The 57,671-nt window shown below is 69.6% G+C and carries 53 protein-coding genes (2 of these 53 running past the window's edge); 16 read left to right on the top strand and 37 right to left on the bottom strand.

The genetic code is table 11. From position 1 onward, the window contains the following. The 3 genes from AWC24_RS06700 to guaA all read right to left on the bottom strand — a co-directional run. A protein-coding gene (locus AWC24_RS06700; RefSeq protein WP_085083220.1) for a DNA polymerase Y family protein crosses the window boundary here: on the bottom strand, positions 1-1,147 show its 5' portion. 443 nt of this gene lie to the left of the window's left edge; the window shows 1,147 of its 1,590 coding nt (coding positions 1-1,147); its start codon is at positions 1,145-1,147; its stop codon lies off the left edge, out of view. A gap of 11 nt (positions 1,148-1,158) precedes the next feature. Then, on the bottom strand, positions 1,159-1,857 hold the full coding sequence (gene imuA', locus AWC24_RS06695; protein ID WP_085083302.1) for a DnaE2-dependent mutagenesis accessory factor ImuA': 699 nt from the start codon (positions 1,855-1,857) through the stop codon (positions 1,159-1,161). A 240-nt stretch (positions 1,858-2,097) separates the two neighbouring features. After that, positions 2,098-3,663, bottom strand: coding sequence for a glutamine-hydrolyzing GMP synthase (gene guaA, locus AWC24_RS06690; RefSeq protein WP_085083216.1), 1,566 nt, complete (start codon positions 3,661-3,663; stop codon positions 2,098-2,100). 90 nt (positions 3,664-3,753) lie between these two features. Between guaA and AWC24_RS06685 the strand changes: the two genes are divergently transcribed. Beyond that, a complete protein-coding gene (locus AWC24_RS06685; RefSeq protein ID WP_207568310.1) occupies positions 3,754-4,503 on the top strand; it encodes a beta-phosphoglucomutase family hydrolase in 750 nt (249 codons plus the stop codon). Then, positions 4,500-6,860: a glycoside hydrolase family 65 protein gene (locus tag AWC24_RS06680; protein WP_085083212.1), complete on the top strand. Its 2,361-nt coding sequence runs from the start codon at positions 4,500-4,502 to the stop codon at positions 6,858-6,860. Before AWC24_RS06685 ends, AWC24_RS06680 begins: the two co-directional genes overlap by 4 nt. A 4-nt stretch (positions 6,861-6,864) precedes the next feature. Here the strand turns inward: AWC24_RS06680 and AWC24_RS06675 are convergent, their stop codons facing one another. The 3 genes from AWC24_RS06675 to guaB form a co-directional block, all read right to left on the bottom strand. After that, on the bottom strand, positions 6,865-8,607 hold the full coding sequence (locus AWC24_RS06675) for a GMC oxidoreductase (protein WP_085083210.1): 1,743 nt from the start codon (positions 8,605-8,607) through the stop codon (positions 6,865-6,867). 57 nt (positions 8,608-8,664) lie between these two features. Beyond that, positions 8,665-9,792 carry a GuaB3 family IMP dehydrogenase-related protein gene (locus AWC24_RS06670; protein WP_174813635.1) on the bottom strand — a complete coding sequence of 376 codons (1,128 nt, stop codon included), beginning with the start codon at positions 9,790-9,792 and terminating at the stop codon, positions 8,665-8,667. Between the two features lie 68 nt (positions 9,793-9,860). Beyond that, positions 9,861-11,429, bottom strand: a complete 1,569-nt coding sequence (gene guaB, locus AWC24_RS06665; protein ID WP_085083205.1) for an IMP dehydrogenase — start codon at positions 11,427-11,429, stop codon at positions 9,861-9,863. Positions 11,430-11,615: 186 nt separating this feature from the next. On the opposite strand from guaB, the gene AWC24_RS06660 reads away from it, so the two are divergent. After that, positions 11,616-12,020: a DUF5319 domain-containing protein gene (locus AWC24_RS06660; protein WP_024440345.1), complete on the top strand. Its 405-nt coding sequence runs from the start codon at positions 11,616-11,618 to the stop codon at positions 12,018-12,020. Between the two features lie 8 nt (positions 12,021-12,028). On the opposite strand, the gene AWC24_RS06655 is transcribed toward AWC24_RS06660, so the two are convergent. Next, on the bottom strand, positions 12,029-12,829 hold the full coding sequence (locus AWC24_RS06655) for a tetratricopeptide repeat protein (protein WP_085083203.1): 801 nt from the start codon (positions 12,827-12,829) through the stop codon (positions 12,029-12,031). 240 nt (positions 12,830-13,069) lie between these two features. Here AWC24_RS06655 and AWC24_RS06650 point away from each other — a divergent pair, with 240 nt between their 5' ends. From AWC24_RS06650 to AWC24_RS06635, 4 genes are all read left to right on the top strand, one after another. After that, a complete protein-coding gene (locus tag AWC24_RS06650; RefSeq protein ID WP_085083201.1) occupies positions 13,070-13,357 on the top strand; it encodes a WhiB family transcriptional regulator in 288 nt (95 codons plus the stop codon). Positions 13,358-13,464: 107 nt separating this feature from the next. Further along, positions 13,465-13,728 (top strand): hypothetical protein, encoded by a 264-nt coding sequence (locus tag AWC24_RS06645; RefSeq protein WP_234807280.1) that lies wholly within the window; start codon positions 13,465-13,467, stop codon positions 13,726-13,728. Positions 13,729-13,811: 83 nt separating this feature from the next. Beyond that, on the top strand, positions 13,812-14,123 hold the full coding sequence (locus AWC24_RS06640) for a DUF732 domain-containing protein (protein ID WP_085083199.1): 312 nt from the start codon (positions 13,812-13,814) through the stop codon (positions 14,121-14,123). Positions 14,124-14,190: 67 nt separating this feature from the next. Then, the gene (locus tag AWC24_RS06635) at positions 14,191-15,183 is read left to right on the top strand and encodes a PE-PPE domain-containing protein (protein ID WP_234807279.1); all 993 of its coding nucleotides are present in this window, start codon (positions 14,191-14,193) and stop codon (positions 15,181-15,183) included. Here AWC24_RS06635 and AWC24_RS06630 read toward each other — a convergent pair. Both AWC24_RS06630 and AWC24_RS06625 read right to left on the bottom strand, forming a co-directional pair. Beyond that, a complete protein-coding gene (locus AWC24_RS06630; protein ID WP_085083296.1) occupies positions 15,160-16,056 on the bottom strand; it encodes an NAD(P)-dependent oxidoreductase in 897 nt (298 codons plus the stop codon). The genes AWC24_RS06635 and AWC24_RS06630 overlap by 24 nt on opposite strands. After that, entirely contained in the window at positions 16,053-16,430 is a 378-nt protein-coding gene (locus AWC24_RS06625) for a carboxymuconolactone decarboxylase family protein (protein ID WP_085083295.1), read from the bottom strand. Before AWC24_RS06625 ends, AWC24_RS06630 begins: the two co-directional genes overlap by 4 nt. An 87-nt stretch (positions 16,431-16,517) precedes the next feature. On the opposite strand from AWC24_RS06625, the gene AWC24_RS06620 reads away from it, so the two are divergent. Beyond that, the gene (locus tag AWC24_RS06620; protein WP_234807278.1) at positions 16,518-17,561 is read left to right on the top strand and encodes a PE-PPE domain-containing protein; all 1,044 of its coding nucleotides are present in this window, start codon (positions 16,518-16,520) and stop codon (positions 17,559-17,561) included. Between the two features lie 49 nt (positions 17,562-17,610). Here the strand turns inward: AWC24_RS06620 and AWC24_RS06615 are convergent, their stop codons facing one another. Both AWC24_RS06615 and AWC24_RS06610 read right to left on the bottom strand, forming a co-directional pair. Next, positions 17,611-17,892 carry a hypothetical protein gene (locus tag AWC24_RS06615; RefSeq protein WP_085083197.1) on the bottom strand — a complete coding sequence of 94 codons (282 nt, stop codon included), beginning with the start codon at positions 17,890-17,892 and terminating at the stop codon, positions 17,611-17,613. A 12-nt stretch (positions 17,893-17,904) separates the two neighbouring features. Beyond that, positions 17,905-18,204: a GlsB/YeaQ/YmgE family stress response membrane protein gene (locus tag AWC24_RS06610; RefSeq protein WP_085083291.1), complete on the bottom strand. Its 300-nt coding sequence runs from the start codon at positions 18,202-18,204 to the stop codon at positions 17,905-17,907. A gap of 173 nt (positions 18,205-18,377) precedes the next feature. Between AWC24_RS06610 and AWC24_RS06605 the strand changes: the two genes are divergently transcribed. Further along, entirely contained in the window at positions 18,378-18,887 is a 510-nt protein-coding gene (locus AWC24_RS06605) for an HXXEE domain-containing protein (protein WP_163705299.1), read from the top strand. A 56-nt stretch (positions 18,888-18,943) separates the two neighbouring features. On the opposite strand, the gene groL is transcribed toward AWC24_RS06605, so the two are convergent. From groL to alr, 7 genes are all read right to left on the bottom strand, one after another. Then, a complete protein-coding gene (gene groL / locus AWC24_RS06600) occupies positions 18,944-20,563 on the bottom strand; it encodes a chaperonin GroEL (RefSeq protein ID WP_085083193.1) in 1,620 nt (539 codons plus the stop codon). An 89-nt stretch (positions 20,564-20,652) separates the two neighbouring features. Then, positions 20,653-20,955, bottom strand: a complete 303-nt coding sequence (gene groES, locus AWC24_RS06595) for a co-chaperone GroES (protein ID WP_047321158.1) — start codon at positions 20,953-20,955, stop codon at positions 20,653-20,655. A gap of 241 nt (positions 20,956-21,196) precedes the next feature. Continuing rightward, complete coding sequence (tsaD, locus tag AWC24_RS06590) at positions 21,197-22,243, bottom strand: tRNA (adenosine(37)-N6)-threonylcarbamoyltransferase complex transferase subunit TsaD (protein WP_085083191.1); 1,047 nt, start codon at positions 22,241-22,243, stop codon at positions 21,197-21,199. After that, positions 22,240-23,349, bottom strand: a complete 1,110-nt coding sequence (gene tsaB / locus AWC24_RS06585) for a tRNA (adenosine(37)-N6)-threonylcarbamoyltransferase complex dimerization subunit type 1 TsaB (protein ID WP_085083189.1) — start codon at positions 23,347-23,349, stop codon at positions 22,240-22,242. Before tsaB ends, tsaD begins: the two co-directional genes overlap by 4 nt. Continuing rightward, positions 23,334-23,780, bottom strand: a complete 447-nt coding sequence (tsaE, locus tag AWC24_RS06580; protein ID WP_085083187.1) for a tRNA (adenosine(37)-N6)-threonylcarbamoyltransferase complex ATPase subunit type 1 TsaE — start codon at positions 23,778-23,780, stop codon at positions 23,334-23,336. The genes tsaB and tsaE overlap by 16 nt, the downstream gene beginning before the upstream one ends. Position 23,781: 1 nt before the next feature. Continuing rightward, positions 23,782-24,891 (bottom strand): alpha/beta fold hydrolase, encoded by a 1,110-nt coding sequence (locus AWC24_RS06575; RefSeq protein WP_085083185.1) that lies wholly within the window; start codon positions 24,889-24,891, stop codon positions 23,782-23,784. Next, a complete protein-coding gene (alr, locus tag AWC24_RS06570; RefSeq protein ID WP_085083183.1) occupies positions 24,881-26,041 on the bottom strand; it encodes an alanine racemase in 1,161 nt (386 codons plus the stop codon). The genes AWC24_RS06575 and alr overlap by 11 nt, the downstream gene beginning before the upstream one ends. 157 nt (positions 26,042-26,198) lie before the next feature. Between alr and AWC24_RS06565 the strand changes: the two genes are divergently transcribed. Then, entirely contained in the window at positions 26,199-27,071 is an 873-nt protein-coding gene (locus AWC24_RS06565) for a type IV toxin-antitoxin system AbiEi family antitoxin (protein ID WP_085083181.1), read from the top strand. Positions 27,072-27,158: 87 nt separating this feature from the next. Here the strand turns inward: AWC24_RS06565 and gad are convergent, their stop codons facing one another. Beyond that, on the bottom strand, positions 27,159-28,544 hold the full coding sequence (gene gad, locus AWC24_RS06560; protein ID WP_085083179.1) for a glutamate decarboxylase: 1,386 nt from the start codon (positions 28,542-28,544) through the stop codon (positions 27,159-27,161). Between the two features lie 14 nt (positions 28,545-28,558). Beyond that, entirely contained in the window at positions 28,559-30,037 is a 1,479-nt protein-coding gene (locus AWC24_RS06555) for a bifunctional ADP-dependent NAD(P)H-hydrate dehydratase/NAD(P)H-hydrate epimerase (protein ID WP_013830175.1), read from the bottom strand. Between the two features lie 201 nt (positions 30,038-30,238). Here AWC24_RS06555 and AWC24_RS06550 point away from each other — a divergent pair, with 201 nt between their 5' ends. Both AWC24_RS06550 and AWC24_RS06545 read left to right on the top strand, forming a co-directional pair. Further along, entirely contained in the window at positions 30,239-32,179 is a 1,941-nt protein-coding gene (locus AWC24_RS06550) for a flavin-containing monooxygenase (RefSeq protein ID WP_085083176.1), read from the top strand. After that, positions 32,176-32,913: an SDR family NAD(P)-dependent oxidoreductase gene (locus AWC24_RS06545; protein ID WP_013830178.1), complete on the top strand. Its 738-nt coding sequence runs from the start codon at positions 32,176-32,178 to the stop codon at positions 32,911-32,913. The genes AWC24_RS06550 and AWC24_RS06545 overlap by 4 nt, the downstream gene beginning before the upstream one ends. Before the next feature lies 1 nt (position 32,914). Here the strand turns inward: AWC24_RS06545 and AWC24_RS06540 are convergent, their stop codons facing one another. After that, on the bottom strand, positions 32,915-33,469 hold the full coding sequence (locus AWC24_RS06540) for a hypothetical protein (protein WP_133055705.1): 555 nt from the start codon (positions 33,467-33,469) through the stop codon (positions 32,915-32,917). Between the two features lie 13 nt (positions 33,470-33,482). Then, a complete protein-coding gene (gene glmS / locus AWC24_RS06535) occupies positions 33,483-35,351 on the bottom strand; it encodes a glutamine--fructose-6-phosphate transaminase (isomerizing) (protein ID WP_013830180.1) in 1,869 nt (622 codons plus the stop codon). 97 nt (positions 35,352-35,448) lie between these two features. Between glmS and AWC24_RS06530 the strand changes: the two genes are divergently transcribed. Further along, a complete protein-coding gene (locus AWC24_RS06530) occupies positions 35,449-36,288 on the top strand; it encodes a dienelactone hydrolase family protein (protein WP_041318605.1) in 840 nt (279 codons plus the stop codon). A gap of 69 nt (positions 36,289-36,357) precedes the next feature. Here the strand turns inward: AWC24_RS06530 and gjpA (AWC24_RS06525) are convergent, their stop codons facing one another. After that, positions 36,358-37,488, bottom strand: a complete 1,131-nt coding sequence (gjpA, locus tag AWC24_RS06525) for an outer membrane porin GjpA (RefSeq protein WP_041318609.1) — start codon at positions 37,486-37,488, stop codon at positions 36,358-36,360. A 422-nt stretch (positions 37,489-37,910) separates the two neighbouring features. Here gjpA (AWC24_RS06525) and AWC24_RS06520 point away from each other — a divergent pair, with 422 nt between their 5' ends. Then, positions 37,911-38,165 (top strand): hypothetical protein, encoded by a 255-nt coding sequence (locus tag AWC24_RS06520; protein ID WP_013830185.1) that lies wholly within the window; start codon positions 37,911-37,913, stop codon positions 38,163-38,165. A gap of 190 nt (positions 38,166-38,355) precedes the next feature. Here the strand turns inward: AWC24_RS06520 and AWC24_RS23295 are convergent, their stop codons facing one another. Together AWC24_RS23295 and gjpA (AWC24_RS06505) are read right to left on the bottom strand one after the other, a co-directional pair. Further along, positions 38,356-41,103: a PGRS repeat-containing protein gene (locus AWC24_RS23295; RefSeq protein WP_013830186.1), complete on the bottom strand. Its 2,748-nt coding sequence runs from the start codon at positions 41,101-41,103 to the stop codon at positions 38,356-38,358. Positions 41,104-41,181: 78 nt separating this feature from the next. Continuing rightward, positions 41,182-42,366: an outer membrane porin GjpA gene (gene gjpA / locus AWC24_RS06505; RefSeq protein ID WP_041318615.1), complete on the bottom strand. Its 1,185-nt coding sequence runs from the start codon at positions 42,364-42,366 to the stop codon at positions 41,182-41,184. Between the two features lie 279 nt (positions 42,367-42,645). Here gjpA (AWC24_RS06505) and AWC24_RS06500 point away from each other — a divergent pair, with 279 nt between their 5' ends. Beyond that, a complete protein-coding gene (locus tag AWC24_RS06500) occupies positions 42,646-43,689 on the top strand; it encodes an LLM class F420-dependent oxidoreductase (protein WP_085083174.1) in 1,044 nt (347 codons plus the stop codon). An 80-nt stretch (positions 43,690-43,769) separates the two neighbouring features. On the opposite strand, the gene AWC24_RS22410 is transcribed toward AWC24_RS06500, so the two are convergent. Both AWC24_RS22410 and gjpA (AWC24_RS06490) read right to left on the bottom strand, forming a co-directional pair. After that, positions 43,770-47,126, bottom strand: coding sequence for a PGRS repeat-containing protein (locus AWC24_RS22410; RefSeq protein ID WP_085083172.1), 3,357 nt, complete (start codon positions 47,124-47,126; stop codon positions 43,770-43,772). A gap of 86 nt (positions 47,127-47,212) precedes the next feature. Further along, complete coding sequence (gjpA, locus tag AWC24_RS06490) at positions 47,213-48,418, bottom strand: outer membrane porin GjpA (protein ID WP_234807277.1); 1,206 nt, start codon at positions 48,416-48,418, stop codon at positions 47,213-47,215. A 386-nt stretch (positions 48,419-48,804) separates the two neighbouring features. On the opposite strand from gjpA (AWC24_RS06490), the gene AWC24_RS06485 reads away from it, so the two are divergent. Continuing rightward, positions 48,805-50,628, top strand: a complete 1,824-nt coding sequence (locus AWC24_RS06485) for a fatty acyl-AMP ligase (protein ID WP_085083168.1) — start codon at positions 48,805-48,807, stop codon at positions 50,626-50,628. A gap of 16 nt (positions 50,629-50,644) precedes the next feature. On the opposite strand, the gene AWC24_RS06480 is transcribed toward AWC24_RS06485, so the two are convergent. From AWC24_RS06480 to AWC24_RS23290, 10 genes are all read right to left on the bottom strand, one after another. Further along, positions 50,645-51,076, bottom strand: coding sequence for a type II toxin-antitoxin system VapC family toxin (locus tag AWC24_RS06480; protein ID WP_085083166.1), 432 nt, complete (start codon positions 51,074-51,076; stop codon positions 50,645-50,647). A gap of 6 nt (positions 51,077-51,082) precedes the next feature. Next, positions 51,083-51,310, bottom strand: coding sequence for a CopG family transcriptional regulator (locus AWC24_RS06475; RefSeq protein WP_085083289.1), 228 nt, complete (start codon positions 51,308-51,310; stop codon positions 51,083-51,085). A gap of 66 nt (positions 51,311-51,376) precedes the next feature. Next, complete coding sequence (locus tag AWC24_RS06470) at positions 51,377-52,705, bottom strand: hypothetical protein (protein ID WP_085083165.1); 1,329 nt, start codon at positions 52,703-52,705, stop codon at positions 51,377-51,379. Between the two features lies 1 nt (position 52,706). After that, on the bottom strand, positions 52,707-53,009 hold the full coding sequence (locus tag AWC24_RS06465; RefSeq protein ID WP_085083163.1) for a type VII secretion target: 303 nt from the start codon (positions 53,007-53,009) through the stop codon (positions 52,707-52,709). Positions 53,010-53,057: 48 nt separating this feature from the next. Next, positions 53,058-54,389: a phosphoglucosamine mutase gene (gene glmM, locus AWC24_RS06460; RefSeq protein WP_085083161.1), complete on the bottom strand. Its 1,332-nt coding sequence runs from the start codon at positions 54,387-54,389 to the stop codon at positions 53,058-53,060. 145 nt (positions 54,390-54,534) lie between these two features. After that, positions 54,535-55,047: a 30S ribosomal protein S9 gene (gene rpsI / locus AWC24_RS06455; RefSeq protein WP_085083159.1), complete on the bottom strand. Its 513-nt coding sequence runs from the start codon at positions 55,045-55,047 to the stop codon at positions 54,535-54,537. Further along, positions 55,044-55,487 carry a 50S ribosomal protein L13 gene (gene rplM, locus AWC24_RS06450; protein ID WP_085083157.1) on the bottom strand — a complete coding sequence of 148 codons (444 nt, stop codon included), beginning with the start codon at positions 55,485-55,487 and terminating at the stop codon, positions 55,044-55,046. The genes rpsI and rplM overlap by 4 nt, the downstream gene beginning before the upstream one ends. Before the next feature lie 289 nt (positions 55,488-55,776). After that, positions 55,777-56,073: a WXG100 family type VII secretion target gene (locus tag AWC24_RS06445; protein WP_085083156.1), complete on the bottom strand. Its 297-nt coding sequence runs from the start codon at positions 56,071-56,073 to the stop codon at positions 55,777-55,779. A 13-nt stretch (positions 56,074-56,086) separates the two neighbouring features. Further along, the gene (locus AWC24_RS06440; protein WP_085083154.1) at positions 56,087-56,404 is read right to left on the bottom strand and encodes a WXG100 family type VII secretion target; all 318 of its coding nucleotides are present in this window, start codon (positions 56,402-56,404) and stop codon (positions 56,087-56,089) included. 205 nt (positions 56,405-56,609) lie between these two features. Then, a protein-coding gene (locus AWC24_RS23290) for a PGRS repeat-containing protein (protein ID WP_163705297.1) crosses the window boundary here: on the bottom strand, positions 56,610-57,671 show its 3' portion. It continues 117 nt past the right edge of the window; the window shows 1,062 of its 1,179 coding nt (coding positions 118-1,179); its start codon lies off the right edge, out of view — the gene reads right to left on this strand; it ends in the stop codon at positions 56,610-56,612.

Raw genomic sequence — 57,671 nt, 5'->3', positions numbered from 1 at the left:
CCTCCGGGCCGAGCAGGCCCTGCACCCGCACCAGCGCCCGGCGGGCACGCAACCGGTCCTCCTCACCGAGCCCGCCCCACAGCGGTAGTTGCAGCGCCTCGGTCGCCGATGCCACCTCCACCGGTTGCAGCCGCAGCAGCGTCACCGGGCCGGTGGGCCGGTCGGAGGTGACGCGGCTGTTCAGCCAGCCGTCCAGTTGCCAGCGCACCCGGTCGGCGGTGGCGTCCTCGGTCAACGGCTCGGCGCACCGCCACACCCGGGTCAACTCTTCCCCGGTGTCGGTGACGGCGTGAATGGCCAGCCGGGTGCAGCCGACACCGGCGGCCATCAGGGTGCGGTGCAGCACACCGGCCAGCGAACGGCCGGCGAACGCCGCGGCGTCGACCCGATCGATCGGCGGGTCGCAGTGCAGCACGGCGTCCAGGTCCGGGGTGGGCTCGCGTCCGGACGGCCCGCGTTCCGGCTCGCCGCGGGCGAACCGGTGGGCGGTCAGCGCGTCGGCGCCGAACCGCGATGTCACATCCGGGCGCGGTAGCGCGGCGAACTGCCCTATGGTCCGAATCCCCAACCGCCACAACAGGTCGACGAGACCGTCACGTCCGGGGCCGGACAGGCTGGGCTCGGCGGCCAGCTGCCGGATCGACAGCGCCGACAGGAACCGGGCGTCCCCTCCGGTCGGCACCACGGCGCCGGCGCGGGCTGCGAGCACCGCGGCGGAGAGCCCATCGGCGATCCCGACCTGACATTCGACATCGGCGGCGGCCACCGCGTCGACGAGGCGTTCGGCGGCTTGCCCCTCGGAACCGAAGGCCCGGACCGCGCCGCGCACCGACACCACCAGCAGGCCGGGCCGCAGCACCTCGGCAGCCGGCACCAGTTCATCGACCGCGGCGAGGACCGGCTCGAACAACCGGGCATCGCGATCGGTGTCGGCGGCCACCACGTGCAGTGGTGGGCAGCGGGCCGCAGCCTCTCTGCGCCGCAGTCCACGGCGCACCCCCGCCGCACGGGCACCTGCCGAGCAGGCGATCACCCGGTTGGCCAGGGTGACCGCGATCGGCGCGGTGGCCGGCAGGCCCGCCGCGACCGCCGCGGCGACCGCGGGCCAGTCCATGCACCACAGTGCCAGTACTCGAGAGTCGGCCATGAGAAGACTCGCTACCCGGCCCTGGTTCGCCCGACCGCGCCCCCGCGCGCCCGCACCTCGAACCGCACCGCGCCGATCCGCCCGAACCCCGACCGGGCTCGTGGGCCCGCGGAGCCGGCCAGCTCATAACCGCTCACCTGGGCCTCCAGCCGCAGCGCCGCGCCCTGCCAGTCACCGTCACAGATCAGCAGGGCGCAGCCCCGGTGGCGAGCCCGGCCCAGCACCACCCGAGCGCGTGCCGGCGGCACGCGGCGCCCGCCCAGGCCGAGCACCACCAGATCCATGCCGTCCATCAGCACCGTGGCCACCTCCACCGGATCGTTGCCGGGGTCGGGGATCACCGCGAGCCGGCTCAGGTCGGCACCCATCTCCGCGGCGGCCAGCAGCCCGGCGTCCGGCTGGCCGACGATGGCCGCGTTGCCGCCGGCGGCCGTCACCGCGGCCACCATGCCCAGCATCAGCGAGCGGGCCCCCGCGGCCACCGCCACGGTGCCCCGCGGCAACCCCGCGGGCAGCACCCCCGCCAGCAGCGGCGGAACCGGCAGCACGGCCTCGGAAGGCGGGGCGACCGAAGTATCCGAGGCGGGCCCCCGCCGCCCGGCGCCCACCTTCCCGGTCACCGCCGCCATCTGCCGACGCAGCTGTTTCAGCTGTTCAACACGATTTTCAGGGGCATCAGGACGTCGCCCCAACTCCACCGCCGCCGTCATGATCGCCTCCGGGAAACCTCGCATCGATTCGAAACTGTGTTCGATTGACCCGAGTGAACACTTCCCCACCGACAAACGTCAAGCCCGGTGGATCAGGCGCCCCGCCCGTCACATCCGCCCCGCGTCAGAAGGACTCCGGCAACGGCCCGGTTGTCGCTCAGAGGCGGGCAACAGCGACCGTGGCCGGCACCTGTGGCACCTGAGGAGGATGTGTCCACAGCGCGGCGAGTGACGGGTGATCTACTCCCACTCGATGGTGCCGGGCGGTTTGCTGGTGATGTCCAGCACGACCCGGTTGACCTCGGGCACCTCGTTGGTGATCCGGGTGGAGATGCGCTCGAGCACCTCGTAGGGCACCCGGGTCCAGTCGGCGGTCATGGCGTCCTCACTGGAGACCGGCCGCAGCACGATCGGATGCCCGTAGGTGCGGCCGTCGCCCTGCACCCCGACCGAGCGGATGTCGGCCAGCAGCACCACCGGGCACTGCCAGATCTGATGGTCCAGACCGGCGGCGGTCAACTCCTCGCGGGCGATCGCGTCGGCCTGGCGCAGCGTCGCCAACCGTTCCGCGGTCACCTCACCGACGATCCGGATTCCCAGACCCGGGCCCGGGAACGGTTGGCGCGCAACGATCTCCTCCGGCAGCCCCAACTCCCGCCCGACCGCGCGCACCTCGTCTTTGAACAGCAGCCGCAACGGCTCGACGAGGGCGAACTTCAGGTCATCGGGCAGCCCGCCGACGTTGTGGTGGCTCTTGATGTTCGCGGTGCCGGTACCCCCGCCGGATTCCACCACGTCCGGATACAGCGTGCCCTGCACCAGGAATTCGACGTCCCCTTCCGAAGCGTGGTCTACCAGGGTGTCTCGCACCGCACCCTCGAAGGCGCGAATGAACTGCCGCCCGATGATCTTTCGCTTGCCCTCGGGATCGGACACCCCCGACAGCGCGTCCAGGAACGTCTCGGCGGCGTCCACCGTGACCAGCTTCGCCCCGGTGGCGGCGACGAAGTCCTCCTGCACCTGTTCGCGCTCCCCGGCGCGCAACAGCCCGTGGTCGACGAACACACACGTCAGCCGGTCCCCGATGGCGCGTTGCACCAGCGCCGCGGCCACCGCGGAATCCACCCCACCGGACAACCCGCAGATGGCGTGTCCCTCACCGATCTGCTCCCCCACCTGCGCGATCAGCGCGTCGGCGATGTTGGCCGGTGTCCAGGACGCGTCGATACCGGCGAACTCGTGCAGAAACCGGCTGAGCACCCGCTGTCCGTAGGGGGTGTGGATCACCTCCGGGTGGTACTGCACCCCGGCCAGCCGGCGGGCGCGGTTCTCGAACGCGGCCACCGGAGCGCTCGCGGTGCTGGCCACCACCGCGAACCCGTCCGGTGCCCCGGTCACCGCATCGCCATGACTCATCCACACCGGCTGGGAAGCCGGAAAACCCGAATGAAGCTCGCCGCCGGACACTTTCAGCTCGGTGCGGCCGTACTCACTGGTTCCGGTGCGCTCGACGGTGCCGCCGAGGGCGGCCGCCATCGCCTGGAATCCGTAGCAGATGCCGAACACCGGGATGCCGAGGTCGAACAGCGCCGGATCGAGCCGGGGGGCGCCGTCGGCGTAGACGCTGGCCGGCCCGCCGGACAGCACGATCGCCCGCGGATCACGCGCGGCGATCTCCTCGACGGTCGCGGTGTGCGGGACGACTTCGGAGAACACCCGCGCCTCCCGGACCCGGCGCGCGATCAGTTGGGCATACTGCGCACCGAAGTCGATGACCAATACGGGGCGAGGCGATGGAGACGACACCACACAGAGCTTAGTGGCGGCAAACTCAACCGATCCGACGGCAGGCATGGTGAAGTGGACACAGCCCGATCCGGAAGGGAGCCGTTCATGGTGCTGGGCCTGCCCGAAACGGTGCGCGCCTGCCTGTTCGACCTCGACGGTGTGCTCACCGACACCGCCAGCGTGCACACCAAGGCATGGAAGGCCATGTTCGACGGCTATCTGTCGGTGCGCGCCGAACGCACCGGCGGGCCGTTCGTGCCGTTCGACCCGGTGGACGACTACCGGCGATTCGTCGACGGCCGGAAACGCGACGACGGGGTGCGCACCTTTCTGGCCAGCCGTGACATCGTGCTGCCCGACGGCGGCGACGACGACCCGCCCGACGCCGAAACCGTGCACGGCCTGGGCAACCGCAAGAACGCGGCGTTCCTCACGGCGCTGCAGGCCGACGGGGTCGATGTGTTCGAAGGGTCGCGGCGCTACCTGGCGGCGGTCACCGCGGCCGGCATGGCCACCGCGGTGGTGTCGGCCAGCGCCAACGCCGGCGAGGTGCTGGCGATCACCGGCCTGGAGAAGTTCATCGCAGTGCGCGTCGACGGAGTGACATTGCGCACTGAGCACATCGCGGGCAAGCCGGCCCCGGACTCGTTCCTGCGGGCGGCGCAGCTGCTCGACGTCGCTCCCGCCGCGGCCGCGGTGTTCGAGGACGCACTGTCGGGGGTGGCGGCCGGACGAGCCGGCGACTTCGGTTTCGTGGTAGGCGTGGATCGGGTAGGTCAGGCCGAGGACCTGCTGCGCCACGGCGCCGACGTCGTTGTCACCGATCTGGAGGAACTGTTGGGAGAGCAGGCCGAATGATTCCTGAGGACTATTTTCCGATCGAACCGTGGCAGATCCGCGAAATCGGGCTCGACCTGGATCTGCTCGGGCAGACCGAATCGCTGTTCACGCTGTCCAACGGGCACATCGGCTTGCGCGGCAACCTCGACGAGGGCGAGCCGTACGGCCTGCCCGGCACCTACCTGAACTCGTTCTACGAGGTGCGACCGCTGCCCTACGCCGAAGCCGGGTACGGCTATCCGCAGGCCGGGCAGACCGTCGTCAGCGTGACCAACGGCAAGATCCTGCGGCTGATGGTCGACGACGAGCCGTTCGACGTCCGCTACGGCGAACTGGTCGACCACGAGCGCATCCTGGACATGCGGGCGGGCACCCTGACCCGCCGGGTGCACTGGCGCTCCCCGGCCGGCAAACAGGTCAAGGTGCACTCGACCCGACTGGTGTCACTGTCCCAGCGCAGCGTCGCGGCCATCGAATACGTCGTCGAGGCGGTCGACGAATTCGCGCGTGTGACAGTGCAATCCGAGTTGGTCGCCAACGAGGACCAACCGCCGACCTCCGGCGACCCGCGGGTCGCGGCGATCCTGGACAACCCGCTGGAGGCCGTGGAGCGGGAGAACACCGACCGCGGGGCGGTGCTGGTGCACCGCACCCGGGCCAGTGACCTGATGATGGCCGCGGCCATGCACCACGAGATCGAGGTACCGGGCCGGGTCCAGGTCAACACCATGGCGATTTCCGACGTGGCCGCGACCACCGTGGTGTGCGGGCTGCGCCCCGGACAGCAACTGCGGATCATCAAGTACCTGGCCTACGGCTGGTCCAGTGAGCGGTCCCGGCCCGCGCTGCGCGACCAGGCGATCGCGGCGCTGACCGGTGCCCGCTACAGCGGCTGGCAGGGGCTGCTGGATTCCCAGCGGGCCTACCTCGACGAGTTCTGGGACGGCGCCGACGTCGAGGTCGACGGCGACCCGGACTGCCAGCAGGCGGTCCGTTTCGCGCTGTTCCACCTGCTGCAGGCCAGCGCCCGCGCCGAACGCCGGGCGATCCCCAGCAAGGGACTGACCGGCACCGGATACGACGGCCACACGTTCTGGGACAGTGAGAGTTTCATCATCCCGGTGCTGACCTACACCGCTCCGCACGCGGCGGCCGACGCGCTGCGCTGGCGGTCCTCGACGCTCGACCTGGCCCGCGACCGGGCCACCGAACTCGGGCTGGCCGGGGCGGCGTTCCCGTGGCGGACGATCCGCGGCCAGGAATGCTCGGGGTACTGGCCGGCCGGCACCGCCGCCTGGCACATCAACGCCGACATCGCCGCGGCGTTCGAGCAGTACCGGCTCGTCACCGGGGACGGCTCCCTGGAGGCCGAGTGCGGGCTGGAGGTGCTGATCGAGACGGCCAGGCTGTGGCGATCGCTGGGCCACCACGACCGGCACGGGGTGTGGCACCTGTCGGGGGTGACCGGCCCCGACGAGTACACCGCGATCGTCCGCGACAACCTGTTCACCAACCTGATGGCCGCCCACAACCTGCGCACCGCCGCCGAGGCATGCGCCCGCCACCCCGATGCCGCCCACGAGTTGGGGGTCACCAACGAGGAGATGGCCGGCTGGCGGGATGCCGCCGACGCGACGCACATCCCCTACGACGAGGAGCTCGGCGTTCACCCGCAGTGCGAAGGCTTCACCTCCGCCGCGGAGTGGGACTTCGACAACCGGACCACCTACCCGCTGTTGCTCAACGAGCCCTACGTGCGGCTGTACCCGGCCCAGGTGGTCAAGCAGGCCGACGTGCTGTTGGCCATGCACTGGCGCAGCCACGCGTTCACCCCTGAGCAGAAGGCCCGCAACGTCGACTACTACGAGCGGCGCACGGTGCGGGACTCGTCACTGTCGGCGTGCACCCAGGCGGTGATGTGCGCCGAGGTGGGGCACCTGGAGCTGGCCCACGACTACACCTACGAGACGGCGTTCGTCGACCTGCGCGATCTGCACGACAACACCCGCGAGGGACTGCACCTGGCGGCCCTGGCCGGGACCTGGCTCTCGCTGGTGGCCGGGTTCGGCGGGCTGCGTGACGACCAGGGCGTGCTGACGCTGAACCCGGCTTTGCCCGAGGGGATTTCACGCCTGCGATTCCGGTTGCGCTGGAAGGGATTCCGCGTGACGGTCAGCGCCACCGACGACGAGGTCAGCTACACCCTGCGCGACGGCCCGGACGGCCGGCTGACGATCCACCATGCCGGCAAGGAACTCGAACTGAGCACACAGGCACCCACCACGGTGCCGGCGTGTCCGCGCGAGCCGCTGCTGCCGCCACCGATGCAGCCGCCCGGCCGCGCGCCCGCCCACCGGCGCCAGTTCGCGCGGTGACGCCTCAGCCGATGCCGGAGGCCCAGCGCAGCGCGCCGACGGCCTGATCGGGTACCGCCGGGTTCTTCGGCGCGATCGGCTCCAGCCGCCGGTAGGGCTCGCCCTGGGCCGGCCGCTGGTCGGCCTCACCCTTGTTCGGCCACAGCGACGCGGCCCGCTCGGCCTGCGCGGTGATCGACAGCGACGGGTTGACGCCGAGGTTGGCCGAGACCGCCGCACCGTCGGCCACCGACAGCGTCGGGTAGCCGTACACCCGCTGGTAGGGATCGATGACGCCGTGCTCGGGACTGTCCCCGATCGCCGCCCCACCCAGGAAGTGCGCGGTGAGCGGAATGTTGAACAACTCGCCCCAGGTGCCGCCGGCCACGCCGTCGATCTTGGCGGCGATGCGCCGGGTGACCTCGTTGCCGACCGGGATCCAGCTCGGGTTCGGCTCGCCGTGGCCCTGCTTGCTGGTGTAGCGGCGGATGCCCAGTCTGCCGCGTCGGGTGAAGGTGGTGATCGAGTTGTCCAGGTGCTGCATGACCAGCGCGATCACCGTGCGCTCGCTCCACTGTTTCGGGTTGAGCAGCCGCACGATGTGCGCGGGGTCTTCGCGGGCCTGATCCACCAGTTGCCGCCAGCGTGGGACGTCGGTGCTTTGTGAGCCCGCGGGGCTCGGGCCGTCGGTCATCAGGGTCTGCAACAGGCCCATCGCGTTGGAGCCCTTGCCGTAGCGGACCGGTTCGACGTGGGTGTCGGCGGTGGGATGGATCGAAGAGGTGATCGCCACCCCGTGGGTCAGATCCAAATCCGGATTGACCTTCAAGGTTGCTGCGCCGACGATCGATTCGGAGTTGGTGCGGGTAAGTACCCCCAGTTGGCTCGACAGCTTGCTCAGTCTTCCGCTGTCCCGCATCTTGAACAGCAGCTTCTGGGTGTTGTAGGTGCCGGCGGCCAGGACCAGGTACCGGGCGGTGAAGGTCTTGCGGTGCCGGCGCACCCGCAGCCCGGTGCGCACCGTCCGCACCTGCCACAGCCCGTCGTCGTCCTGCTCGAAGGCGGTCACGGTCGTCATCGGATGCACTTGCGCGCCCGCTGATTCCGCGAGGTACAGGTAGTTCTTCACCAGGGTGTTCTTGGCGCCCCAGCGGCAGCCCGTCATGCACTCGCCGCACTCGAGGCAACCGGTTCGCTGCGGGCCGGCGCCGCCGAAGTAGGGGTCGGCCACCGTCTTGCCCGGGGTCTTCTCGCCGCCCTCGCCGAAGAACACCCCGACGGGTGTGGGCACGAACGTGTCACCGACTCCCATGTCGTCGGCGACCTGCTTGACGATGCGGTCGGCGTCGGTGAACGTCGGGTTCTTGACCACCCCGAGCATTCGCTGGGCCTGGTCGTAGTGCGGCATGAGTTCGGCGCGCCAGTCGGTGATGTGCGCCCACTGCTTGTCGGCGAAGAACGGCTCCGGCGGGACGTAGAGGGTGTTGGCGTAGTTCAGCGATCCGCCGCCCACCCCGGCGCCGGCCAGCACCATGACGTTGTTGAGCAGGTGGATCCGCTGGATGCCGTAGCAACCCAGCTTGGGCGCCCACAGGAATTCCCGCAGGTGCCAGGAGTTCTTGGCGAAGTCCGGGTCGGCGTAGCGGCGGCCCGCCTCCAAAACACCGACCCGGTAACCCTTCTCGGTCAGTCGCAGCGCACTGACGCTGCCACCGAACCCCGAGCCGATGATGAGGACGTCATAGTCAGGTTGGCGATCAGGCTGCATGCCTCACAGTATGGCCCTACTCGCCGGTAACCGGGCCGGATAGGTGACCCTGGGTGCTCAACTGCCGACGGTCAGCCCGACCTTCTGGAATTCCTTGAGGTCGCAGTAGCCGGCCTTGGCCATCGACCGGCGCAGCCCGCCGACCAGGTTCAACGAGCCGAACGGGTCGTCCGAGGGCCCGTCGAGCACCTGCGCCAGGCCCGGGCGCTCACCGTAGGCGACCTGCATCAGCGCCCCCCGCGGCAGCGACGGGTGCGCGGCCGCTGACGGCCAATACCAGCCGTCGCCCTGCGCCTCGGCGGCCGCGGCCAGCGGCGTGCCCAGCACCACCGCGTCGGCGCCGCAGGCGATCGCCTTGGCCAGGTCCCCGGAGGTGTGGATGTCGCCGTCGGCCAGCACATGCACGTAACGCCCGCCGGTCTCGTCCAGGTACTCCCGGCGGGCCGCGGCGGCGTCGGCGATCGCGGTGGCCATCGGCACCGAGATCCCCAGCACCTCATCGGAGGTGGTCACCCCGGCGGTGGAGCCGTAGCCGACGATCACCCCGGCCGCGCCGGTGCGCATCAGGTGCAGCGCGGTGCGGTGGTCGATCACGCCGCCGGCCACCACCGGGATGTCGAGCTCGGAGATGAACGTCTTGAGGTTGAGCGGCTCCCCGTTGTTCGCGACCCGCTCGGCGGAGATGATGGTGCCCTGGATGACCAGCAGGTCGACGCCGGCGGCCACCAGGACCGGGGTCAGTGCGGCGGCGTTCTGCGGGCTCACCCGCACCGCGGTGGTCACCCCGGCCTCGCTGATCCGCGCCACCGCGGCACCGAGCAGCTCGGGGTCCAACGGCGCGGCGTGCAACTGCTGCAGCAGCCGGATCGACGCCTCGGGCTCCGGCTCCTTGGCGGCGACCTCGATGACCTGGGCGACCTTGGCCTCGATGTCGGCGTGCCGGCCGATCAGCCCTTCGCCGTTGAGCACCCCCAGACCGCCGAGGCGCCCCATCTCGATCGCGAACTCCGGGGAGACCAGCGCGTCGGTGGGGTGGGCCAGCACCGGGATCTCGAGGCGGTAGGCATCCAGCTGCCAGGCCGTGGAGACGTCCTTGGAGGAGCGCGTGCGCCGGGACGGCACGATGTTGATGTCGTCGAGCTCGTAGGTGCGCCGGGCGGTGCGGCCCATACCGATCTCAACCATGTCACGCATGACGGGTCAGCCTCGTTTCTGTTTCGCTACGCGAGAATGTGCCGGGGACGGACGGCTGCTCAGCGCACGTAGTAGTTCGGCGCTTCGACGGTCATGGTGATGTCGTGCGGGTGGCTCTCTTTCAAACCCGCGGCGGTGATCCGCACGAACTGCGCGGCCTGCAGCGCCACGATGGTAGGCGATCCGGTGTAGCCCATCGCCGCCCGCAGCCCGCCGGTCAGCTGATGGATGACGGTGGTCAGCGGACCGCGGAACGGCACCCGGCCCTCGATGCCCTCGGGCACCAGCTTGTCCTCGGAGAGCGCGTCGTCTTGGAAGTAGCGGTCCTTGGAGTAGGACTTAGCACCACCGCGGCCCTGCATGGCGCCCAGCGATCCCATACCGCGGTAGCTCTTGAACTGCTTGCCGTTGACGAAGATCAGTTCACCGGGCGACTCGGCGGTGCCGGCCAGCAGCGAGCCGAGCATGGTCGTCGACGCCCCGGCGGCCAGCGCCTTGGCGATGTCACCGGAGTACTGCAACCCGCCGTCGGCGATCACCGGCACGCCCGCCGGCCCGCAGACCGCCACGGCCTCCATGATGGCGGTGATCTGCGGGGCGCCCACCCCGGCGACCACCCGGGTGGTGCAGATGGAGCCGGGACCGACCCCGACCTTGACCGCGTCCGCGCCGGCCTCGACCAGCGCGGCCGCCCCACTGCGGGTGGCCACGTTGCCGCCGACCACATCGACGCGCTCGCCCACCTCGGCCTTGAGCTTGCCGACCATGTCGAGCACACCCCGGTTGTGGGCGTGTGCGGTGTCGACGATCAGCACGTCCACCCCCGCGTCGGCCAGCGTCATCGCCCGCACCCAGGCGTCGGCGCCGACGCCGACCGCGGCCCCGACCAGCAGCCGGCCGTCGCTGTCCTTGGTGGCCAGCGGGTGCTGCTCGGTCTTGACGAAGTCCTTGACGGTGATCAACCCGGTCAGCTTGCCGCGGCCGTCGACGATCGGCAGCTTCTCGATCTTGTGCCGGCGCAGCAGGCCCAGCGCGGCGTCGGCGGAGACGCCCTCCTGCGCGGTGATCAGCGGCGCCTTGGTCATCACCTCGGCTACCGGCTTGTTCTGGTCGACCTCGAAGCGCATGTCCCGGTTGGTGATGATCCCGACGAGCTGTCCGTCCTTGTCGACGACGGGCAGCCCGGAGATCCGGAACCGCGCGCACAGCGCGTCCACCTCGGCCAGGGTGTTCTCCGGCGTGCAGGTGACGGGGTCGGTGACCATCCCGGCTTCGGAGCGCTTCACGGTCTCGACCTGGCCGGCCTGCTCGGTGACCGGCAGATTGCGGTGCAGCACGCCCATGCCACCGGCGCGCGCCATCGCGATCGCCATCCGGGCCTCGGTGACGGTGTCCATCGCGGAGCTGACCAGCGGCACCTTGAGCGTGATGTTGCGGGTCAGCCGGCTGGAGGTGTCGGCGGTGGCCGGCACCACGTCGGAGGCCGCCGGAAGCAGCAGCACGTCGTCGAAGGTCAGCCCCAGCATGGCGATCTTGGGCGGATGCCCTCCGGCGGCGCCGCCGGTGGGCGTCGCATCGTCGAGGGTGCCGGGGGCACCGGGGGCGCCGGGGGCATAGGAACCGGTCATTTGGGCACTGACTTCCGCTTTAGATAACCAACGGCCATCGGGAGCCTCCACTACGCAGCCGGGGTGAGAGGTCCATCCTAATCGCGACGCGCGGCGGCGTTCGTTTCCCCCACCACCCCCGCCGGTTAGGCGGACGGTTGGACCGGCCGCTGGCATTCTGTCGTGCCCTCTGCGTACCCTGATGGCGTGCGTGACCACCTGCCACCCGGTTTACCGCCCGACCCGTTCGCCGACGATCCCCACGACCCGTCTGCCGCGCTGGACGCCGTCGAGCCGGGGCAACCGCTGGATCCGCAGGAGCGGACCGCGGTCGAGGCCGATCTCGCCGACCTTGCGGTCTACGAGGCACTGTTGGCGCACCGGGGCATCCGCGGCTTGGTGGTGTGCTGCGACGACTGCCAGCAGGACCACTACCACGACTGGGACATGTTGCGGGCCAACCTGCTGCAACTGCTCATCGACGGCACCGTCCGCCCGCACGAACCGGCTTACGACCCGGAACCCGACAGCTACGTGACCTGGGATTACTGCCGCGGCTACGCCGATGCCTCGCTCAACGGGGCGACCTCGGAGGCCGACGGCTACCGCTGAGCCGCCGATCAGCCGCTCTGCCACCTGCCGCCGCGGTGACGCACCAGCTCGGCGGCATCGTCACGTAGCCTCAGCAACTCCTCGCGGGTCCACCGCGCACCGGCTACGTCTGTCAAGTCGATCAACATGCAGGCCAGCGCCCAGCGCAGCGGAACCAGACCCAGCCGCTCAGCATCCACCAATGCGGCGTCGGCCACGCCGCAGGCTTTGTCGACGTTGCCGGCGCAGCACAGCGCCCCGGCCAGCACCACCCGGCTTTTCACCCGGTGGCGCGCCATCGTCTCGGGAGTCAACTCCAGGGCCTGCTCGGCATGCCGCACCGCGGTGGCACCGTCGCCGGTGACCATGGCCAATTCGGCTGTCACCCAGTTCCGGCGCACCGCCAGGCGCGCCGGGCCCGGCGGCAGCTCTCCCACCCGTTCCAGCAGTGCCGCCGAGGCCGCGAAGCGTCCCACGCCCAGGGCGTCGGCGGCCAGCCCGACCAGCGCATCCGCGGTGGCCTCCGGGTCGACTTCGTTGAAGGCCAGCGCCAGCGCCCGGCCGTCGAGACCGCGGGCCAGCTCATGCCCACCGAGCTGGCGCAGGAACGACGCCTGCGTGCTGTGGGCCAGCGACACCAGGGGGCCGGCCGGCCGCTGGCGCAGCAGCGCCGCCAGTTCGGTGCCGGCGCTGGCGTAACGGCCCTGTCCACCGGCGGCGACCGCACGCAGCCACCGCTGCCGGGGGGTGCTGGCCGCGGGCAGCGGCCAGCGGCCGGGCGCATCGCCGAAGGCGGCGGCGGCCAGCGCCGCGTCTGGGTCCTCGGTCATCGCTGCGCGACGTTACGCGCCCGGACCAACCTCGCAGCCGTCCGCCCTGGTGGACATCCGTCCTCAGGGGATGTCCATCGACTCAGGCCAGCCTTTCTTAACAGTTACGTAGGCCTAACTTCAGACGCTTTGGTTACGGTCCCCACAGCGCCGGACGCAGCCGGCGCTGTTTTACGCGTACCACCAGACACCTCAACGGCCGCAACCGATCCGGTCGACCAGCGTTTGAGAGGGGCTCCCATGGCACAGGTTGAGCAGCTGCCCGGCCGCAATGCGGACGTATGGGACTGGCAACTCCGAGGAGCGTGCCGCGGCCTTGACTCCTCGGTGTTCTTTCCGCCCGACGGGGAGCGCGGCCGGGCCCGGGCGCAGCGGGAGCAGAACGCCAAGCGGTGGTGCCGCAGGTGCCCGGTGATGGAACAGTGCCGTGCGCACGCGCTTGCCGTCGGTGAGCCCTACGGGATCTGGGGCGGCATGTCCGAATCCGAGCGGCACGCCGCGCTGCGCTGCCTGCGGCCCAGCGGCTGAGCGGCGTCACACCGGCGGACCTCGGACAGAATCGCGACAGCCCCCGTTGATTCGGGGGCTGTTCGCTGCGCGATGGCTTGTCGGGCCCCTCGGGTTGGATCGCGGGTATGAAACCTGCACCCGTCATGGTGTCCGGCCTCGCCGCGCTGGCAGCGCTTTCCGCCGCGCTCGGCGCCGGCCCGGTTGCCGCGGCCGGTGTTGATCCGGCCCGCTGCTCCGACCAGCGGCTCTGCGGCGATCTGAGCGACGTCTACTACTGCCCCGACACCGGCCAGCTGGTCGGTGCGTTCGCCCCCTCCCCCTCGCTGCTGACCGGGCCGTACCGTCCCGGCGGTCTGCAGCCCGGCGGGACGGTGACCCCACTGGGCTGAAATCGCGCCGTTATCCGGTTTCGCCGACCGCAACACCGTTACGCTTCCTCACGGCGCAGGCCGTCGACGGCGAGGGGAATCACATGCGTAATCAGCTTCTGTTCGGGACCCTCGCGATGGGATGCGCCCTCGGCTTCCTCGGCGCGCCGCTGGCCAGCGCCGACGAGGAAGGGTTCCTCAATGAACTGCGAGCCAACGGCTTCCCCGGTTTGACGGTCGGCGACGCCCAGCTGCCCGATGGTGTGGTCGTGGCGAACGGGTGGATGGCATGCAACCGGCTGCATCTGGGCGAGAAGCCCGAACAGACGCTGGCCCAGGTGAGCCCGAATGACGTCGAGAAGGGCCGCATGCTGATCAGCGCCGCGCAGCACAACCTGTGCCCCGACACGCTCTGAACTTTCGCCGGCGTCGGCGATCGCAAAAACCCCCGAACGCAATATCAGCGTGTGATAAGCAAAAGCGGTGAGAAAACGGGGCGGGATCAAGAGCACGGTTGCGCAGGCCGGCGTGGTCGCCATGATGGCGGCCACGGCCGGCGTGGGGATCGGTTCGTCGGTGCACGCCGCCGCGACGCTGCTGGCCGCCGAAGGCCCGCTGGCGGGCAGCCTAACGGCGCTCATCCTCGGGGGAACCACCCAACCGACGCCCTCACCGGAATACGCGCGGACCGTCGAGAACCTGTACCTGAACCCGTTGGGGTTCAACGGCGGATCAACCGACTCCACGGTCTGCTATATGGACGGCACCGACCCGTGCAGCGCCCCACTTCAGGTGCTCACGACACCGCAACTGATCCAGCAGGGACCGAGCAGCCTCACGGCCGCGTCGGCGATCGTGCTCGCCGTGCAGAACCAATTCGACGCCAACCCCGGCGCATTCGACGCCGAACATCCGCTGACGATCTTCGGCTACTCCCAAAGCGCCACCGCCGAGTCGATCGCCATGACCCGACTCGCCGAAGCAGGCGTCCCGCTCGATTCGCTGCACTTCGTGTTCATCGGCGACCCCTCCACCCCGGACGGCATCTGGCAGCACCTGGAAGCAGCCATGGCCGCGATACTCGGCCCGAGCCTGACGAACTATCTCCTGAATCTTGCCGGGACGACCGACGTCCTGGGCAATTTGACGCCGAATGATCTGTACCCGGCAACCATTTACAGCCTGCCCGACGATCCGATCCCCAACTTCCTGGACGTCTACGCCTCCGAGGGCCTGTGGGGCGCGCTGCTGAGCATATTAGGGCCGCACGTGGAGTACTTCGGGCTGACGCCGGAGCAGGTCGCCGACGCGACCACGACGGTCGACGGCGCGCTGACCTACGTCAACATCGACGACAGCGACATCAACGGCCTCACCGCCTGGCTCGACGCGGTGTTCAGCGGCGGGGCCGCCAACAGCGGCCTGTTCGAGAGCCTCTGGGACTCACTGCAATTACTGTTCAACGACTTCTTCTGAGTCGCCCACGGTCACCCCGGCGGTTCTCTCCAACACCTTGACGATGGAGGTGAAGTCGGATTCGGGGCCCTCGTCACGCAACGTCGACTCCCACAGGGCGGCCACCGCGTCGGCGAGTTGCCTCGGCAGGCCCAGGGCGCTGGCCTCGTCCAGGTAGAGCCGTATGTCCTTGACCATCAGCCCGGTCGCGAACCCGTAGTCGAATGTCCTGGGCAGCACCGCTTTCGGGAACTTGTCGCGGCTGGCATGGGTTCCACCCGAGCCCGCATTGAGCACATCGATCATCACCTGCGGGTCGAGGCCGGCCTTGACGCCCATCACCATGACTTCGGCGGTGGCGGCCAGCGTGGTGGCCGCCATCAGGTTGTTGACCAGTTTCATCGTCTGGGCGGCGCCGGGTTTCTCGTCGACGAAGAACGGACGGCCGAGCTCTTCCAACAGCACCTTGGCGGTGTCGAACGCGGCGCGCGGCCCGGAGACCATGATGGCCAGGCTGCCCTGTGTCGCCCCGCCCACGCCGCCGCTGACCGGGGCGTCCAGCGCGGCGACGCCGCCGGCCTGCAGCGTGGCGTGATTGTGCTGCGCGGCAGTGGTTCCCACGGTTGAAAGGTCGATGAACAGCTTGATCTTCGCGCCGCCTGCCACCGATTCGGCGACCGCCGAGGACGCCTGCACCGACGGCAGACTGGCCAGCACGATCTCCGCCCGGTCGGCCACCTGCTGCGGGGAGGATGCCGCATGGGCGCCGAACTTCGTTGCGCGGTCGATCACGTCGCCGCGGGTGTCGTAGACCACCAGGTCGCGACCGGCTGCGGCCAGTCGGCCTGCCATCGGAAAGCCCATGTTTCCCAGGCCGATGAAGCCGATCATCAGCTGCTCTCGTATTCGGCGAAGGCCTCGCGGGCGATCCGGAAGCTGTCGACGGCGGCGGGGACGCCGGCGTAGATCGCCACCTGCATGAAGACCTCCCGGATCTCTTCGCGCGTGACGCCGTTGGTGAGTGCTCCCTTGACGTGGGTGCGCAGTTCGTTGGGCCGGTTGAGCACCGCGATCATCGCGAGGTTGAGCATGCTGCGCGTCTTGCGCGACAGGCCGTCGCGTCCCCACACTGCGCCCCAACAGTATTCGGTGACCAAGTCCTGGAACGGCGTGGAGAAGTCGTCACCGGTTGCGGCCTGGGCCACATACGCTTCGCCGAGGACGGCCGCGCGGATCTCGCGGCCCCGGTCATAGGTCTGTTGATCCATGAATCCTCCTTCGCGACGCGGAACGCAGTGAACGCAATGGCTGGGAGAACCATAGACTCAAACATGAGAATGTGATAATCACATGTGATGCACAGCAGCAGATACGCCACGGTTCCGGTAGCGCGGGCAACGCGCCGGCGGGGCAGCTACAAGGCCGCAGTCGCCCAGTTCGCCACTGCCGGCATGATCGTCGCCGCATCCGGCGCGGCGATCAGCCAACCCCTCGGTTCGCTGCTCCTCGAAGCGGCGCTGCTGGCCGCCGACGGCCCGCTGGCGGGCAGCCAGACCGCGCTCATCCTCGGCGGTACCGGCCAGCCGACGCCCTCGCCGGAATACGCACGGTCTGCCGAGAACCTGTATCTGAACCCACTGGGATTCAACGGTGGCTCAACCGACTCCACGGTCTGCTACATGGACGGCACCGACCCCTGCAGCGCCCCGTTGCAGGTGCTGACGACACCGGAGTTGTTACAGCAGGGCCCGAGCAGCCTGACGGGTGCGTCGCTGATCACGCTCGCCGTCCAGAACCAGTTCGACGCCAACCCGGGCGCCTTCGACGCCGATAACCCGCTGACGATCTTCGCCTACTCGCAGAGCGCCACCGCAGCGTCGATCGCCATGAGCCGACTCGTCGAAGCGGGCATCCCCACCGACTCGTTGCACTTCGTGTTCATCGGCGACCCGTCCGCCCCGGACGGCGTCTGGCAGTACCTGGAAGACGCCATGTACGCGACGCTGGGCAAGGACCTCACCGACTTCCTGCTCAACCTGCTCGGCATGACCGAGGTGTTGGGCGATCTGACGCCCAACGACCTGTATTCGGCGACCATCTACGGTCTGCCCGATGACCCGGTCTCCAATTTCGCCGACGCCTATGACAACTACGGTCTCTGGGGCGCGCTGCTGGGCATCTTCGGTCCCCACGTGCAGTACCTGGGATTGACCCCCGACCAGATCGCCAACGCGACCAGTTCCGTAGACGGCATGCTGACCTACATCGACATCGACAACAGCGAGATCAACGCCTTCGATGCCTGGCTCAGCGCGCTACTGTTCCACGGGGTCGCCAACAGTGATCCGTTCCAGGCCGTGTTCGACTCGTTGAACCTGCTTTTCAGCAATTTCTTCTGATCCCGTTCCAGCGCCCATTCCGGGGACGGTTCCGGGTATCACGCCACGCTCAGCCGTGCGGGGCCTCGGATATCTTGCTGTCCGGAGTTCCCACCGTCTTGCAGTAAGTCGCGACCGACAAACGGGTTGCCGAAATCTCCAAGTTGGAGGGTTCCGCGCCGCTCTTGTCTTTGAGCATCTTGCTGATCTCGTCGTCCTGCTTCTTCTCGTCCTGCTCGACGAAGTCCTTGCACCTGGTGTCGCCTCCGGTATTCATCACCTGCGAGGCCGAGCACCCACTGGACAGCAGCACACCGGCGGCCATGGCCGCAACCGCAATGTATTTCATCATTTTTCTCGCCCCTTACGCCTCGCGGCCGAACAGGCGCAACAGCCAAAGCAGGATGACTGCGCCCAGGATTGCAGTGAACAAAGTGAACCACCAACCTCCGCTCGCCGTGTCGACGACGAAGCTGAGCAGAAAACCGCCGATCAGAGCGCCGACAACGCCCACAACAATGTCGGTGAGCAGGCCGTACTTGGATTTCATGACGATGCCTGCGATCCAGCCTGCGATGGCGCCGATAATGATGTAGCCGATCCACCCGACACTGGTCAATGTTGTAGAGCGGGCGAGGAATTCGGTTGCCGCCACTGGGTCCATGGTGATCTCCTTTACAGCGCCTCCAATATCGCCGTCTTCTCCGGCGGCGCGGAGAATCAATACCCGTTCTCCGCGGTTATAAACGAACCGTGCGGATATCACGCCGCCGATCCCGCGGTGGCGGCTCGCTCAAAAACCGACGGCGCGCGCGGCCGTAAGCGATGATCGTCGCCATGAACGCCGTCGACGCGGGGCCCGGCAGCGCCCTGGCACTGCCACGCTTCCGCAACGTCATCTGGCTGATGCCGGCCGCCTACCTGCTGCACATCGTCGAGGAGTACCTGAGCGGCTTCCCCGAATGGGTCACCCACGACGTCCACGGCCGGTTCGACGACACCGCGTTCGCCCTCAACAACCTCGCGTTCATGGCGATCCTGGTGACGCTGGTCTACGCGAACTTCCGGAAGCGGACCCTTGCCCGCACCGTTGCGCTCGCGGTTTTTGCCAGCGCAAACCTGTTCTGGGACGCACTCTTTCATCTCGGGATGACGCCGATCCTCGATCGATACTCACCCGGGCTTCTCACCGCGATGCTGCTCTACTACCCGATCTGCCTGCTGATCGGCGTCATCGTCGTCAGGCAGGAGATCCTCACCGGGCGCCGGTTCGCGCTGGCCCTGCTGGGCGGTCTGGCGCTGTTCGCCTTCGTGGTCTGGTACGGGCTGTTCCACTTCGCCATCTGATCTCGGACGAAAAACACCCCGGCCCGTCAGGACCGGGGTGTTCTCGGCAGGACTACCTAGTGCGCGTGGCCGTGGTGCCCGTGGGCGTCGGCGGCCTCCTCGGCCGGCTTCTCCACGACGGCCGTCTCGGTGGTCAGCACCATGCGCGCCACCGAGGCGGCGTTGAGCACCGCGGACCGGGTCACCTTGACCGGGTCGACGATCCCGTCGGCAGCCAGGTCACCGTAGGTCAGGGTGGCGGCGTTGAAGCCCTGACCGGCCGGTAGCTCGGTGACCTTGCTGGTCACCACCGCGCCGTCCACACCGGCATTGTTGGCGATCCAGTACAGCGGCGCGCTCAGCGCGGCGCCGAACACCTCCACGCCCAGCTTCTCGTCACCGCTGAGCGAGGACGCCAGCTCCGTCAGTGCCGCGCGGGCCTGCAGCAGCGCGGTCCCGCCGCCGGTGATGATGCCCTCCTCGACGGCGGCCTTGGCGGCCGCCACCGCGTCCTCGACCCGGTGCTTGCGCTCCTTGAGGGCGGTCTCGGTGGCTGCGCCGACCTTGATCACCGCCACGCCGCCGGCCAGCTTGGCCAGCCGCTCCTCGAGCTTCTCGCGGTCCCAGTCGGAGTCGGTCGCCTCGATCTCGGCGCGCAGCTGCTTGACGCGCGCGGCGACAAGGTCGCCACCGCCAGCTCCATCAATGATGACGGTGTCGTCCTTGGACACCACCACCCGGCGCGCCGTACCCAGCACGTCCAGACCGGCCTCACGCAGCGTCAGTCCGACGTCGGGGTTGATCACCTGGGCGCCGGTGACGATCGCGAGATCCTCCAGGAACGCGTTGCGCCGATCGCCGAAGTACGGCGCCTTGACCGCGACGGCCTTCAGCGTCTTGCGGATCGCGTTCACCACCAACGTCGACAGCGGCTCGCCCTCGACGTCCTCGGCGATGATCACCAGCGGCTTGCCCGCCTCGACGACCTTCTCCAGCAGCGGCAGCAGGTCGGGCAGCGAGCTGACCTTGTCGCGGTGCAGCAGGATCAGCGCGTCCTCCAGGACGGCCTCCTGCGAGTCGAAATCGGTGACGAAGTAGGCCGACAGGAAGCCCTTGTCGAAGCCGACGCCGTCGGTGATCTGCAGTTCGGTGGACAGGGTCGAGGACTCCTCCACGCTGACCACGCCATCAGCGCCGACCTTGGTCATCGCCTCGCCGACCATTTCACCGATCTCCTCGTCGCGCGAGGACACGTTGGCCACCTGTGCGATCGACTCCTTGCCGGAGACCGGGGTCGCCGCGGCCAGCAGCGCCTCGGATACCGCGTCGGCCGCCTTGGCGATACCGGCGCCCAGCGCGATCGGGTTGGCGCCCGCTGCGACGTTGCGCAGCCCGCCGGAGATGATGGCCTGGGCCAGCACGGTGGCGGTGGTGGTGCCGTCGCCGGCCACGTCGTTGGTCTTGGTGGCCACCGACTTCACCAGCTGGGCGCCGAGGTTCTCGAACGGGTCCTCCAGGTCGACCTCGCGGGCGACCGTGACGCCGTCCATGGTCACCGTCGGGCCGCCGAACGACTTGGCCAGCACCACGGCGCGGCCGCGCGGGCCCAGCGTGACCCGGACCGCGTCGGCCAGTTTGTCGACGCCGGTCTCCAAGGCCCGCCGGGCGGCCTCGTTGAACTCAATCTGCTTGCTCACGAATGTCAACCCTTTCCCTGCACGCGTGCCGCCCCGGACATCACCCGTACTACGGGGATCTCCGGGGCGGGCACGGTGTCTGCTTGTGGCTACTTGCCGACGATGGCCAGCACGTCGCGCGCGGACAGGATCAGGTATTCCTCGCCGCCGTACTTGATCTCGGTGCCGCCGTACTTGCTGTAGATGACGACGTCGCCTTCCTTGACGTCCAGCGGGATCCGCTTGTCGCCGTCCTCATCCCACCGGCCAGGGCCGACGGCGACGACGGTACCTTCCTGCGGCTTCTCCTTGGCGGTGTCCGGAATGACCAGACCGGAAGCGGTCGTGGTCTCGGCCTCGTTGGCCTGAACGAGGATCTTGTCCTCGAGTGGCTTGATGTTCACGCTCGCCACGATTGGAGCCCTCCACATTGTCTGGATGCGACCCGGCTCGCGGCCTGGTCGCATCGGAACGTACTTACTTAAGGTGTTCGGCATTCGTGCGAGCCCTCGCGTCGTCGTCGCGGGTGCCGAGCCAGGATTCGTCCGACTGCCACCTAGCACTCTATACACGAGAGTGCTAGCACTCAAGGTGGGGGCGGTGCTTCCTCGGTATCCGGCCCGCTCACCCGCGAGCGTGCGCAGAAACGGCAGTTCACCGGGCGTGTCGATCGGGAACGCGCACGCTCGCGCAAACGACCGGTAGGCCCGGATCGGTGGCCACATCCAGCGGCGACGGCGGCACCCCGGCGGCGATCAGCTGCGCCGCGAACGCCGCGATCATCGCGCCGTTGTCGGTGCACAACCGCAGCGGCGGGATCCGCAGCGTCAAACCCGCCGCCGCGCAGCGCTGCTCGGCCAGCTCGCGCAGCCGGGAGTTGGCCGCCACCCCGCCGGCGATCAGCAGCGTGGAAACCCCCAGATCAGTGGCGGCCCGCACCGCCTTGGCGGTCAGCACGTCGGCGACGGACTCCTGGAAGCCGGCCGCCACATCGGCGGACACGAAGTCGGGGTGGGCCTCCACATAGCGGGCCACCGCGGTCTTCAGGCCCGAGAAGCTGAACACGTACGGGGCGTCGCGCGGACCGGTCATCCCGCGCGGGAATGTGATCGCGTCGCGGTCGCCGGTGCGGGCCAGCTCGTCGAGCACCCGCCCGCCCGGATAGCCCAGCCCCAGCAGCCGGGCCACCTTGTCGTAGGCCTCCCCCGCGGCGTCGTCGACGGTGCTGCCCAACTCGACGATCGGTTCCCCCAGCGATCGCACGTGCAGCAGGTGGGTGTGGCCGCCGGAGACCAACAGGCCCACGCACTCGGGCAGCGGGCCGTGGGCGTAGACATCGGCGGCCAGGTGCCCGCCCAGGTGGTTGACCGCGTAGAACGGCACTCCCCAGGCCGCCGCATAGGCCTTGGCCGCGGCCGCGCCCACCAGCAGCGCTCCGGCCAGGCCGGGTCCGATGGTGGCGGCCACCGCATCGGGACGCTGCACCCCGGCCGTGTCCAGCGCCCGGCGCATCGTCGGGCCCAGCGCCTCCAGGTGGGCCCGCGACGCGATCTCGGGCACCACCCCGCCGAACCGGGTGTGCTCTTCGACGCTGGAGGCCACCTCGTCGGCCAGCAGCGTCAGCGTGCCGTCGGCCGCCAGCCGGGTGATGCCGACACCTGTTTCGTCGCAAGAGGATTCGATGGCCAGCACGATTGTCATGAACGGGACTCCCGCCGCATCATGTAAGCGTCCGCGCCGTTGCGGTAGTAGCGCTTGCGCACCCCGGTCTCGACGAAGCCGACCTCGCGGTACAGCCCGATCGCCGCGACGTTGTCGGTGCGGACCTCCAGGTGCACGACGCCGCCGGCCGCGTAATCCAGTAGGTCAGCCAGCAGGCGCCGTCCGATCCCGCGGCCCTGATGAGCAGGGTCCACCCCGATGGTGTGCACCTCGAACTCGAACGGCGGGGTACGCCCCAGCCGTGCGATCCCGCCGTAGCCCACCAGTCGGTCGCCGATCCGGGCCGCGACATAGTGGTGGTCGGCGGCGCCGATCGCCCGGCTGAAAGCCGCGGGCGGCCACGGGTCGTCGCCGCCGAACAGCTGGGCCTCCAGTTCGGCGCAGCGCGCCGCATCACTGTCGAGCAGCGCACCGATATCCACCGGTGGGGCCGCCGAAACCGGCGGCTTGGCATCGGGGCGGCGCAGGTACAACGGCACCAGCGGCGCTGGCACACTGTCCCAATCACGCACCGCCGCAACCAGGCCCGTCGGAGTCGGGTAGGCGACGCCGAGCACCGGGAGGCCGAACAGGCCGGCGTGCGCCGGCGAGCCGGCGACCGCCGCGGCCTCGCCGAGGTCGACGTCGGCCGGGGCACCGACCGCGGGGCCGGCCACCCGGACACCGTCGCGGTAGCGCGCCCAATAGACCTCGCGGCGCCGGGCGTCGGTGACCACCAGGGCCTCCCCTTTTGACACCGCCGGTGTCATTACCCCGATGGCGTCGAGGCTGCAGACCCCGCGCACCCCGATGCCCAGTGCGTGTCCGTAGGCGGCGGCGCTGGCCATCCCGACCCGCAGTCCGGTGAACGGGCCCGGCCCGCAGCCCACCACCACCGCAGTCAGATCGGGCATGCCGAGCCCCGCATCGGCCAGTGCGGCAATCACATTGGGGGTGAGCCACTCGGCGTGCGCCCGGGCGTCCAGTGTCACCCGCTCGGCAAGGACGGTCGGTCGACCAGCCTCATCCAGGCGCACCAGGCCCGCGGTGACCGCTGGCGTGGCGGTGTCGATGGTCAGGATCGTCGCGGTCACGGCGTGTGCCATCGCCAGGTCGCGGTGCGGGCTTCGGTGTCGGCGCCGCGGTCCAGCCGGACGTCCAGGTGCCGCTCCGAGAGTCGCTCGGCCAGTCCTTCGCCCCACTCCACCACGACGACAGCGTCGACGAGTTCGGTGTCCAGGTCCAGCGAGTCCAACTCGGCCAGCAGGTCCAGCCCCTTCTCGTCGAGCAGCCGGTACAGGTCGACATGGATCATCGACGGGGCGCCGGGCCGGCGGGCCCGATGTTCGCGAGCCAACACATATGTCGGCGAGGTGACCGGGCCATCGACGTCCAAGGCCGCCGCGATCCCCTTGGCCAACACCGTCTTTCCGGCGCCGAGCGGACCGGACAGCACCACGACGTCGCCGGCGCGCAGCTGTCCACCGAGGCGCGCACCCAGGGCGATGGTCTCGGCGGCCGTCGCCAGGTGCTGCATGTCAGCCACTGCGCCCGGCCTTCCGGCGCAGCCGGCGGGTCAGCGTGACCCGGCGGGGGGTGGCCCGCTCCACCAACCGCACCAGCGCGTCATCGATGATGTCGGGTTCCTCCAGCTGCACCAGATGCCCCGCCCCGGGCACGATCACCAGCTCGCAGTCCCACAGCGCGGCCGCCATCGCCCGCGAGTAGCCGTCCGGGGTGAGCAGATCGCGGTCGCCGCAGGCGACCAGGGTCGGGATCTTGGCCAACGTCGCCAGTGCGGCACTCTCGTCGTGAACCTCCAGTGCATGCAGGAATCCGACCATGGTGGCCACCGGGGTGGTGTGCATCATCTCCTCGGAGAACGCCACCACGCTCGGGCTGATCTGGTCGGTGCCGTAGGAGGCGGCGCGCAGGATCGGCGCGATCACCCGGCGGGCCGCGCCGCGACCGCGGTGCACCAGGCCCGGGACGTACCGCACGGTGAACTGGACCGCCTCCAGGGCCGGGTTGCGCAGGATCTCGCCCAGCGGTGACCGGGAAACGCCTTTGGCCGCTGAGGAGATCAGGGCAGCGCCCACGATCCGGTTGCGGTAGCGCTGCGGAAACTGCCGGGCATGCGACAACACCGTCATTCCGCCCATCGAATGCCCGACCAATACCACCGGTCCGCGCGGCACCGTCGCGGCCAGCACCGCCTCCAGATCCTGGCCGAGCCGGGGCACGGTGTAGGTATCCGGCGGGGCGACAGTGGAATCACCGTGGCCGCGTTGGTCGTAGAAGACCATCCGGACCTGCCTGCCCCATTCGGCGGTTAATCGCGCCCGCTGAAAGTGGAACGAGCCCATCCGCAGGCAGAAACCGTGCGCGAACACCACGGTCAGCGGCGCGTTTCGGGGCCCCACGTCGCGGACCGCCAGTTCGACACCGTCGTCGGTGACCACCACCGAACTGTGGTCGTGCGCCAGCATCTCGAAATCCTCGGCGGCGTAGGGATCGTCGGAGGTGGTGCGCCGGGTCAGCGAGCGCGCGATGGTGGATCCGGCGATGGTGCCGACGGCGGTCAGCCCGGCCGCCCCGGCCAGCCAGCCGCCGGTTCGCAGGTTGGCGCGCCGCCGGTTAACGGCCATCGGACCCGACTCCCCGGTAGCGTCTGGCGACCCGCCCGCGCGGTGAGTTCACCACCTCGTAGTGGATGGTGCCCAGTTCGTCGGCCCAGTCCTGGGCCAGGGGCTCGCCATTGGTTCCGGGTCCGAACAGGATGACCTCGTCACCCTCGGTCACGTCGACCGGACCGGGGCCGAGGTCGACGACGAACTGGTCCATGCAGACCCGTCCCACGCTGGGCCGGCGCCGGCCGTTGATCAGCACGTCGAACCGGCCGCTCAGCGGGCGGAACACCCCGTCGGCGTAGCCCATCGGCACCAGCGCCAGGGTGGTGTCGGCCTCGGCGATCCAGGTGTGCCCGTAGGAGACGGCCTCGCCGGCCTTGATCGAGCGGACCAGCACCACAATGGATTTCAGCGTCATGGCAGGGATCAGGCCCAGGTCGCCGCGCTCGGGGAGCGGGCTGAGCCCATAGACGGCGATGCCGGGGCGCACCATGTCGAACGCCAGGTCCGGCCGCGTCATCACTCCGGCAGAATTGGCGAGGTGGGCCACCTCGAACGCCAGGCCCTGGTCGCGAGCCAGCGCGAGCATATCGGAGAACCGTTGGGCTTGAACGTTGTTCACCGGATTATCGGCTTCGTCGGCACAGGCCAGATGCGACATCAGGCCCCGCACCCGGACCGCGTCGTCGGCGACGGCGCGGCGCAGCGCGCCCAGCAACTCGGGGTAGCCGGTGGCGCCGATGCCGTTGCGGTTCATGCCGGTGTCGGCCTTGACCGTCACCGTGGCGGTGCGGCCGGTGCGGACCACGGCGTCGAGCAACTCGTCCAGCTGCCGCGCCGAGGAGACCGCGATCTGCACATCGGAGTTCAGGGCGGGCGCGAAGTCGGTGTCGGGCCCGTGCAGCCACGCCAGCACCGGGGCGCCGATGCCGGCCGCCCGCAACGCCAGCGCCTCGTCGACGGTGGCGACCCCGAGTTCGGCCGCACCGGCGGCCAGCGCCGCGCGAGCCACCTGCGCCGCGCCGTGGCCGTAGCCGTCGGCTTTGACCACGGCCATCACCTCGGCGGCGCCGGCCTGGTCGGACAGCACCCGCACGTTGTGGGCGATGGCGTCCAGGTCCACCAGCGCTTCGCCGAGCAGGCCGGCCGTTCGGGATGTGGCAGTCATGTCAGCGTCAATTGTCCCAGAACCCGCCGGATGGCCCGTCGAGTGAGCGGTTTGGTCGCGAAAACGGCCGATTCCGGTGCCAAAACGCTCACTCGACCGACGGCGGCCTGTGAATGGACGTCGGCACCGGACCGGCGACTGATGCCACGCTGCGGTGATGCAAGCACCACGCGGGCCGATCCTGGCGTCCGAGGCTCTGGCTCGCCGCGCGGTGACCCGCGCCGAACTGCGCCGCGACTACGTCGGCATCTATCCGGGCGTTTGGGTGCCACGCGAGTCGCAACGCACGGCGCGGCAGCGCGCCTACGCCGCGTGGCTGTGGTCGCGCCGCCGAGGGGTGCTCGCCGGGGTGTCGGCGTCGGCGATGCTCGGCGCGAAGTGGATCGACGGCGACGCCCCCGCCGAGCTGGTGCACAGCAATCGACGAGCACCGCCGCTGCTGACGGTGCACACCGACACTCTGCTGCCCGGCGAGGTGCAGATGGTTCGCGGCCTACCGGTGACAACGGCCGCCCGCACCGCCTTCGACCTGGGCAGACGTTTGCCGACCACCGAGGGCGTGCAGCGCGTCGACGCGCTCATGAACGCCACCGATCTCAAGGTGGTGGACATCGCGGCGGTGGCCGACGCGCACCGGGGCGCCCGAGGGCTGCGGCAGCTCGATACCACGCTGCGGCTTGTCGACGACAGGTCCGAATCGCCGTATGAGTCGCTCACCCGGCTGCGACTCGTACAAGCCGGTTTCCCGCTACCACAGACTCAAATACCGGTGTACGACGCCCAGGGCAACGTCGGCGCTCGCATCGACATGGGTTGGGAGGAATACCTCGTCGGCGCCGACTTCGAGGGCGCCCACCATTGGCTTGACCCCAAGCAGCGGGAACGTGACGCGGAGCGTTACAACTTCATCGCCGAGGCCGGCTGGATCGACATCCGGTTGACGTCTCGCACGCTGCACCTACGTCCCGAAGTCTTCCTGGAGCGGGTCGGGGCGGCGTTGATCAGCCGGGGCTGCCCGAAAACCTGGTGACCGGCCCGCCGAGTGTGCGGTTCAGTCGCCGAATTCGCGATTCTGCGACCTAAAACGCACACTCAGCGAGGCAAGGCCGGGGAAACCCTAATGCGAGAAGTGCTGCTGATCGTCGAAATGCCCCCCGGGCTTGAGCCGGTCGAGGGCGGTCACCGCCTTCATGGTGTCGTCGAAGAGCGCCCGGGCCAGGTCCGCCGAGAGGCCCTCGCGGACCACCACGCGTAAAACCGCGACGTCCTCGGCGCCCTCGGGCATGGTGTAGGCCGGCACCTGCCAGCCGAATGTGCGCAGCTCGTGGGAGACGTCGAACTCGGTGTAGCCGCGGTCACCGGCGAGGCGGAAGCTGACCACCGGGATCGCCGATCCGTCCGAGATGACCTCGAAGTGCTCAGAGTCGGCCAGTTGGTGCGAGAGCCAGCGGGCGGTGTCGGACAGCGTGCGCATCACCTCGGTGTAGCCGCTGCGGCCGAGTCGCAGGAAGTTGTAGTACTGGCCGACGACCTGGTTGCCCGGCCGGGAGAAGTTCAGCGTGAAGGTGGGCATGTCCCCGCCGAGATAGTTGACCCGGAACACCAGTTCCTCGGGCAGATAGTCGGCGCCCCGCCACACCACGAAGCCGATCCCCGGGTAGGTGAGGCCGTACTTGTGACCACTCACGTTGATCGACACCACCCGCGGCAGCCGGAAGTCCCACTTGAGGTCCGGGTGCAGAAACGGCACCACGAATCCGCCACTCGCCGCGTCGACGTGCACCGGCACGTCGGGACCGCCGCCGGCGGCCAGCTTGTCGAGCGCGGCACAGATCGCCTCGACGGGCTCCAGTTCGCCGGTGTAGGTGGTGCCCAGGATCGCCACCACCCCGATGGTGTTCTCGTCGACGGCATCGACGACCTGCTCCGGGGTGATCACGTAGCGACCCTGCGCCATCGGCAGGTAGCGGGGCTCGACGTCGAAGTAGCGGCAGAACTTCTCCCACACCACCTGGACGTTGGAGCCCATCACCAGGTTGGGCGTGCGCCCCTGCCAATCGCCGACCTTGGCGCGCCAGCGCCACTTGAGCGCCAGCCCGCCGAGCATCACCGCCTCGGACGAGCCGACGGTGGACACCCCGATGGCGCTGGCCGGGTCGTCGTCGCGCAGGTTCTCGGCGTGGAACAGGTCGGCGACCATGGACACGCAGCGCTGCTCGATGGCCGCGGTGGCCGGATACTCGTCCTTGTCGATCATGTTCTTGTCGAACGACTCCGCCATCAGCGCCGACGCCTCAGGGTCCATCCAGGTGGTGACGAAGGTGGCCAGGTTCAGCCGCGAACTACCGTCGAGCATCAGCTCGTCGTGGATGAAGCGGTAGGCGGCCTGCGGCTCCATCGACTCGTCGGGCATCCGCAACGCCGGGACCGGTGAGGTGAACAATCGCCCGGTATAGGCCGGGGCGATGGTGTGTGCGGGGACGGACGGGTGGGAATGGGTCACAGCGACTCCTCTTCTCATAGCTCGGCCAGAGCGGTGCGGATGTGGGCCAAGATGCGCGACGCCGACGTGGGGGTGTCGCCGGGTCCGGGGTCGGCGGCCGAGGCCGCGGCCGCCCGGGTGTGCACGAACGCGGCGGCCGCGGCGGCCTGGGCAGCGGGCAGGCCCGAGGCCAGCAGTGCGCCGATCATCCCGGACAACACGTCCCCGGAGCCGGCGGTGGCCGCCCAGGATCCGCCCGACGGGTTGAGATAGACCGGGCCGCGCCCATACGGCGGTCCCGGTGTCGGCTCTCCTCCGTCGAGCCTCGCCGAACCGCCGGCCGGATCGGCGACGACGGTGACGTTGCCCTTCAGCAGCACGGTGGCCCCGAACTTCTCGGCGAGGGCCCGGGCCGCGCCGACCCGGTCGTCGCCGGGCGGGTGCCCGGCCAGCCGGGCGAACTCCCCGGCGTGCGGGGTGAGCACGGTGGGTGCGGCTCGGTCGGCCACCAGCGACGGGTGGGCGGCCAGGATGGTCAGCGCGTCGGCGTCGACGATCACCGGCACGTCGGTGCCGAGCGCGAACCACAGCGCGGCGGCGCCGGCCTCGTCGGTACCCAGGCCCGGTCCCACCACCCAGGCCTGCACCCGGCCGGCGGCGGCGGGGCTGGGCGCGGCCACCACCTCGGGCCAGTGCGAAACCACTTCGGCGGCAGCACTTCCGGCGTAGCGCACCATGCCGGAGGTGGCGGCCACCGCCGCGCCGGCACACAGGATCGCCGCGCCCGGGTAGGTCGCCGAGCCGGCCAGGACTCCCGTGACGCCCTGGGTGTACTTGTCGTCGCGCGGCCCGGGCGCCGGCCAGCACGCCTCGACGTCCGCGGCTTCCAGCGAGCGGGTGTCGGTGGCCGGCAATTCCAGGCCGATGTCGATGAGCTCGACCCGCCCGCACTGTCCCAGCGCGTGTACGGGTTTGAGGCCGCCGAAGGTGACGGTAAGCGCGGCGCGCACCGCGGGGCCCTCGGCGGCCCCGGTGTGCGGGTCCAGGCCACTGGGAATGTCGACGGCCACCACCGGGATGCCCGCGGCCTCCACCGCGGCGAATGCTTCGGCGGCGTTCGGGCGAAGCGCACCCCGCCCGGAGATCCCGACCACCCCGTCGATCACCAGATCCGTTGCGGGCGAAACCGTATCGACGATCCGGCCGCCGGCCCGCCTGAATGCCGCCAGACCCTTGGCGTGAGCGCGCTCCGGGTTGAGCAGGATCGCACTGGCCGCCGCGCCGCGCCGGCGCAGCAGCGTGGCGGCCCACAGTGCGTCACCCCCGTTGTCTCCGGAGCCGACCACCGCGCACAAGCTGCGGCCGGCCACCCCGCCGGTGCGCCCGGCCAGTTCCCGGGCGATCGCCGTGGCGAGGCCGAATGCGGCCCGGCGCATCAAGACCCCGTCGGGCAGGGTCGCCAGCAGCGGCGCTTCGGCGGCGCGGATCACCTCGACGGTGTAATAGTGCCGCACGGCCCCTTCCTCGCCCTTCCTCGTCCGTCCTGGTCCGTCCTCGTCCTGGCCAGGCTAGTTGCCCGGGCCGGACGGGGCGGGTCAATGGGTAACAGGCCCCCGGTGCCGACTCTTGATCAGCAACGATGGCTCAAGTATCGTCCGAATCAATTTCGCGACGCACAGTAGCGGATCGATGCAGTCCGATGGAAAGGGTCCGAGTTGCCGCGCAACCGCTACGCCGGGGAACCGTTCACCACCGCCGACGCCGATATCGCCGCCGCCTTGGAGCAGGTCTCCATTCCGACCTTGCTGCTGTCGTGCGTGCACATCACCGGCGACCCCCGTTTCATCCGGGAGTTCAAGCAGAACGGGATCTTCCTCAACGAGATTCAGGGGTTCATGTCCGAAGAGGACAAGGCCCGCGCCCGCGCCGAAGCGCTGCCGGTGATCATCGACTACCGCGACCGCGGCTGCCCGCAACCGGCACCGCTGCCCGCCGAGCTGATCAAGGAGATGATGGACTGGGCGGCGTGCGAGACCGTCCCGGACGACTACCTGGGCCTGCTCGCCGAGGAACTCGACCTCACCGGAGTCGACCCCCGCCGCCCCGCACCGCTGCAACCGGAGCGGGCAGCGGAGCTTCCGGTGGTGGTGATCGGCTGCGGCGAATCGGGAGTGTTGGCCGGAATCCGGCTGGCGCAGGCCGGTATTCCCTTCACCATCGTCGAGAAGAATGCCGGCCCGGGCGGCACCTGGTGGGAGAACGATTATCCGGGAGCCCGGGTGGACGTCGCCAACCACTTCTACTGCTTCAGCTTCGAACCCAACAACGATTGGGGGCACTACTTCGCCGAACAGCCGGAACTGCAAGCCTATTTCACCGATGTCATCGCCAAACACGGTCTGGGCCAACATATCCAGTGGAATACCGAGGTGACCGACGCCGCCTGGGATGAGGCCACCGGGACCTGGACGCTGACCACGCGCACCGACGACGGGGCGGTGTCGGCCATGTCGGCGCGCGCGGTGATCACGGCGGTCGGCCAGCTCAACCGCCCGAACCTGCCGGATCTCGACGGCGCGGACAGCTTCACCGGGCCGTCGTTTCACTCCGCGGCCTGGGACCACAGCATCGATCTGACCGGCAAGCGGGTGGCGCTGATCGGGGCGGGCGCCAGCGGATTCCAGATCGCACCGGCGATCGCCGGAAAGGTGGAGCACCTCACGGTGTTTCAGCGCACCGCACAGTGGATGTTCCCCAACCCGATGTATCACGACGCGGTCGGCGACGGGGTGCGCTGGGCACTGGAGCACCTGCCGTTCTACGGCCGCTGGTACCGGTTTCTGCTGCTGTGGCCCGGCGCCGACAAAGGCCTGGAGGCCGCCCGGGTGGACCCGGACTATCCCGACCAGGACTACGCCGTCAGCGAGGTCAACGCGCTGGCCCGGCAGATGTTCACCGGCTGGATCACCGATCAGGTCGGCGACGACGAGGAGCTGTTGGCCAAGGTGCTGCCGGACTATCCGGCCACCGGCAAACGCACCCTGCAGGACAACGGCACCTGGCTCAAAACGCTGCAACGCGACAACGTCGACCTGGTCCGCACCCCGATACGCACGCTCACGCCGAGCGGCGTCCAGACCGACGACGGCGTCCACCGCGAGGTCGACGTAATCGTCTACGCCACCGGGTTTCGGCACACCGACGTGCTGTGGCCGATGCGCATCACCGGCCGCAACGGCACCGATCTGCATGCGCTGTGGGGCCGCCGGCCGTATGCGTACCTGGGCATCACCGTGCCCGGATTCCCGAACTTCTTTCTGCTCTACGGCCCCGGCGCTCATCTGGCGCACGGCGGCAGCCTGATCTTCAACTCGGAGTTGGAGATGCGCTACATCGACGCCTGCCTGGCCAAACTCGCCGAGGAGCAGCTGCACTGCATCGAGCCGACCGCACAGGCGGCAGCCGAATGGCATCGGGTCACGCAGGAGGGCATCAAGAACACGGTGTGGGCACACCCGGCGGTCACGCACTCCTACTTCAAGAACGCCGACGGCGAGATCCACACGGTGAGCCCCTGGCGGCTCGACGAGTACTGGTCGATGGTACGCGAACCGGACTGGTCACAGTTCGTCGTCTGCAAAGGAGCGGTGGAGTGAGCGGAGTCGTCATCACCGGTGCGGCCTCGGGAATCGGCCGGGCGTGCGCCGAGGCGCTGATTGCCGACGGACGTCGGGTTGCGTTGTGGGACATCGCCCCCGGGGTTCTCGAGGTGGCCGACGGGATGGCGATGCCAGGTGCGGTGGTCGACGTCTGCGACGATGCCGCGCTGCCCGCTGCGGTCGCGGCCGCGGCCGATGCGCTCGACGGCATCGACGGACTGGTGCATGCGGCGGGCCGGGTGCTGCCCGAACCGGTGGGCGCCTACACCGGCGAATCCTGGGATGCCGTCATGGATGTCAACCTGCGCGCCCAGGCGATGCTGGTGCAGCTGATGCTGCCACATCTGGAGGCGGTCGCCCGCGCCGGCGGTAGCCCAGCGGTGGTCGGCATCTCCAGCATCGAGGGCCTGACCGCCAACCCCTTCATCCCGGCCTACTGCGCGTCCAAGGCGGGACTGCTGGGGCTGACCCGGTCGATGGCCGCGCAGCTGGGCCCGGCCGGAATCCGGGTCAACGCGATCTGCCCGGGCTTCATCGAGACTCCGATGCTGCAGATCGCACTCGACGTCGAGGAGGTCGCCGCCGGCTTCGTCGCCGCCGCGCCGCTGGGACGCATCGGACAGCCGGCCGAGGTGGCTGCGGCGGTGGCGTTCCTGATGTCGCCGCGGGCGTCATTCATCACCGGCACCCAGCTCGTCGTCGACGGTGGAGTCACCGCCCGGCATCCGTGAACTAGAACACCCAGCTCTGCGGTGCTGCGATGACGAACCCGTGGATCGCGACGGGACCGTTGTACACGCTGCGGGCAACCTGGGGTTCTTTGAGCACGCAGACCACGTCGGTGGACGGCGGCGTCCCGCAGACCATCGACTGGGCGGGTGAGAGATCCCAGAACGCGATCTTGTGGCCCACCGGAAGCCTCACAGCCGGTGGCGCTCCGGCGCTCCGGTCTTCCGGCGGTGTGTGCACGAAACGGGCGGGCACACTTGACTTCCCGTAGATCCCGGGCAACTGCACAGCCCCGGCGTCCGGCGGCGCCCCCGGAATGTCGCCCGTGCAGTTGATCTCATGGGTGATCCTGCCCTGCCGGGTCCGGCAGACCAGTCCCGAGTCGGTGACAAAGGCCACCGCGGGCAGCCTGGGCAGCTCGCTGACGGAATCGGGCAGCGGCCCGCTGTCGTCGATCAGCGAGTCCACATCTGGGAATACCGGTGTCGCACCGGAATCCGGCGCCGTCACCAGCAGAACGGCTGACGTGACCGCCGCTGCCAATGCCCGCCGTGCCACGCGGATTCAAACCTTATTCGACCGTGACCGACTTGGCCAGGTTGCGCGGCTTGTCGACGTCGTAACCCCGAGCCTGGGCCACCCCGGCGGCGAACACCTGCAGCGGAATGGTCGATAACAGCGGCTGGTAAAGCGTTGGTACGCCCGGGATCTCGATCAGGTGGTCGGCGTAAGGCCGTACCGTCTCGTCGCCCTCCTCGGCGATCACGATGGTGACCGCACCACGAGCTTGGATCTCGCGGATGTTGGAGAGCAGCTTGGAGTGCAGCATCGCCGCGTTCTTGGGCGAAGGCATCACCACGATCACCGGCAGATCGTCCTCGATCAGCGCGATCGGGCCGTGCTTGAGCTCGCCGGCAGCGAAACCTTCGGCGTGCATGTATGCCAGCTCTTTGAGCTTCAAGGCGCCTTCCAGCGCCACCGGGTAGCCGACGTGACGGCCGAGAAAGAGCACCGCACTCGATTTCGCGAACTGCCGCGCCAGCTCGGCCACCGAGTCGATGCCCTCCAGCACGCGCGACACCAGTTCGGGCATCGCTTCCAACTGCAGGTACTCGCGCTCGACCTCGTCGGGGTACTTGGTGCCCCGGGCCTGCGCCAGCGCCAGACCGACCAGATAGTTCGCGGTGATCTGCGCCAGGAACGTCTTCGTCGAGGCGACACCGATCTCCGGGCCGGCGCGGGTGTAGATCACCGCGTCGCACTCGCGCGGGATCTGCGAGCCGTTGGTGTTGCAGACCGCCAGCACCTTCGCCTTCTGTTCTTTGGCGTGCCGGACGGCTTCCAGGGTGTCGGCGGTCTCACCGGACTGGCTGATCGCCACCACCAGGGTGCTGCGGTCCAAAACCGGGTCCCGGTAGCGGAATTCGCTGGCCAGTTCCACCTCCACCGGCAGCCGCGTCCAGTGCTCGATCGCGTACTTGGCCAGCAGGCCGGAGTGATACGCGGTACCGCAGGCCACCACGAACACTTTGTCGATCTCACGCAACTCCTGATCGGAGAGGCGCTGCTCGTCGAGCACGATGCGGCCGTCCTCGAAGTGCCCGAGCAGCGTCTCGGCCACCGCGGTGGGCTGCTCGGCGATCTCCTTGAGCATGAAGTACTCGTAGCCGCCCTTCTCAGCGGCCGACAGGTCCCAATCGATATGAAATGGGCGGGCAGTGCCGGTCATGTCCTGGCCTGCGAAGTCGGTGATGCGGTAGCTGTCCGCGGTGATCACCACCGCCTGGTCCTGGCCGAGCTCGATCGCGTTGCGGGTGTAGGGGATGAACGCCGCCACGTCCGAGCCGAGGAACATCTCACCGTCGCCGATCCCGACCACCAGCGGGGTGGACCGGCGCGCCGCCACGATGGTGCCGGGCTCGTCGGCGTGGGCGAACACCACGGTGAAGTGGCCTTCCAGCCGGCGCACCACGGCCAGCACCGACGCCACGAAGTCTCCTGCGGTGTCGCCGTGACGGTACGCGCGGGCCAGCAGGTGGACGGTCGCCTCGGTGTCGGTTTCGCTGGTGAATTCCACTCCCTCGCGCTCCAACTCGTCGCGCAGCGCAGTGAAGTTCTCGATGATGCCGTTGTGGACCACGGCGAACTTGGAGGCCGCATCGCGGTGCGGGTGGGCGTTGCGGTCGGTCGGCCGGCCGTGGGTGGCCCAACGGGTGTGGCCCAACCCGGTGCCGCCGACCAGGAGGGCCGGATCGGTGTCGGCCAGCTCGGCTTCCAGGTTGGCTAGCCGGCCGGCGCGGCGGCGGATGGTCAGCTGCCCGACGCCGTCGACGACGGCGATTCCGGCGGAGTCGTAGCCGCGGTATTCCATGCGGCGCAGCGCCTCGACGACGACCTCGCGCGCGGGCCGCTGCCCGACGTAGCCGACGATTCCGCACATAGCTGTTCAGGGTAGTGCAACAGCGGACGCCCCTCAGCAATCGCGCAGGTCAGCGAAGCCCTGACCGTCGCGCGCCGCAGTGCGTTAACGTCATCTGGTGGCCAGCATCAAGCGTCTTTACACCGCACTGACCCGACCCGGTCCGCACCGCGTCCTGCGAGGCGACTTGGCCTATGCCGGGCTGGCCGGTGTGGTGTACACCCCGGCGTCCGGTTACCGGCTTCCCGCGGTGGCGTTCGGTCACGACTGGCTGACCGGAGCGCACCGCTATGCCGGACTGCTAGAGCATCTGGCCTCGTGGGGCATCGTTGCCGCCGCCCCCGACACCTGCCGCGGCCTGGCGCCGTCGGTGCTGGACTCGGCCGCCGACTTGGGCCGTGCGCTGGAGATCGCCACCGAGATCCGGTTGGGGCCGGGGCGTATCAGCGTCGACCGCGCCCGGCTTGCGGTGGCCGGCCACGGCTTCGGCGGTTCGGCCGCGGTGTTCGCCGCCGCCGGGTCGGCGGTGAAGCCCAAAGCGGTAGCGGCGATCTTCCCGACCGTCACCACTCCGCCCGCCGAGCAGGCGGCGGAGATACTGGCTGTGCCCGGCGTGGTGTTCGCCGGCCCCGGCGACGCGAAGGCGCTGCGCTCCAATGCTGTTGAGCTGGCCCACGCCTGGCCGTCGGCGACGCTGCGGGTGATCGCCAAGACCTCCCCTGCCGGCCTGCCGCAGGGCCGTCGGCTGACCGGGTTCTTCGGGCTACCGACCTCCGACCGGCGCACCCAGCGGCGGGTACGCGCTCTGCTGGCCGGATACTTGCTGGCGCAGCTGGTCGGCGACAAGACCTATCGGGAGTTCGCCGACCCGCAAGTGCCGCTTCCGCGTACCGAGCAGCTCGAGGCGCTGCCGGAGCCGGTGAGCCCCGAGGAGAAATTCGTCGCGCTGCTGAAATAGCGGCAGAAGGCAGGCCCAGAAGGCGATCGCGGCCGCCGGGTTCCCGACGGCCGCGATTGCTGGGTGTTCCTAGATGTCGGACAGCAGGTCGCCGAACAGCGACGCGACGCCGGCACCGGCGTCGTCCGCCACGAGGGGGTCGAGGCCGAAGATCGGCGGGGTCTGGACCGCGTCCTTGCCGTCCCAGCCGTTGCCGAGCACCGCTCCCATGGCTTGCTGCCAGCCGACCATCGCAGCGATCGGGCCGACGGCGTAGCTGGGGACGTCGATGTTGAAAGGCCCGGGTATCCCGAGGGCTTCCGGGACGGTGATGTTGAGGCCCAGGGAGCTGAAGATCGAGCCGCCGACCGGGATGACCTCGTTGCCGGCGGCATCGGCGTAGGGGCCGGCACCCACCAGACCGGGGCTCAACAGCCCGCCGAGGGCGAAGTCGAGGTGGTTGATGACGGTGCCGTCCGGCAACAGCCCCGCTGATTCGATCGTCGGTATCAACGCGTCGAGGTCGAGGGTGGCGCCGTTGAGCAAGCCGTCGAGCGGGCTGGCGAGAATCTGCTCGAAACTGTCGCCGTCGGTGATGCTGGCCAGCAGCGCCACCATGGGGCTCAACATCGGGCCGAGCGAACCCATGATCATGCCGCTCAGCGGTGACGACAGGAAGTTCAGAACCTCCGACACCATGTCCGGATCGATATCTTCCGGCAGGAAGCTCGGAAGAACACTCCCGAGGAGGTTATGTCCGATGGTGAGGTCGCCGGTGCCGTCGGTCAGCCCGCCCAGATCGTTGAAGTCATCCAGGGTGTGCGGGGTCACCTGCCCCACGAGCTCGCTGAAGGCATCATCGTCCAGACCGGAGTTGGTCAGCGCGAACGCAGACCCGATCGACGCCAAGTTGGCTTGGAACTCGGCGAGGACGGTACCGGGATCCGATCCGTCCTGCAGCTCCTGCAGGAAACCCTGAATATTGACGATGAACTGCTGAACCCCGACGAACGGCGCTAGCGCGAAATTGTTGTAAAGCTGCGTGAAGTTGGCGGTCGCCTCGCTCATGACGTCGGCAAAACCCCCCGCGGTGAGCTGTACCGACGGCGACTGGATGTCCGACAGAGCGGACAGCGGCGCGGCCACCGGGGTGACGGCGATCATGCCGGCCCCCACAATTGCGACCCCGGCAGTGGCGTAGGGCCGAAGTGGTTGATACATCGAAGATCTCCTCAAATTTCAAGTGCGCGCCCCTTAGGCGCCAGTCCCACTCAGGCCAACGTAGCTGAAATAGAGCTGAGAGGCAATGCTGTTGTTCACATCAAAAATCCGCCCCGTCGCACCCCGGCGCCCCGGCTTCCGCGCCCGCCTCTACATCATGAAGCAAATGAAAACCACAGTTCAAAGCCATTTTCCAGCAACCTCGCATGCGCCTAATTCGACTTAGGTTACATTCCGTTGTCGTATGTCTATATCTGTGTAATAGAGTTCAGAATTAAGGAATACTGAGAATGACGTTCCGTGGGCGTGGCTTCCGGGGTCGGCTGCGTAACGGACGGCCGACGCCGCGACCATGCCGACGGCTTCACGCAAGCGGCAGGCCGCGGATCTCAGCCGATATGTTGAGTCCTCGCTGACGCACAGTGATCGATCCACTGCGTCGGCAGGCCGACCGGCAGCACAGCGAGAAGACGGTCGTCACTTCCACCCTCGACGGCGAGAGCGAACACGGGCGGCTGAGCCACGCCGACCTCGACCTGAAGGCGCGGGCGGTCGGGGCCGACCTGCTAGCTCAGCCGGCGACCGGGGCAGCCATGGATCTGGAGGCGATCGCCAAGCGAGCCGGCCTCATGCAGCAGGCGGTCGCTCATCATCAGCTCAAGTCCCGCCAGCGCTGAGGAACAGCCGCGCTGCACGCAGACGGCCGCGAGGCCCGCCGACTGTCCTCGGCGGCGTGGCCCGATCCGCCGCCGAAAGCGGTGTGTCGGGCCCGGGAAGCGCCCGCTCGCGCGAGAAGGGGGCCGCTGAAACGACCGCGGTCGCCGAGTCCCAGTGGACCCGGCGACCGCGGTCGCTCTCAACTGTCGGCTAGGCGCCGGGCGTACCGTTCGCGCCGTCGGCGCCAGCGTTGCCGGCCGTGCCGTCGGTGCCGGGTGTGCCGTCACCGGTCGCAGCCCCGCCCGGGCCTGCTGCACCGGCCGAGCCGCCGGTGCCACCCGAGCCCGCCGCGCCACCGGTGCCGTTACCGGCGCCGCCGGCGCCGTGGGCGCCACCGTTACCGCCGGTCCCGCCGATCGCCCCGTTGCCGCCGTCACCACCGTCGTAGCCGTCGCCGGTGTCGGGGTTGGTGCCACCGGGCCCGCCGGGTCCACCGGCGCCACCGGATCCGCCGGCACCACCGGCACCGCCGTTACCACCGGTCCCGCTGGTGGAGCCGCCGCCGACGCCACCGTTGCCGCCGAGGCCGCCGGCGTTACCGTTGCCGCCGTCGCCGCCGTCACCGTTGGCGCCGCCGGGGAGCAGTGGGATGCCGCTGAGTCCGTCGGCACCCGGGCCACCGTTACCACCGCGACCGCCGGTTCCGCCGGTACCACCGTCACCGGCCGCTGCGGTGCCGCCGGCACCGCCGTTGCCACCGGTACCCGCGGTGACACCGTTACCGCCGGCACCACCGGCTCCGCCGGTCCCGCCGTCGACCGAACCGGCTCCGGAACCGCCGATACCGCCGTCGCCGCCGTCGCCGCCGGCCGCACTGCTGGAGGACGAACCACCGCTACCGCCCGCACCGCCGTTACCGGCATGGCTGGCAGCCCCAAAGCCGGCGGGCGTTGTTGCGCCGGCGGGGATTTCGACGCCGCCGCTGTTACCGCCGGCGCCACCGTTGCCGCCCACACCGCCGTCGGCATTGGTGGACAGGCCTTGGTAGCCGGAGCCACCCTGACCGCCGGAGCCGCCGTTGCCACCGATCGCAGTGCCGTTGCCGCCGGCGCCACCGTCGGCGGCCACACCGGTGGTCCCGCCACTGCTGTCGCCACCGCGACCGCCGGCGCCGCCGTTACCGCCCTGGCTGACAACGTTCGTTCCGGTCGCGCCGTCGGCGCCGTTCGCCGCAGCCCCACCGTTACCGCCGACAGCGGGCCCACCGGCGCTGCCGCCGGCACCACCGGAGCCGCCGTTACCGCCGATGCTCCAGGTGGTGGTGCCGTCACTCCAGCCGAGGCCCTCGCCCGCCGCGCCGCCGTCGCCACCGTCGCCGCCGTTACCGCCACTGCTGAAGCCGCCGCCGCCGCCGTTACCGCCGTTGCCGCCCCGCAGGGTGCCGTCGCCGGCAGCCCCGCCGTTACCGCCATTGCCACTGGTGCCAGTGATGGCGGTGCCGTTGTAGCTGCCGCCCTGGCCGCCCTGGCCGCCGTTACCGCCTCTCGTCGAGACGGTGTTGTCGTCGGTAGCGCCGTTGCCGCCTTGTCCACCGTTGCCGCCATTGCCTGCGGTGCCGACGTCGCTGTTACCGCCGGCACCGCCGGCACCGCCGCTACCGCCGGTACCGGTCGCGCCGAGACCGCCGGTACCGCCGTCACCGCCATTGCCGCTGACGTTGGTGCCGAGCGCTGTACCGCCGCGGCCGCCGAGGCCGCCCTGTCCGCCGTTGTTGCCGTCGCCGGCATCACCGCCGTTTCCACCGTTGCCGGCGTGCTCACCGCCGCCAGCGTCGCCGCCACGGCCGCCCGCGCCGCCATTACCGAGGTAGTTGCCGCTGCCGTCCGTGGCGGCGTCACTGCCCTCGCCGCCATTACCGCCGTCAGCGCCGTCACCGGCTTGTCCTGCGCTGCCGTAGAACGAGCCGGCGTAGTAGTTGGAACCCCGGGCTCCGCCGGCGCCACCGCTACCGCCGGTGCCGCCGGCGCCACCGGTCAGACCGTTCGTACCGTTGTCGCCGACCGCATTACCACCGTCGCCGGCCGTGCCGCCAGCACCACCCTTGCCGCCGTCGCCGAACAGGTAGCCGCTGCGGCCGCCCGCGCCACCGTTGCCACCGGCACCGCCGCTGAGCGCACCGCCGACGCCGCCGTTGGCGCCATCCATACCGGCACCACCGGCGCCACCGGCACCGCCGTTGCCGAAGAACCAGGCCGCGGCCGCGCCGCCGTCACCGCCGGCACCACCGACACCGCCGTCGACGAGTGCGGCGCCACCGGCACCGCCGTTGCCACCGTTGCCCATCCACCAGCCGCCGGCTCCGCCATCACCGCCGGCCGCTCCGGCGCCACCGGCGCCACCATCACCGCCGTTGCCGAGCCAGCCGAGCGCCGCGCCACCGTCGCCGCCGCCCACACCGGCCTGGTCGCTGCTCCAGCCGTCACCGCCGTCGCCGAGCCACAGCCCGCCGTCGCCGCCGTCCGGCGAATCCTCGGTGCCGTCGACACCGTTGCCGATCAAGTACATGCCCGACCAGTCGTTGATCATCCCGTTGATCGACTCACCGAGCGGGTTGGTGATCCAGAGCTGGGTCAAGGTGTGTATCGGCCCGTAGAACCACTGGTCCATGATCCCAGTCCAGGAGAACGGGTCACCGGCTGCGCTGCCCGGGTCGCCGAACAGCGCGTCGAGGTCCCACGTCGTGCCGGCATCACCGGCGTCGGTTGTGGACCACGAGCTGAACAGATCGCCGAAGATATCGCCGAGGTCGAAATCGACGTCGGCATTCGCGGCGGGTGCTGCGGCTAACGGGGCCATCCCGAAAGCCAGGAACGCGCCCACCGCACTGGTGGCGCCGACCACCCGGCTGCGGTTCCGCGCTCGGGTGTTACCGGACTGACTGCTGTCACGACGACTCATTTGCGAACACCTCTCCTATGAAGCGGTTCTGAAAAGCTGTGTTGTAGTTGATTGAGGCAATGTCGGTATGGCTGCGGATCAGATGTCGATGCCGAGCAGCGCGTTGACGATGTCGTCGAGGTCTAGGCCGGCCAGCGCGTCCATAGCCGCGCTCGAGCCGGGATCCACATCCGGGGCCACGCCGCCGTCGTCGAACCAGCTGTCCGGGATGACAGGGAAGCCGATCCCCGGCCACGGTGGGCTGACCTCGACGGGACCCTTGCCGGTCCAGCCGGAGCCGAGCAGCGCCCCGACGGTCTGTCCCCAGGCCTCCCAGGCTGCGATCGGGCCGACGGCGTGGCTGTCGATGGCGATGGGCACTCCGGGCAGGATGCCGGTCTCCAGTGAGATTCCCAGGGCATTGAAGATCGAGCCACCCACGGCAGGGACCTGGACCAGGTCGCCTGCTTGATCGGTCACCTCGTAGGGGCCCACGCCCACCGTGCCGGTGCTGAGCATGCCGCCCAACGCGAAGTCCAGGTGGGTGATGTTGGTGCCCTCCGGCAGCAGGCCCATGTCGTTGATCATCGGGATCAAGGCGTCCAGGTTGAGCTTGGCACCGTTCAGGTAGCCGTCCATCCAGCTCGCCATGATCTGGGTGAAACCTTCACCCTCTTGGATACTGTTCATCATCGCTACCCAGGGGCTCAGCCACGGGCCTATCGACCCGATGATGAGGCCGCTCAGCGGTGAAGCCAGGAAGTCGACGATCGGCGTGACGAACTCGGCTTGATCGGCTGGCAGGAACTGTGGAAGCAGCTGGAAGAGCAGGTCGTGGCCGAACTCCAAAGTGCCCAGGTCCGTCCCGCTCAGGGTGTGGGAGTTCACGATCGCGATGGTGTCTTCCGAAGCGTTCTGCAGGGTGTAACCCGTCATCACCGCATCCAGGTTCGACTGGATCTGCTGCATCACGGTCGGGATCGACGACGGGTCATCGAGTACCGACTGCCAGTACTCCGACTGGTTGGCCATGACCTGCTGGAACGCCACGCCCGGTGCCAGGTAGTAGTTCTGCAGAAGTGTGGTGGCGTTCTGCGAGGCCGCGTTGAACACTTCCGTCCACGGCGCCACCAAGTCGGGGAGGCCGCCCGCGGTGAGCGCGATGTCTCTGGCGGTGGGAACGTTCGCCAGCGGGGCCGCTACCGGGGTGGCCGCGATCAAGCCGGAGCCGACGATCGCGATGCCCGCGGTGATGTAGGGGCGAAGGGATTGCTGCACAACCATCTCCTTTTGTGAGGTGCCGCCCTCGGCGAGCGTCTCAAGGGGCTGCGACGCTGCCGTGTTGCTCCTGAATTCACACTTATTACTGATGTGAAATGGAACACTAGCCGTGAGAAACCTAAGACACAAGCATCTTCGTCAAATATTTCTTGAGCATTTTCAGTGGTCATTGGGGTTTGCGCCTGGTGTAGGCCAGCTTAGATATGCCTTTCCTGAGAATTGAGTGGACAGTTGTGCACTTTTTGGACGCATCTGGGCACATCGAACTGGTATTAGTCGGAGATGCGAATCGGTGTCCAGCTCTCCTATGCAGGCGGATTCAAAGAGGCGGCCGAGCAGGTCGTGGAACTCGAGCGGGTCGGGATCGACGTGGTGGCAGTGGCCGAGGCCTACTCGTTCGACGCGGTCAGTCAGCTCGGCTACCTGGCGGCCAAGACCTCACGTGTGGAGCTCGTCTCCGGCGTCGTGCCGATCTATACCCGCACCCCCGCCCTGCTGGCCATGACGGCCGCCGGCCTGGACTTCGTCTCCGATGGCCGGTTTCGGCTCGGTATCGGCACCTCCGGACCACAGGTGGTGGAGGGGTTCCACGGGGTGCCCTTCGACGCCCCGCTGGGGCGCACCCGAGAAGTGGTGGAGATCTGCCGGGCGGTGTGGCGGCGCGAACGGGTGCGCTACGACGGCAAGCACTATCAGCTGCCGTTGCCGGCTGACCGCGGCACCGGGTTGGGCAAGCCCTTGCGGTTGATCAACCACCCGGTACGGGAGGCGATTCCGATCTCCATTGCGTCATTGGGCCCCAAGAACGTCGAGCTGACCGCTGAGATCGCCGACGGCTGGCAGCCGGTGTTCTTTTATCCGGAGCGTGCCGCCGAGGTGTGGGGCGACGCCTTGAAGGCCGGTGCGGCCAAAAGGGACCCCGCCCTGGGTCCGCTCGATGTCATGGCGGGCGCGTCGCTGGCCATCGGTGACGACGTCGAGGACCGGCTGGCGTGGGCGAAACCTCAGTTGGCCCTGTACATCGGCGGCATGGGGGCCAGAACCCGCAACTTCTACCACAACCTGGCCACCCGCTACGGCTTCGGCGAGGTGGCCGATCGCATCCAAGAGCTGTACCTGTCCGGACGCAAGACCGAGGCGATCAACGCCGTCCCCGACGAGTTGGTGCGGCACACCTCGTTGATCGGGCCCCGCGGGCTGGTCGCCGAACGGATCGCCGCCTACGCCGAAGCGGGTGTGACGACGCTCCTGGCCGGACCACTGGCGAAGGACTCGAGTGAAGCGCTGCGCTTGGTGGCCGAATTGCGTGAGCTGACGCCGGCCTGACGCGCCGCCCAACTACAGTCCGCCGACATGACGAAAGTCGCCGGGTCTGCCAGGACCCGGCGACGTTCGTCATCAGCCGGTTAGCTACCGGGGTTGCCGTCGCTGCCGTTATTACCCGCGGTGCCGTCCGCCCCAGGGGTACCGCCGCCCTGGCCGGGGTTGCCCTGTCCGGCAGCGCCACCGGCACCGCCGCTGCCGAGCGCACCACCGCTGCCATCGGAGCCGTCGGTGCCGCTGGTGCTGGTGCCACCGGCACCACCGTCGCCACCGTTGCCGCCGGCCCCACCGTCGGCGCCGTCGCCCCCGTCGAAGCCATTGCCGGTGCTGTCGATCCCGCCGTCGCCGCCGTCACCACCGGCACCGCCACTGCCGCCCGCTCCACCGGTGCCGCCGACGCCGCCGGTGCCGCCAGCCGAGGTGCCGCCGGCCCCGCCCTTACCGCCGTCGCCGCCGGCTCCACCTGCACTGCCGTCGCCACCCGCCGCGTTAGCGGGGCTGGTGCCGTCGACCCCGGCACCGCCGGTGCCGCCGGCTCCACCGACGCCCCCGGCTCCACCGGTGCCGTCCGAACCATCCGCACCGTCTGGGCCGCCGCCGGTGCTCGCACCGCCGGTGCCTCCGCTGCCGGCCGCGCCTCCGACGCCTCCGTCGCCACCGTCGCCGGCCGCCTGGCCGACACCGCTCGCGTTGGTTCCGCCATCACCTCCGGCCCCGCCGGCCCCGCCGACGCCGCCGGCGCCGCCGGTGCCCCCGACGCCTCCGACGTAGCCCGTGCCGCCGTTGCCGGCGTTGCCGCCGACGCCGCCCTTACCACCGCCGGTGCCGTCACCGCCGGTGCCGGTCGCAGAGCTCGAGCCGTCGGTGCCGGCCGCCCCGGCACCGCCGGCGCCGCCGTTGCCGCCCTTGCCGCCGTTGCCCTGGTTTCCGTCGGTACCGGCCGAACCGTCGCTGCCGCTGCCGGTGGCCTCGCCGGCCTGCCCGGCCGTGCCCCCGGCACCGCCCGCGCCGCCATCGCCGCCGTTTCCACCGGCCTGCCCGAGACCAGTGGTCGGGTCGGTGCCGCCGGCTCCGCCGGTGCCGCCGATACCACCGTTACCTCCGTTGCCCCCGTTGCCGGCATTCCCGGCATTGCCGTTCTCGGCGGAGCCGCCGTTGCCGCCGTTGCCGCCGATTCCGCCGGTCGAGCCGTCACCGCCGTCGGCACCGGGCACACCCCTGGCAACACCGGAGACGCCATTGGCGCCGAAGCTCTGATCGCCGCTGCCGCCGTTACCGCCGTTACCGCCGTTACCGCCGTCGGCGATACCGTGCCCGGCTCCGCCGTTGCCGCCGTTGCCGGCGTTGCCCGGGGCGGCGTCGGCCGTGCCGTTGCCGCCATTACCGCCCCTGCCGCCGTCGCCGGCGTGGGTGTTGGTGAGGGTGCCGCTGGTGGCGCCGGCGCTGGCACCGCCATTGCCGCCGTTGCCGCCGTCACCGCCGGGTGTGCTACCGCCGCTGTTGGCGTTACCACCCGCACCGCCGTTACCGCCGATGTAGGTGCCGTTACCGCCGTTCCCGCCGTTCCCGCCGTCGCCGCCGGGCGCAGCGCCCGCGCCATGGCCGCCTTGACCACCGGCGCCGCCGTTACCGCCGATACTGATGCCGTCGTCGGCGCCGTTACCGCCAGCGCCGCCGTTGCCGCCGATGGGGACCGTCCCGGAGCCACCGGTGAGCGAGGCAGCCGGGCCACCGCTGGCACCGCCATTGCCGCCATTGCCGCCCTGGCTGTAGACGGTTCCGGGCGCCACCCCGGTGCTGCCGGTGGCATCGACCCATCCGGTGGCGTCGCCACCGGCACCGCCGTCGCCGCCGTCACCACCACCGAAGGCTCCCGCGGAGCCGATGCCGCCGGTTCCGCCGTTGCCGCCCTTGAAGGTGCCGGTGCCACCATCGCCGCCGGTACCGGCTTCGCCACCGATTCCGCTCGCGGCGTTGCCAGCCCGGCCACCGGTGCCGCCATTACCGCCGGTGGTCTGGATGGTGTCGTCGCCCGTGGCCCCGTTGCCGCCGTGCCCGCCGGCCCCACCGTTGCCGGCGGTTCCGGTGTCGCTCGCTCCACCCTGACCGCCGGTACCGCCGTTGCCTGCCACGCCGGCAACCGTCGCACTGCCCGCGGCGTCGCCGCCGGAGCCGCCCGCGCCACCGTTCCCGCCGGTCTGTACCCCGGTACCGCCAAGCGCGCCGTTGCCGCCCAGACCGCCGTTGATACCGGCCCCACCGTTTCCGCCGGCGCCGCCATCACCACCATCGACCCCGGACCCGCCGGCACCGCCGACGCCACCCCTGCCGCCATTGCCGAGGAAGCCGCTGGCGTCCTGGTATGCGTCGCCACCGGTGCCGCCGGCACCGCCGTTGCCGCCGTCGGCGTCCTGACCGGCGGCGCCGAGGGAGCCGTCGAACTTGATACCGCCCACGCCGCCGCTGCCGCCCGCACCGGCGCTACCACCATTGCCGCCGTTCGGGTTGGCGGCGGTGCCGGTGGCGCCCTCGCCGCCGTTGCCGCCCACACCGGCCTGGCCGCCTGCGCCGCCGTTACCCCAGGCGTAACCGCTGCGGCCACCGGTTCCACCGTCGCCGCCGGAACCGCCCGCGCCGCCGTTGCCGGTGCCGCCGTTGCCGAAGGTGCCCGCGACGCCGTTGCCGCCGGCCCCGCCGGCCCCGCCGGCGCCGCCGTTGCCGAAGAACCAGGCGACCGACGCCCCACCGTCGCCGCCGTCGCCGCCGCTGAGCCCGGACGTCAGGGCCGCACCACCGGCGCCACCCGCGCCGCCGTGGCCCATCCACCAGGAGCCGGCGCCACCGGCGCCACCGTCTGCACCGGCACCGCCGTCACCGCCGGCCCCGCCGTTGCCGAGGATGCCGAGCGCGTCGCCGCCATCTCCACCGTCGACACCGGCCGCATCGCTGTCCCAGCCAGCTCCGCCGTCGCCGAACAGCAAGCCACCGTCCCCGCCGTCGGGGTTCAGGGCGGTTCCGTCGACACCGTTGCCGATCAGGTAGAGACCGAACATCCCGTTGATCGAGTTGTTCACCATCTCGCCGAAGTCGCTGGTGATCCAGGCCTGGACACCGGCGTGCAGTGGCTGGTAGAACCACTGGTCCATGATCGCCGTCCACGAGAACGGGTCGTCGGCTGCGCTGCCCGGACCTGCGGCGCCGAACAGTGCGTCGAGGTCCCACGTTGCCGCGGCGTCACCGGGATCGGCGACCGACCATGAGGACACCAGATCACCGAGCAGATCACCGAGGAAATCGACATCGGCGTGGGCGGCCGGTGCCGCGGCCAACGGGGCCATCCCGAAAGCCAGGAACGCGCCCACCGAACTCGTGGCGCCTGCCACCCGCTTGCGGTAGCGCGATCCGGTGTTACCAGCCTGGCTGCTGTGACGACGACTCATTTGCGAACACCTCTCCTGTGAAGCGGCTCTGTCGAGCTGTGGTGAAAGTTGTCTGGGCGATTACCGGTAAAGCGGGCGCGCCGGCGTCAGCCTCCGGCTCCGATGAACAGGTCCAGCAGGTCTTGCAGCATGTCGGGCGAGGCGGCGTCCGACGCGCCGGCCACCGCAGCGGCTGCGCCACCGTCGTCGAAGAGGTCGTCGGGAATCTGCGGGAGCTGGAAACCAGTCAGCGGAGCCACCGCATCCTGGGGATTGCTCTTGCCGCTCCAGCCCGATCCGAGCACCGCTCCCATCGCCTGCATCCAGCCTTCCCAGGCTCCGATCGGGCCGACCGCGTGGGCGGGGACCACCGCGGGCAGCGACGCCCCCAGCACATTGGCGTCGAGGTCCAAACCAATGCTGTTGAAGATCGAGCCGCCGGGAGCGGCCAACTCAACACCGGTGCCCGGCACCAGGTTGGGCGCCGAGGCCACCACCCCGGGTGTGAACAACCCGCCCAGCGCCAGATCGATGTGGTAGATGTTGGTGCCTTCCGGCAGCAGGCCGGTCTGCTCGACGATCGGGATCAAGAAGTCCAGGTTGAGGGTGGCGCCGTTGAAGAAGGCGCCGGCCATGTTGGCCATGATCTCGTTGAGGCCGTCGCCGTCGGAGATGCTGTTCATCAGCGCGACCCACGGGCTCAACGACGGGCCCAGCGCGCCCATGATGAGACCGCTCAGCGGAGAGGCCAGGAAGTTCAGGATCGGCGTGACCGTCTCGGGGTCGAGGTCGGCCGGCAGCATCGCCGGCAGGAAGCCCATCAGCAGCTTGTGGCCCAGGGTGCTGATGGTCTCACCGGTCAGGTCGAGGTCCGCTTCACCGCTGAGGGTGTGGTCTGTGACCATTTCGGTGACCGGGTCACCGGGGGTCAGGAAGCCGAGGGCGCCCGCGTTGATGAGGGTGTATGCATCCGCGGCGGACTTGGCGTCCTCCTGCAGCTGGTTGGTCACGTCGGGGATGGTCGACGGGTCGTTGATCGCCTGGCTCCACAGATCGCCCTGGTTGGCGATCTGCTGCTGATAGCCGACGAACGGAGCCAAGGCGAAGTTGTTGATCAACAACTGGGCATTAGCGGCCGCGGTGTTGTACTGGTCGATCCACGGCTGGAGGAAATCATCAAACGCACCGGTGAGCGCCACGTCCCGGATGGTGGAGAGGCCGGGCATCGGTGGCACTGCGGGGGTGACCGAAATCAGCCCGGAACCCACCAGGGCAATCCCCGCGGTGACGTAGGGGCGAAGGGCTTGCTGCACAGCCGTCTCCTTTGTGTCGGTACTGCCCTCAGCAACCTTCATGACCAGCAGTCACCGGTCCCGTGATGTTGCTGATTTCTCACTGTTATGCCGTTGTGATGCAGAACACTACCTGTGAGTAGACTTAAACTCAAGCACTTTTTCCAAACTTGTCGCCCTATACACCCTGATCACAGCCACACAAACTGCGTTACTACCTGGGAATGTGCTGGATAAGCTAGCTTTTCGCACTGCGAAATGAGCGGCGCCGCCAGGGCCGCCTAGACCGACAAGCCTGTGGCGCGGCACGCGCCAGCAACCGGATCGGAGCCTGCTGCGCGCCGATTCCGAGGGCCGCGCCGGGGGCCGAATGTGGTCCAGCACACCCCACGGGCCAAGATGGGGCCATGGACTTCACGCCCACGGTGACGACACCCATCGCAGAAACCCTCGTCGAGCTGCTGCAACGCCAAGCCCAGCGATTCGGCGACAAGGTGGCGTTCAGCTTCTCCTACAACGGCGACGACGAGGGCCGCAGTGAGCTGAGCTTCCGCGAACTGGACCTACGCGCCCGGGCGATCGCGGCCAACCTGCAGCGCCAGGATGTCGTCGGCGAGCGGGTGCTGGTACTGGTGCGTCCCGGCCTGGACTTCATCGCCGGCTTCTTCGGCTGCCTCTACGCCGGCGCCATCGCGGTGCCGGTGCACCAGAAGCTGGCGCCGCGACTGCAGGTAGTGGTTCCGGACGCGCAGGCCCGGTTCGCCCTCACCGCCGGGGAGACCCAGCAGGCCACCCGGTCGGCGGTCGCCGGGTTGCCGGGCGAGCCCGAGCAGTGGTTCTTCACCGATGCCGGCGCCGACCCGGACGCCTGGGTGCCTCCCGCCATCGGCACCGACTCCCCGGCCGCCATCCAATACACCTCGGGTTCGACCCGCTCACCCAAGGGCGTGCTGCTCAGCCACGGCAACATCCTGCACAACGTCGACGCCATCCGGCAGGCGTGGAACGGCGACGAGAACGACAAGGGCGTCTTCTGGCTGCCACCGCACCACGACCTGGGGCTGATCGGCGGCATCCTGTCCATGGTCTACATCGGGGCCAGCACCGCGCTGATGTCGCCGACGGCATTCATCAAACGCCCGATGCGCTGGCTGGAATTGGTGTCGGCGCACCGCGGGGTGATCACTGCCGCGCCGAACTTCGCCTACGACCGGTGCGTGGAGACCAGCACGCCCGAAGAACGTGCCGCCCTTGACCTTTCCTGCATGACCGTTGCCATGAACGGCGCCGAGGCGGTGCGCGCCACCTCGCTGGCGGCCTTCGCCGACGCGTTCGCACCGGCCGGATTCCAGATTTCGTCGTGTTATCCGGTGTACGGGCTGGCCGAGGCCACCCTGCAGGTGTCGGCCGGATGCGCCACCGGGATGCCGGGGGTGCGCTACCTCGACCGTGTCGCGTTGGAGCACGACCGCATTGTCGACATCGCACCCGACGACCCCGCCGCCGCGACGTTCGTGGGCTGCGGGCAGCCGCGCCAAGCCGACGTCGCCATCGTCGATCCGGTGACTCATCAGCCCCGCGGGAACGACGAGGTCGGCGAGATCTGGGTCGCCGGCCCCAATGTCGCCCTGGGCTACTGGAACCGGCCCGAGGAGACCGCGGCGACGTTCGGAGCGCGGCTGGCCGAGCCGGGCGACCCGGCCCGCGGACCGTTCCTGCGCACCGGGGACTACGGGTTCCTCTGCGCCGGTGAGCTTTTCACCACCGGACGCTGCAAGGACCTGATCGTCGTCGACGGGCACCGCTACTACCCCAACGACATCGAGTTCACCGTGCAGCAGTGCGACGCGGTACTGGTGTCCGGCCGGGGAGCGGCGTTCGCCACCGACGCCCCGCCGGGAGGCATCGAACAGCTGGTCATCGTTCACGAAGTCGACAGCGGACAGATCGACGACACCGACCTCAACGCCGTCATCGACAAGATCCGGACCGCGGTCGCAACCCATCACGGAATCGCGGCTGATGCCGTGGTCCTGGTGCACCACGTGTCGATGCCCACCACCTCCAGCGGCAAGATCCAGCGCGGCCGGACCCGCCAGCTGTTCATCGACGGGGCGCTGGCGGTGGTCGCCGAGTGGCGCACCCCGGCCGAGGAGATGTCAATGGAGCAACTGGAGGCGGCGGCCAAGATCGTTTCGGCGCTGCAGACCTGGGGTTCGCGCCCGGGCTGAGGTGCGAGCGTCGGCTCTACTGCGAGGTCAGCGGGTTGAACCAGCGCAATCCCGGGAATCGCTGAAAATCCGAATCCGCCGTGGCGAGTTCAACCCCGTGCTCGATCGCCAAGGCGGCCAGTTGCGCATCTGGCACCAGGTTGCCGGCCACATCGGCCCGAGCGCAGATTCCGGCGTAGACCCGTGCGGTGGACTCCGTGGCGGGCGGGATCCACACCACGGGGACGGCCAGCCAGTCCGCGACGTAACCCCAGGCCTCGGACGGTGTCAGTGGATTCTCGGTGACCCTGGGGTGTGTGATGATCCGCAGGAATGCGCCAATCGTCTGCCACGGCAGGCCAATCCGGTTGTCACCGTTGAGTGTTTCCTCCAGCCACGCCGCGGCCGCCGGGTTGTGCTTGCTGTCTGCGTCGACGGCGTACAGCAGCAGATTCGCGTCTAGGAGCACCGCAGCTCACCGGTCGTCGTCAAGGAGATCCAGTACGTCGGCCACGTTGGAGACGTCGACCTTCAGGCCGACGTGCGCCGTGCGATGCCGGTACCGGGTTCCGGCCGCACTAGTCTGCACGGCCATGCCGCGACGGGCGAGCAGATTCAGTGCCTCGCTGACTCCCAAGCCTTGCCCGCGGAGCCGTTTCAGCTCGGCTGCCACATCGCTGTCGATCACCACGGTGGTCCTCACGACCCGATCATACGCTTGGCGCATCATGATGCGACCAATGAAGCATGCTGATGCGGTGTAGTCCGGTCACTGCCCGACCTGGGGCAACTGTTCAGCGGCGACCTCGCACGGCGTCTTCGGTGCGCCGTCGGCGGAGGGCTCGGGAGCCTGGCCGGAGTCATCGGCTCCGGTGGTTTCGGCCGCGGGCTCGGCTTGGGCGCGGGCCTGGGCTTCCGGGTCCGACGGCGCGGATTCCGATTCGGTCGGTTCAACAGAATCCTCGGCGGCGGCCTCCTCGACAGCGGCCTCGTCGCCGGGCTCGTCCGGGGGCTCACCTTTGGAGTCATCGGGATCGGGGTCATCGTGGTCATCAGGGTCGCGGACGTCGGTCACTGCGGGCTCCTCGAACGGGTCGCCGAACCCGTCGGAGGGCCCCGGGGCACCGAGCGCGTCGGCCAACCTCGGAATCAGTCCTCCCAACCCGCCGAGCCCGCCGAGCCCGCCGGTGGGCAGCCCGCCGGCCGGCATACCCAGCTCACCGGGCATCCCGAGGCCGCCCGGCAGTCCTGGATCGGCGAGCGTGTCATCCGGGACCGCGGCGGGCTCCGGGACCGCACTCGGTGTCAGCGCGGCATCGGCCGCCGGCGCGCCCTCCGCTGCGATGGGGGCCGCGGTCGCCGGAACGACCGGCGTAACACCCGTCGGCAGGTCGGGCTGCACGACCGGCCCGAGGTCACCGGGCACCGCAAAAACCGTTCCCGGCGACGGGTCGGCCGACGCGAGCGCCACCCGGTAGGCGCCGGCCACCCCGTCTCGCGCCGACAGCACGGCCGTCGCCCACTCGCCCCGAACGTCGTTGTCCACGTACGGGATCACCTGTTTCTCGATCACCTCGGCGGCATGCTCGTCGCCGGAGCCGGAGTTCACCGCGTGTGCTGCTGCCAGCCACGCCGGCCGTTGCGCGCCGGCCCGGTCGTCGACGGCGATCACCGCCGCCACCTTGGTGTCGACCAGTTGCCACAACTCGTCGCGCAGCACCTCGCAGCCGGTCGCGGCCGCACGCAACCGCGCCGTCAACTGCGCCCCGGCCTCCCCGTGCCGGCGCAGAAACTCGGTGGCCGCTTCGGCGCCCGGGCCCCGCCACGCCGCTGCCAGGCCATCGAGTTGCCCGCGCTGCACACGTGCGGCGTCCTCGGCCGCGGTGGCCAACGCCGCCAGCGCGGCGCAGTCGGCGTCCAGGCGCCGCAGATCCAGCCCGGCTTCACTGTCGTAGCGGTCGGCGAGCTGCCCGACATAGCCGGTGAGGTCCGGATGGCCATAACCGCGACGATGGCATGCCGACACGTAGGCCTGGGTGTGCGCCACGGCTTCTCGGCCCTCGGCCAGGCGCGCGGACACGTCGTATCGGGATGCCACCTCAACCGATCCGATCCGCCGCGAACGACTCGGCAAGTCCGTAGCGAGCCAGCCCGGCTCGCAATGTCGCGGCGATCTCGAAGCCGGCCCGCGACCAGCGCGTCAGCTCCGGCGCCCAGGCGTCCAGCGCCCGCCGCAGCGCCTCCCCCGCCGCGACATGATCACGTCCAGCGGCACTACCGTCGAATACCAGCCCGCCCAAGCGGATTCGCACGGCAACGTCGATCGCCGCCGCCGTGTCGTCGAAGCAGTCGGCCACCGAGCGCAGCGCGGCGGCGTCGAGAAACACTTGTTGTCGTCCCATATGGGATATGACGGCGGCTGAGCTCGCGCGGTTCCCTCAGCGCGGGATTCAGTGCCCGGCGCGTACCGTGTCGGCGACGCCGACCGCGATCTGGTGCGCGGTGTCCTCATCGGCGGCTTCCACCATCACCCGAACGAGCTGCTCGGTCCCGGAGGGCCGCAACAGAATCCGGCCGGTGTCGCCGAGCTCTTCGGTGGCCCGCTGCACCGCGGTGCGCACCGCCAGGCGACTCACCGCGTCGGCCTTGTCGGCGACCTCGACGTTGATCAGCACCTGCGGCAGCGTGCGCATCGCCGAGGCCAGCCCGGCGAGCGGCGTGCCGGTCTGGGCCATCCGCGCCATCAGGCGCAGGCCGGTGATGATGCCGTCACCTGTGGTGGCCAGCTGGGGAAGCACGATGTGGCCGGATTGCTCACCGCCGAGGGTGAAGCCCCCGGCCCGTAGTTGCTCGAGCACATAGCGGTCGCCGACGTCGGTGGTCTGCACGTCGATGCCGACCTCGCGCATCGCCAGATGCAGCCCGAGGTTGCTCATCACCGTGGCCACCAGGGTGTCGCCGGCCAGTTCGCCGGCATCCCGCATGGCCATCGCCAGCACGACCATGATGGCGTCACCGTCGACCACGTCGCCGGCTGCGTCGACGGCCAGGCACCGGTCGGCGTCGCCGTCATGTGCCAGGCCCAGGTCCGCGCCGTGGGCGAGCACCGCGGCCCGCAGCGGTTCCAGGTGCGTCGAACCGCAGCCCTCGTTGATGTTGAGCCCGTCGGGATCGGCGTTGATGGCGATCACGGTGGCACCGGCTGCCCGGTAGGCGCGCGGTCCCGCCTCCGACGCCGCGCCGTGGGCGCAGTCCACCACGACCGTCAGGCCGTCCAGCCGGGTCCGGTTGGATTCGCCGAGGTGCCGCAGGTAGCAGTCCAGGGCGTCCTTGGCGTCCACCACCCGGCCCAGCCCGGCGCCGACCGGTCGCAACCCCGGTCCGGCGGCGACCAGGTCCTCGATCTGGTCCTCGGTGGCGTCGTCGAGTTTGTGGCCGCCCGGGCCGAAGAACTTGATGCCGTTGTCGGGCATGGGGTTGTGCGACGCCGAGATCATCACCCCGAAATCGGCATCATAAGCACTGGTCAGATAGGCCACCGCCGGTGTCGGCAGCACTCCGGCCCGCAGCGCGTCGACGCCCTGGCTGGTCAGCCCGGCGATGACCGCGGCCTCCAGCATCTCGCCGCTGGCCCGCGGGTCACGGCCGACGACGGCCACTCGGCGCTCGGCGCCGGTGGACAGCCGCTGTGCGGCCGCGCCGCCCAGTGCAACGGCCAGTTCCGCGGTCAGTTCGCGGTTGGCGACGCCGCGGACGCCGTCGGTGCCGAAAAGACGACCCATAACTATCCTTTATCGCCGCGAGCGTGCGTGTTCCCGGTCCGACACGCCGGTGTGGGACCGGAAACCCGCACTCTCGAAAGCAAGCCGGGGGTACCTTCCTCGTGCGGAAGGTACCCCCAACTCGCTGCCAAAATGCAACCGCAGATCAGCGCTTGCTGTACTGAGGCGCCTTGCGGGCCTTCTTCAGTCCGTACTTCTTGCGCTCGGTGGCCCGCGGGTCGCGAGTCAAGAAGCCGGCCTTCTTCAGCGCCGGCCGGTCCTCCGGCTGGACCAGGATCAGCGCCCGGGCCAGCGCCAGCCGCAACGCGCCGGCCTGCCCGGAGGGGCCGCCGCCGTCGAGGTGGGCGTAGACGTCGAAGCTCTCCAACCGGTCCACGGTGACCAGCGGAGCCTTGATCAGCTGCTGGTGCACCTTGTTGGGGAAGTAGGCCTCCAGGGTGCGCCCGTCCAGGTTGAACTTGCCGGTGCCGGGCACCAGCCGGACGCGCACCACGGCCTCCTTGCGTCGGCCGACGGTCTGGATGGGGCGGCCCGGGTCGTGCGGCTCGTAGGCCGGAGTGGCCTCGGCGGCCACCTCCACGGTCTCAGCGGTCTCAGGGGTCTCGGTGACCTCGGGGACGTCGACGCCCTCGGTACCTTCGATTGCCGTCTCGGTCATTGCGTCACCTGCTTGATCTCGTACGGGACCGGCTGCTGGGCGGTGTGCGGATGCTGCGGGCCGGCGTAGACGCGCAGTTTGCGCTTGATCTGGCGGCCGAGCTTGTTCTTGGGCAGCATGCCGAGGATCGCCTTCTCCACGACGCGGTCGGGACGGGTCTCCATCAGCTCGCCGATGCTGCGCTTGCGCAGCCCGCCCGGGTAGCCCGAGTGGCGGTAAGCCATCTTCTTCTGCAGTTTGTTGCCGCTCATGGCGACCTTGTCGGCGTTGATGACGATGACGAAGTCACCGCCGTCGACATTCGGCGTGAACGTCGGCTTGTGCTTGCCGCGCAACAGCGTTGCTGCCGCGACGGCGAGCCGGCCGAGCACCACGTCGGTGGCGTCGATGACGTACCACGACCGCGTGGTGTCACCCGCCTTCGGCGTATAGGTGGGCACAGCGCTTACCTCTCGTTTTTCGGGTTGCTACCCGGTTCTGCGGATCCCGGTGCGACCCGGGTGCCGGTCCGGCGTGAACGGCGGGGTGATTCTCGGCGACCGACAGTGACCCGAGAACCCGCTGCGCCAATTAGGCACCGCACGCCAACGGAGCAGCTTACCGGCGCTGATCCGAGCAGGTCAAAACGGGCGTCGGCGCAATGGCGCCCGCACGGCTGGTGGACGTGCCGGTGTGGCCCCGACGGCTCTCCTCCGATCGGGGCCACACCGCATCCGGGGGTGGCCTCTCCTACCTCCCCCAAGCCCCTGCGGCGCGCCGATCGGCGTCGGCGACGTCCGCCGCGCCGTCGCGCACCGCGCTACCCAAATCGAACAGGATCTGGTTGAGCGCGTTGACGGCTTGCTGCCATCTCAGCTGCTCAGCGTGATACGCTCCGGCCGCCTCCCGGGTCCACACCTGCTGCAGGGGTGCGATCTGCGACCGCAGCTCCTCCAGTGCGCCGTTGAGCCGGCTTGCCGTGGAGTGGATCTCCTGGCGGACGGTGTACTCGATTTCCTCGAAGTTGTAAGACAGTGCCGCATCCATGTTCCGGTCCCCCTTAGATTCCGTCGCCGGCAGCGGTGATGTGACGCGAGTGCATCTCGGCCACTTCGCGCAGTGCACTCTCGTTGAGGCGAATGGTCTCGGCGATGCGCGCCAATGCGTGGTGCAGGCTCAACGATTCGGTGTTCCAGCGGTCCAGCACATCTTGGAACCGGGCGGCCGCCATACCGGACCAGACCGACGGCGGCACTGCGCGCATCCGGCCGACGAATCCTTGCAGTAGCGTGCGGATCTCTTCGTTGCGGGCGTCGGTGGCCGCCGCGACGGCACGCATCACGCCGAAGTCGGCACTGAGTGTGGTGGATGGGCTCACGTCTCCCCCATATCGGTCGGTGGCTGATATGTAGTTCGACGGCGATGGGACGGGTTCGGTTCCACCCGGTGGCGAGCGTGCGCAAATGCACGATTCTTCGCGGCGTGTCGTGTGCAAACACGCGCACTCACGGTAGGGGCAACCACAAAACACGGTCGCCGGGCCCCGTAACGGGACCCAGCGACCGTGTCGAGGGGAGTACTGGCTAGCCGGGATTGCCCGGGTTGCCGGGGTTGCCGGTCTCCCCGACCGGGTCTCCCGGGCCACCGGCGCCACCGGCTCCGGCGGCACCGCCCGCGGCGCCTGCGCCCATCGAACCCGCGGCGCCGTTACCGGCCCCACCCTGTCCGGCCGTGCCGGCTGCGCCACCGGCAACGCCGTCGCCACCGTCGCCGCCGTGACCACCGTCACCACTCTGCCCGACCTGCCCGTAAAGCGGGGAGTCGTAGAAGTTGGAACCGCGGGCACCGCCGGTGCCGCCCTGGCCGCCTACGGACTGATTGGCGGCGGCGCCGTTGCCGCCGTTGACGTGCTCGGCAGTACCGGCCGCTCCGTCTCCGGCGTTGCCGGCGCCACCGCCGTCACCGCCGGCACCCCCGCTGCCGAACAAGTAGCCGCTGACGCCGCCGGCTCCACCGTTGCCGCCACGACCGCCCGCCGCGCCGTTGCCGGTGCCGTTGTCGGCGAAGCTGCCCTTGGCGCCGTCACCGCCCTGGCCGCCGGCGCCACCGGCACCGCCGTTGCCGAACATCCAGGCCATCGCGGTGCCACCGTCACCGCCGGCCCCGCCGTCGCCGCCGTGGCCCATCCAGACCCCACCGATACCGCCGTTGCCACCGGCGGCACCCGCACCGCCGTCACCGCCGTCGCCGCCGTTGCCGAAGCCGATGGCGTTGCCCCCGTTGCCGCCGGCCTCCCCGGCCACATCGCTGGACCAGCCGTCGCCGCCGTCACCGAACCACAACCCGCCATGGCCGCCGTCGACGGACTCCGCGGTGCCGTCGATTCCGTTGCCGATCAGGTACTCCCCGGCCATGGAGTTGATGGCACCGTTGACCATCTCACCGAACGGGTTGTCGATCCAGGCCTGGGTCAGCGAGTGCATCGGAGCGTAGAACAACTGGTCGAACAACGTGGCCGCATCGAAGTCGCCCATCAGACCGGACAGATCGAATGCGTCGGCCGAGCCGGCGACGTCGACGTCGACGTCGACGTCGGCGGCCGGGACCAGCCAGTCGAAACTGAACAGGTCCTCGAAGAAGTCGGC

The sequence above is a fragment of the Mycolicibacter senuensis genome (assembly GCF_002101885.1).
Lineage (GTDB): Bacteria > Actinomycetota > Actinomycetes > Mycobacteriales > Mycobacteriaceae > Mycobacterium > Mycobacterium senuense.
This window is presented reverse-complemented; position numbering and strand designations above follow the sequence as displayed.

Bases quoted from the DNA above. Each gene is read 5' to 3' on its own strand.
- alr (WP_085083183.1), bottom strand. From the start codon at position 26,041: ATGACTGCCACATCCCGAACGGCCGGCCTGCTCGGCGAAGCGCTGGTG.
- AWC24_RS06615 (WP_085083197.1), bottom strand. From the start codon at position 17,892: ATGATGAAATACATTGCGGTTGCGGCCATGGCCGCCGGTGTGCTGCTG.
- AWC24_RS06485 (WP_085083168.1), top strand. From the start codon at position 48,805: ATGGACTTCACGCCCACGGTGACGACACCCATCGCAGAAACCCTCGTC.
- AWC24_RS06640 (WP_085083199.1), top strand. From the start codon at position 13,812: ATGCGTAATCAGCTTCTGTTCGGGACCCTCGCGATGGGATGCGCCCTC.
- tsaB (WP_085083189.1), bottom strand. From the start codon at position 23,349: ATGGCACACGCCGTGACCGCGACGATCCTGACCATCGACACCGCCACG.
- AWC24_RS06605 (WP_163705299.1), top strand. From the start codon at position 18,378: ATGAACGCCGTCGACGCGGGGCCCGGCAGCGCCCTGGCACTGCCACGC.
- glmS (WP_013830180.1), bottom strand. From the start codon at position 35,351: ATGTGCGGAATCGTCGGCTACGTCGGGCAGCGGCCCGCGCGCGAGGTC.
- AWC24_RS06645 (WP_234807280.1), top strand. From the start codon at position 13,465: ATGAAACCTGCACCCGTCATGGTGTCCGGCCTCGCCGCGCTGGCAGCG.
- AWC24_RS06655 (WP_085083203.1), bottom strand. From the start codon at position 12,829: ATGACCGAGGACCCAGACGCGGCGCTGGCCGCCGCCGCCTTCGGCGAT.
- AWC24_RS06675 (WP_085083210.1), bottom strand. From the start codon at position 8,607: ATGCAGCCTGATCGCCAACCTGACTATGACGTCCTCATCATCGGCTCG.
- AWC24_RS06670 (WP_174813635.1), bottom strand. From the start codon at position 9,792: ATGGTTGAGATCGGTATGGGCCGCACCGCCCGGCGCACCTACGAGCTC.
- AWC24_RS06500 (WP_085083174.1), top strand. From the start codon at position 42,646: ATGCGAATCGGTGTCCAGCTCTCCTATGCAGGCGGATTCAAAGAGGCG.
- AWC24_RS06465 (WP_085083163.1), bottom strand. From the start codon at position 53,009: ATGGGACGACAACAAGTGTTTCTCGACGCCGCCGCGCTGCGCTCGGTG.
- imuA' (WP_085083302.1), bottom strand. From the start codon at position 1,857: ATGACGGCGGCGGTGGAGTTGGGGCGACGTCCTGATGCCCCTGAAAAT.
- AWC24_RS06680 (WP_085083212.1), top strand. From the start codon at position 4,500: ATGATTCCTGAGGACTATTTTCCGATCGAACCGTGGCAGATCCGCGAA.
- AWC24_RS06575 (WP_085083185.1), bottom strand. From the start codon at position 24,891: ATGGCCGTTAACCGGCGGCGCGCCAACCTGCGAACCGGCGGCTGGCTG.
- rpsI (WP_085083159.1), bottom strand. From the start codon at position 55,047: ATGACCGAGACGGCAATCGAAGGTACCGAGGGCGTCGACGTCCCCGAG.
- AWC24_RS06625 (WP_085083295.1), bottom strand. From the start codon at position 16,430: ATGGATCAACAGACCTATGACCGGGGCCGCGAGATCCGCGCGGCCGTC.
- AWC24_RS22410 (WP_085083172.1), bottom strand. From the start codon at position 47,126: ATGAGTCGTCGTCACAGCAGCCAGGCTGGTAACACCGGATCGCGCTAC.
- AWC24_RS06620 (WP_234807278.1), top strand. From the start codon at position 16,518: ATGCACAGCAGCAGATACGCCACGGTTCCGGTAGCGCGGGCAACGCGC.
- AWC24_RS06650 (WP_085083201.1), top strand. From the start codon at position 13,070: ATGGCACAGGTTGAGCAGCTGCCCGGCCGCAATGCGGACGTATGGGAC.
- gjpA (WP_041318615.1), bottom strand. From the start codon at position 42,366: ATGGTTGTGCAGCAATCCCTTCGCCCCTACATCACCGCGGGCATCGCG.
- gjpA (WP_041318609.1), bottom strand. From the start codon at position 37,488: ATGTATCAACCACTTCGGCCCTACGCCACTGCCGGGGTCGCAATTGTG.
- tsaD (WP_085083191.1), bottom strand. From the start codon at position 22,243: ATGACAATCGTGCTGGCCATCGAATCCTCTTGCGACGAAACAGGTGTC.
- glmM (WP_085083161.1), bottom strand. From the start codon at position 54,389: ATGGGTCGTCTTTTCGGCACCGACGGCGTCCGCGGCGTCGCCAACCGC.
- tsaE (WP_085083187.1), bottom strand. From the start codon at position 23,780: ATGCAGCACCTGGCGACGGCCGCCGAGACCATCGCCCTGGGTGCGCGC.
- AWC24_RS06610 (WP_085083291.1), bottom strand. From the start codon at position 18,204: ATGGACCCAGTGGCGGCAACCGAATTCCTCGCCCGCTCTACAACATTG.
- guaB (WP_085083205.1), bottom strand. From the start codon at position 11,429: ATGACCGGTTCCTATGCCCCCGGCGCCCCCGGTGCCCCCGGCACCCTC.
- AWC24_RS06445 (WP_085083156.1), bottom strand. From the start codon at position 56,073: ATGGATGCGGCACTGTCTTACAACTTCGAGGAAATCGAGTACACCGTC.
- AWC24_RS06565 (WP_085083181.1), top strand. From the start codon at position 26,199: ATGCAAGCACCACGCGGGCCGATCCTGGCGTCCGAGGCTCTGGCTCGC.
- AWC24_RS23295 (WP_013830186.1), bottom strand. From the start codon at position 41,103: ATGAGTCGTCGTGACAGCAGTCAGTCCGGTAACACCCGAGCGCGGAAC.